The sequence below is a fragment of the Saccharicrinis sp. 156 genome (assembly GCF_050589685.1).
Lineage (GTDB): Bacteria > Bacteroidota > Bacteroidia > Bacteroidales > Marinilabiliaceae > Saccharicrinis.
This window is the reverse complement of record NZ_JBNGOS010000007.1, coordinates 115,344-173,014: the sequence shown is the minus strand read 5'-3', so window position 1 is coordinate 173,014 and position 57,671 is coordinate 115,344. Positions and strand designations below refer to the sequence as shown.

Annotated in this window: 49 protein-coding genes (1 of these 49 only partly in view); 28 read left to right on the top strand and 21 right to left on the bottom strand. The window is 39.8% G+C overall.

Going from position 1 to position 57,671, the window contains the following annotated elements; genetic code table 11:
• Positions 1-304: 304 nt before the first annotated feature.
• The 7 genes from ACRD64_RS06015 to ACRD64_RS05985 all read left to right on the top strand — a co-directional run bounded on the left by ACRD64_RS06015 (position 305) and on the right by ACRD64_RS05985 (position 8,208).
• Positions 305-2,530, top strand: a complete 2,226-nt coding sequence (locus tag ACRD64_RS06015; protein ID WP_430932329.1) for a heparinase II/III domain-containing protein — start codon at positions 305-307, stop codon at positions 2,528-2,530.
• 95 nt (positions 2,531-2,625) lie between these two features.
• Positions 2,626-2,997 carry a cupin domain-containing protein gene (locus ACRD64_RS06010; protein WP_430932328.1) on the top strand — a complete coding sequence of 124 codons (372 nt, stop codon included), beginning with the start codon at positions 2,626-2,628 and terminating at the stop codon, positions 2,995-2,997.
• 107 nt (positions 2,998-3,104) lie between these two features.
• Positions 3,105-4,400 (top strand): MFS transporter, encoded by a 1,296-nt coding sequence (locus tag ACRD64_RS06005; RefSeq protein ID WP_430932327.1) that lies wholly within the window; start codon positions 3,105-3,107, stop codon positions 4,398-4,400.
• Positions 4,401-4,583: 183 nt separating this feature from the next.
• Entirely contained in the window at positions 4,584-5,345 is a 762-nt protein-coding gene (locus ACRD64_RS06000; RefSeq protein WP_430932326.1) for an SDR family NAD(P)-dependent oxidoreductase, read from the top strand.
• 457 nt (positions 5,346-5,802) lie between these two features.
• Entirely contained in the window at positions 5,803-6,549 is a 747-nt protein-coding gene (locus ACRD64_RS05995) for a sulfite exporter TauE/SafE family protein (protein ID WP_430932325.1), read from the top strand.
• 239 nt (positions 6,550-6,788) lie between these two features.
• A complete protein-coding gene (locus tag ACRD64_RS05990) occupies positions 6,789-7,796 on the top strand; it encodes a PfkB family carbohydrate kinase (protein ID WP_430932324.1) in 1,008 nt (335 codons plus the stop codon).
• A 226-nt stretch (positions 7,797-8,022) separates the two neighbouring features.
• Positions 8,023-8,208, top strand: coding sequence for a hypothetical protein (locus ACRD64_RS05985; protein WP_430932323.1), 186 nt, complete (start codon positions 8,023-8,025; stop codon positions 8,206-8,208).
• Between the two features lie 45 nt (positions 8,209-8,253).
• Here the strand turns inward: ACRD64_RS05985 and ACRD64_RS05980 are convergent, their stop codons facing one another.
• The 16 genes from ACRD64_RS05980 to uxaC all read right to left on the bottom strand — a co-directional run bounded on the left by ACRD64_RS05980 (position 8,254) and on the right by uxaC (position 27,422).
• Positions 8,254-8,688: an RbsD/FucU domain-containing protein gene (locus tag ACRD64_RS05980; protein WP_430932322.1), complete on the bottom strand. Its 435-nt coding sequence runs from the start codon at positions 8,686-8,688 to the stop codon at positions 8,254-8,256.
• 123 nt (positions 8,689-8,811) lie between these two features.
• Positions 8,812-9,582 carry an SDR family NAD(P)-dependent oxidoreductase gene (locus ACRD64_RS05975; RefSeq protein ID WP_430932321.1) on the bottom strand — a complete coding sequence of 257 codons (771 nt, stop codon included), beginning with the start codon at positions 9,580-9,582 and terminating at the stop codon, positions 8,812-8,814.
• Positions 9,583-9,771: 189 nt separating this feature from the next.
• Positions 9,772-12,102: a polysaccharide lyase 6 family protein gene (locus tag ACRD64_RS05970; protein ID WP_430932319.1), complete on the bottom strand. Its 2,331-nt coding sequence runs from the start codon at positions 12,100-12,102 to the stop codon at positions 9,772-9,774.
• Positions 12,103-12,189: 87 nt separating this feature from the next.
• Complete coding sequence (locus ACRD64_RS05965) at positions 12,190-13,290, bottom strand: polysaccharide lyase family 7 protein (RefSeq protein ID WP_430932318.1); 1,101 nt, start codon at positions 13,288-13,290, stop codon at positions 12,190-12,192.
• Between the two features lie 32 nt (positions 13,291-13,322).
• Positions 13,323-14,369: a LacI family DNA-binding transcriptional regulator gene (locus ACRD64_RS05960; protein ID WP_430932317.1), complete on the bottom strand. Its 1,047-nt coding sequence runs from the start codon at positions 14,367-14,369 to the stop codon at positions 13,323-13,325.
• Between the two features lie 458 nt (positions 14,370-14,827).
• Positions 14,828-15,877 (bottom strand): LacI family DNA-binding transcriptional regulator, encoded by a 1,050-nt coding sequence (locus ACRD64_RS05955; protein ID WP_430932316.1) that lies wholly within the window; start codon positions 15,875-15,877, stop codon positions 14,828-14,830.
• Positions 15,878-16,055: 178 nt separating this feature from the next.
• Positions 16,056-17,516 (bottom strand): TRAP transporter large permease, encoded by a 1,461-nt coding sequence (locus ACRD64_RS05950; RefSeq protein WP_430932315.1) that lies wholly within the window; start codon positions 17,514-17,516, stop codon positions 16,056-16,058.
• A complete protein-coding gene (locus ACRD64_RS05945) occupies positions 17,516-17,989 on the bottom strand; it encodes a TRAP transporter small permease (RefSeq protein WP_430932314.1) in 474 nt (157 codons plus the stop codon). The genes ACRD64_RS05950 and ACRD64_RS05945 overlap by 1 nt, the downstream gene beginning before the upstream one ends.
• 28 nt (positions 17,990-18,017) lie before the next feature.
• Positions 18,018-19,001, bottom strand: coding sequence for a TRAP transporter substrate-binding protein (locus ACRD64_RS05940; protein ID WP_430932313.1), 984 nt, complete (start codon positions 18,999-19,001; stop codon positions 18,018-18,020).
• A 145-nt stretch (positions 19,002-19,146) separates the two neighbouring features.
• A complete protein-coding gene (locus ACRD64_RS05935; RefSeq protein WP_430932312.1) occupies positions 19,147-20,421 on the bottom strand; it encodes a lactate racemase domain-containing protein in 1,275 nt (424 codons plus the stop codon).
• 23 nt (positions 20,422-20,444) lie between these two features.
• Positions 20,445-21,524, bottom strand: a complete 1,080-nt coding sequence (locus ACRD64_RS05930; protein ID WP_430932310.1) for a sugar kinase — start codon at positions 21,522-21,524, stop codon at positions 20,445-20,447.
• A gap of 90 nt (positions 21,525-21,614) precedes the next feature.
• Entirely contained in the window at positions 21,615-22,835 is a 1,221-nt protein-coding gene (uxuA, locus tag ACRD64_RS05925) for a mannonate dehydratase (protein WP_430932309.1), read from the bottom strand.
• A 134-nt stretch (positions 22,836-22,969) separates the two neighbouring features.
• On the bottom strand, positions 22,970-23,815 hold the full coding sequence (locus ACRD64_RS05920) for an SDR family oxidoreductase (RefSeq protein ID WP_430932308.1): 846 nt from the start codon (positions 23,813-23,815) through the stop codon (positions 22,970-22,972).
• A gap of 114 nt (positions 23,816-23,929) precedes the next feature.
• On the bottom strand, positions 23,930-24,601 hold the full coding sequence (locus ACRD64_RS05915; protein WP_430932307.1) for a bifunctional 4-hydroxy-2-oxoglutarate aldolase/2-dehydro-3-deoxy-phosphogluconate aldolase: 672 nt from the start codon (positions 24,599-24,601) through the stop codon (positions 23,930-23,932).
• A gap of 365 nt (positions 24,602-24,966) precedes the next feature.
• Positions 24,967-26,004 carry a PfkB family carbohydrate kinase gene (locus tag ACRD64_RS05910; RefSeq protein ID WP_430932306.1) on the bottom strand — a complete coding sequence of 346 codons (1,038 nt, stop codon included), beginning with the start codon at positions 26,002-26,004 and terminating at the stop codon, positions 24,967-24,969.
• Between the two features lie 11 nt (positions 26,005-26,015).
• On the bottom strand, positions 26,016-27,422 hold the full coding sequence (gene uxaC / locus ACRD64_RS05905; RefSeq protein ID WP_430932305.1) for a glucuronate isomerase: 1,407 nt from the start codon (positions 27,420-27,422) through the stop codon (positions 26,016-26,018).
• 223 nt (positions 27,423-27,645) lie between these two features.
• On the opposite strand from uxaC, the gene ACRD64_RS05900 reads away from it, so the two are divergent.
• The 6 genes from ACRD64_RS05900 (at position 27,646) to ACRD64_RS05875 (ending at position 33,870) form a co-directional block, all read left to right on the top strand.
• Positions 27,646-28,707 carry a LacI family DNA-binding transcriptional regulator gene (locus ACRD64_RS05900; protein ID WP_430932304.1) on the top strand — a complete coding sequence of 354 codons (1,062 nt, stop codon included), beginning with the start codon at positions 27,646-27,648 and terminating at the stop codon, positions 28,705-28,707.
• Positions 28,708-28,870: 163 nt separating this feature from the next.
• Entirely contained in the window at positions 28,871-29,707 is an 837-nt protein-coding gene (kduI, locus tag ACRD64_RS05895) for a 5-dehydro-4-deoxy-D-glucuronate isomerase (protein ID WP_430932303.1), read from the top strand.
• 233 nt (positions 29,708-29,940) lie between these two features.
• Entirely contained in the window at positions 29,941-30,738 is a 798-nt protein-coding gene (locus ACRD64_RS05890) for a gluconate 5-dehydrogenase (protein ID WP_430932301.1), read from the top strand.
• Positions 30,739-30,746: 8 nt separating this feature from the next.
• Complete coding sequence (locus ACRD64_RS05885; protein WP_430932300.1) at positions 30,747-31,916, top strand: DUF4861 family protein; 1,170 nt, start codon at positions 30,747-30,749, stop codon at positions 31,914-31,916.
• 205 nt (positions 31,917-32,121) lie between these two features.
• Positions 32,122-32,433, top strand: coding sequence for a hypothetical protein (locus tag ACRD64_RS05880; protein WP_430932299.1), 312 nt, complete (start codon positions 32,122-32,124; stop codon positions 32,431-32,433).
• A 150-nt stretch (positions 32,434-32,583) separates the two neighbouring features.
• The gene (locus ACRD64_RS05875) at positions 32,584-33,870 is read left to right on the top strand and encodes a metallophosphoesterase (RefSeq protein WP_430932298.1); all 1,287 of its coding nucleotides are present in this window, start codon (positions 32,584-32,586) and stop codon (positions 33,868-33,870) included.
• A 76-nt stretch (positions 33,871-33,946) separates the two neighbouring features.
• On the opposite strand, the gene ACRD64_RS05870 is transcribed toward ACRD64_RS05875, so the two are convergent.
• Positions 33,947-34,270, bottom strand: a complete 324-nt coding sequence (locus ACRD64_RS05870) for a hypothetical protein (RefSeq protein ID WP_430932297.1) — start codon at positions 34,268-34,270, stop codon at positions 33,947-33,949.
• Between the two features lie 133 nt (positions 34,271-34,403).
• Positions 34,404-36,092, bottom strand: coding sequence for an alpha-amylase family protein (locus ACRD64_RS05865; RefSeq protein ID WP_430932296.1), 1,689 nt, complete (start codon positions 36,090-36,092; stop codon positions 34,404-34,406).
• Between the two features lie 263 nt (positions 36,093-36,355).
• Here ACRD64_RS05865 and ACRD64_RS05860 point away from each other — a divergent pair, with 263 nt between their 5' ends.
• The 8 genes from ACRD64_RS05860 (at position 36,356) to menB (ending at position 45,998) form a co-directional block, all read left to right on the top strand.
• Entirely contained in the window at positions 36,356-39,304 is a 2,949-nt protein-coding gene (locus ACRD64_RS05860) for a TolB family protein (RefSeq protein ID WP_430932295.1), read from the top strand.
• Positions 39,305-39,373: 69 nt separating this feature from the next.
• On the top strand, positions 39,374-39,835 hold the full coding sequence (locus ACRD64_RS05855) for a hypothetical protein (protein ID WP_430932294.1): 462 nt from the start codon (positions 39,374-39,376) through the stop codon (positions 39,833-39,835).
• 323 nt (positions 39,836-40,158) lie between these two features.
• Positions 40,159-40,608, top strand: a complete 450-nt coding sequence (locus ACRD64_RS05850; protein WP_430932293.1) for an SRPBCC domain-containing protein — start codon at positions 40,159-40,161, stop codon at positions 40,606-40,608.
• A 19-nt stretch (positions 40,609-40,627) separates the two neighbouring features.
• Positions 40,628-41,005, top strand: coding sequence for a DUF2200 domain-containing protein (locus ACRD64_RS05845; RefSeq protein ID WP_430932292.1), 378 nt, complete (start codon positions 40,628-40,630; stop codon positions 41,003-41,005).
• Positions 41,006-41,253: 248 nt separating this feature from the next.
• Positions 41,254-42,303, top strand: a complete 1,050-nt coding sequence (locus tag ACRD64_RS05840) for a nucleoid-associated protein (protein ID WP_430932291.1) — start codon at positions 41,254-41,256, stop codon at positions 42,301-42,303.
• 2 nt (positions 42,304-42,305) lie between these two features.
• The gene (locus tag ACRD64_RS05835; protein WP_430932290.1) at positions 42,306-43,433 is read left to right on the top strand and encodes a chorismate-binding protein; all 1,128 of its coding nucleotides are present in this window, start codon (positions 42,306-42,308) and stop codon (positions 43,431-43,433) included.
• Between the two features lie 15 nt (positions 43,434-43,448).
• Complete coding sequence (menD, locus tag ACRD64_RS05830; protein ID WP_430932289.1) at positions 43,449-45,146, top strand: 2-succinyl-5-enolpyruvyl-6-hydroxy-3-cyclohexene-1-carboxylic-acid synthase; 1,698 nt, start codon at positions 43,449-43,451, stop codon at positions 45,144-45,146.
• A 30-nt stretch (positions 45,147-45,176) separates the two neighbouring features.
• Positions 45,177-45,998, top strand: a complete 822-nt coding sequence (gene menB, locus ACRD64_RS05825) for a 1,4-dihydroxy-2-naphthoyl-CoA synthase (RefSeq protein ID WP_430932288.1) — start codon at positions 45,177-45,179, stop codon at positions 45,996-45,998.
• A 451-nt stretch (positions 45,999-46,449) separates the two neighbouring features.
• Here the strand turns inward: menB and ACRD64_RS05820 are convergent, their stop codons facing one another.
• The 3 genes from ACRD64_RS05820 to ACRD64_RS05810 all read right to left on the bottom strand — a co-directional run bounded on the left by ACRD64_RS05820 (position 46,450) and on the right by ACRD64_RS05810 (position 49,720).
• Complete coding sequence (locus tag ACRD64_RS05820) at positions 46,450-47,193, bottom strand: hypothetical protein (protein ID WP_430932287.1); 744 nt, start codon at positions 47,191-47,193, stop codon at positions 46,450-46,452.
• Between the two features lie 311 nt (positions 47,194-47,504).
• Positions 47,505-48,002, bottom strand: a complete 498-nt coding sequence (locus ACRD64_RS05815) for a hypothetical protein (RefSeq protein WP_430932286.1) — start codon at positions 48,000-48,002, stop codon at positions 47,505-47,507.
• 137 nt (positions 48,003-48,139) lie between these two features.
• Positions 48,140-49,720, bottom strand: coding sequence for an AAA-like domain-containing protein (locus ACRD64_RS05810; protein WP_430932285.1), 1,581 nt, complete (start codon positions 49,718-49,720; stop codon positions 48,140-48,142).
• 168 nt (positions 49,721-49,888) lie between these two features.
• Between ACRD64_RS05810 and ACRD64_RS05805 the strand changes: the two genes are divergently transcribed.
• From ACRD64_RS05805 to trkA, 7 genes are all read left to right on the top strand, one after another.
• Positions 49,889-50,791, top strand: coding sequence for a 1,4-dihydroxy-2-naphthoate polyprenyltransferase (locus ACRD64_RS05805; protein WP_430932284.1), 903 nt, complete (start codon positions 49,889-49,891; stop codon positions 50,789-50,791).
• 60 nt (positions 50,792-50,851) lie between these two features.
• Entirely contained in the window at positions 50,852-51,898 is a 1,047-nt protein-coding gene (locus ACRD64_RS05800; protein WP_430932283.1) for an o-succinylbenzoate synthase, read from the top strand.
• Positions 51,880-52,950 carry an AMP-binding protein gene (locus ACRD64_RS05795; protein ID WP_430932282.1) on the top strand — a complete coding sequence of 357 codons (1,071 nt, stop codon included), beginning with the start codon at positions 51,880-51,882 and terminating at the stop codon, positions 52,948-52,950. The genes ACRD64_RS05800 and ACRD64_RS05795 overlap by 19 nt, the downstream gene beginning before the upstream one ends.
• A gap of 291 nt (positions 52,951-53,241) precedes the next feature.
• Entirely contained in the window at positions 53,242-54,441 is a 1,200-nt protein-coding gene (locus ACRD64_RS05790; protein ID WP_430932281.1) for an aminopeptidase C, read from the top strand.
• 383 nt (positions 54,442-54,824) lie between these two features.
• A complete protein-coding gene (locus ACRD64_RS05785) occupies positions 54,825-55,214 on the top strand; it encodes an SRPBCC domain-containing protein (protein WP_430932280.1) in 390 nt (129 codons plus the stop codon).
• A 117-nt stretch (positions 55,215-55,331) separates the two neighbouring features.
• Entirely contained in the window at positions 55,332-57,362 is a 2,031-nt protein-coding gene (locus tag ACRD64_RS05780) for a ComEC/Rec2 family competence protein (protein ID WP_430932279.1), read from the top strand.
• A 173-nt stretch (positions 57,363-57,535) separates the two neighbouring features.
• Positions 57,536-57,671, top strand: the beginning of a protein-coding gene (gene trkA, locus ACRD64_RS05775; RefSeq protein ID WP_430932278.1) for a Trk system potassium transporter TrkA. 1,205 nt of this gene lie beyond the right edge of the window; 136 of the gene's 1,341 nt are visible here — the first part of the coding sequence; its start codon is at positions 57,536-57,538; its stop codon lies off the right edge, out of view.

Here is a 57,671-nt window from a genome sequence, read left to right as displayed (position 1 = left end):
TTGCTATGGAGATAGAAAATTTCACATTGCTGTATTATAAGTAATGTTTAGATTTTGATCATCGAATTGGCATTGAAATGAAGACTAATGACAAGTTTGGGATAATCGTTTTAACTCCCAAAGAGCCTTCCGCAATTTTGCGGAAAAGGTAGTTCCGAAATTACTTCGGTAGATACCAGACTAGCCTGGGGTAACCTCCGGGATTAAAAACAAATTCGTGTAATTCGCAAAAAAAATGCGGTTAAACTAAAATAGAATTGCAAGGCAATTTCTATTGATCATCCATATTAAAATTAGTTCTTTAATGAAACAGAAAAGATTTAATATCGCCGGAATCATCACCTTGGGTATAATATTAACACTATGCGTTCCGCACCAATCGGAAGAAAACAGCCCCAACGTAATTCTGACTAACCAAGGGGTAAACGATATCAGAAATGAATTAGGTAAACTTCCGTTATTGGATAAGTCCTTTGAGGCTTTGGTTGCCGAAACCGATGCGGATATGGCAAATGGGATTCATGTTCCGATACCCAAAGACCCGGCTGGAGGATACACCCACAACCGCCATAAACAAAATTATATCACCATGTACGGGGCAGGCATTATCTGGCAACTAACAGGAGAGGAGCGATATGCGGAGTTTACTAAAAACATGCTGTTGGAATATGCCGAGATGTATCCAACTTTGGGCGATCATCCCATTAAGAAGTCTTATGCGCCTGGGCGTATTTTTTGGCAGCAATTAAACGATGCGGTTTGGATGGTTTATACTTCGCAAGCCTTCGATTGTATTAAAAGTTATTTATCGGCGGAAGATAAAAAAAAGATAGAAGAGGACTTGTTGGTTCCTTATGCCAATTTCTTATCCGTAGAGTCCGCTTTTGTTTTTAACCGTATACATAATCATGCCGTTTGGGCTTGTGCTGCCGTTGGTATGGCAGGTTATGCCATGAACAACGATGAGTTTGTGAAAAGGGCTTTGTTTGGTGTTGATACAGAAGAGCATAAGGACAAGCCTAAAGGGTTTTATGCCCAGGTAGATCTGCTGTTTTCTCCAGATGGATATTACATGGAAGGTCCCTATTACCAGCGTTATGCACTGTTGCCTTATATGTTGTTCGCCCAGGCTATTGACAACAACAACCCGGATTATAAAATATTTGAATATCGAGAGCAGATTCTAAAAAAGGCTGTTTTGGCAACCCTTCAAATGACCAATACTGATGGGAAATTCTTTCCTTTTAATGATGCTCTAAAATACATGAATTATAAGGCACCGGAATTAATAAATGCGGTTGACATTGTTTATCAGGCTTTCCCCGAATCAAAAGAGCTGTTGAGTATTGCGCAAGAGCAAGGCAAAGTGGTCATAAGCCAGGCTGGTTTGCAGGTGGCCAGGGATATTGCCAAAGGCGAAGCCAAACCTTTTAAGTGGTTGTCGATGGAGCTGAGGGATGGAGCTGAAGGTAAACAGGGAGCTGTCGGGATTCTCAGGGGAAACCCCCATAAAGACGCTATTTGTGTTACCATGAAATATGCTTCGCAAGGGATGGGACACGGACACTTCGACCGTTTAGGCATGATGATGTACGAAAACGGAAACGAGATTCTCTCTGATTATGGTGCAGCCAGGTATGTAAATGTGGAATATAAAAACGGTGGACGATATCTACCTGAAAACACCACCTGGGCTAAACAAACGGTGGCACACAATACAGTGGTAATGGACAAAAAAACACAGTTCAATAACGAGATTAAGGAGGCAGAGAAAACATCGGCAGAAAGATGGTTTTTCAATGTTGAGAACAAAGAAATTGCCATTATGAGTGCCAAGGAAAACCACGCCTACGGAACAGCTAAAGCGCAAAGGACGATAGCTCTTATCAAGGATAGCGAAACCTTTACATCCCCTCTAATCGTTGATATATTCAGGATTGAGGATGATAAGAAACATACCTTTGACCTGCCCTTTTATTACAAAGGTCAGTTGCTATACACCAATACCGATTATGAGAGATTCACATCACAAATGGAAACGATGGGAAGCGACTTTGGTTACCAACACCTGTGGAAAGAAGCAAAAGGAAAACCATCAGCAGATATCAGCCAAACGGTTTGGATCCATGATGGCCGCTTTTATACTCTGACCAGCGAAGCTGCGCCAAACGATGAAATATTCTTTACGCGGATTGGAGCCAACGATCCGGATTTCTCGTTGCGTAACGAAGCAGGTTTTTTGTTCCGTCGTAACCATCAGGCTTCAACTTGTTTTGTAAACACCATTGAGGTACATGGCAATAAAAATTTCGAAACAGAACTGGTTGAAGACCATGTGGGAATGGTAAACGGTGTGAAGACTTTGATAAATAATAAAGATTACACAATTGTAGAGATAAAAACAGTTAAAACAAGTACCATAATATTGGCCATTGCCAATGCAAAAAGCGACCCTTCCGAGGAGCATTCAACTAATATTGCGGGCAAACAATATACCTGGAAGGGTCCTTTTCATCTGTTTAAAAATTAATGTAAATCTATTATAAACAAAAAATCAGGTAGAAGGCAAGATGACCTGTTGGTCTGATATCTTAACATTTTCTACTTGGTGCTAATTAGAATATTATGAAACGATCAAGCGAAAAATTTATTTCCACTGCCAATATGGAGTGGGAAGAACTTGGCGGAGGTGTAAGCCGCAAGTTTTTAGGATGGGACAATCAAATTATGATGGTTCAGGTAAAATTTGAAAAAGGTGCAGAAGGAACTCCGCATCAACATTTTCACACCCAAGCCACGTATTGTGCAAGTGGTAAGTTTGAGTTCAACATCGACGGGGAAAAAAAGATTGTAGAAGGTGGCGACGGAGTGTATATCGAGCCTAATTTAATTCACGGAGCTTTGTGCCTTGAACCGGGTATCCTGATCGACGTTTTTGCCCCTGTTCGCGAAGACTTCCTGGATGGTAGTGGGGTGTCGTACTTTGGAAAAAAATAAAATTAGTCATAAGTAAAAAGACAAAAGTATAAAGATCATTCATCTGAAATGTTTTCTCATGCTCAAGTCTTTATACTTTGTACTTTAATCTTAATACTGTAAAAAATATGAAAATTAAAGGTTTTCGATGGTGGATAATTGGCTTAATCTTTTTGGCCACCGTAATTAATTATATCGACAGAAGTGCCCTCTCAATTATGTGGGGGAATGAAAATGTGGATGGTTCTATTTCGCAGGCTTTAGGTTTAACCAAAGATGATTATGGAAATATCTTAAACATTTTCATGGTGTTTTATGCCCTTGGACAGTTATTTACCGGCAAAATATTTGACAAAGTAGGTACCCGAATTGGATATGTATTGTCCATAGGTGTCTGGGGTCTTTCTTCATTCTTGCATTCTACAGTTCGTGGTTTTTTATCTATTAGTATCTTCCGTAGTTTGCTTGGTTTTTCTGAAGCGGGTAACTGGCCGGGTGCGGTTAAGAGTAACGCAGAGTGGTTCCCGATTAAGGAACGTGCCATTGCGCAGGGATTGTTTAATGCAGGTGCCTCTATCGGGTCCGTTATTGCTCCGCCGTTTATTGCCATGTTATTCGTGGCGTTTGGATGGAGAACCACGTTTATGGTTGTGGGTACTTTTGGTATTCTATGGATTATTCCATGGTTAATAATCAATAAGGCCGGGCCTAAGAAACATCCCTGGATGACGGACGAGGAAAGAACTTATATTCTTGAAGGTCAAAGTGCAGCAGATCAAAAGGATACCGAAGGTATTAAAGGAAAAAGTTTAATGGAAATCCTGAGTTTCCGCGAGTCTTGGTCAATAGTTGTAGGACGATTCTTCCTGGAACCCATATGGTGGTTATTTGTTGGTTGGATGCCCATATATCTGTTTGATGTATACGGATTCGATGTGAAACAGGTAGGTATGTTTGCATGGGTTCCTTATGTTGGAGCAGCTTTAGGTAGTATTGCAGGAGGTTGGGTTTCCGGACAAATAATATCGAAAACAGGCAACATAAATAAAGGGCGTAAAACTACGATATTTATCGGAGGACTGATCATGTTCCTTGGACTGGTTGCAACGGTATTATTTGCTAAATCAGCTTTGGCTTTTGTACTGATTGTTTTCATGGTACTATTTGGGTTTCAGTTTGCCATCGGAAATGTACAGACTTTACCAAGCGATTTCTTTAGTGGAAAATCAGTGGGTTCTTTAGCTGGGTTAGGCGGAATGGTTGGCGTATTCTCGGTAATCGTGATGAACTTTCTGGTACCTATGATTGCAGAAATTTCTTATACACCAATATTTATTGGAATTGCGGCATTTGTGCCGCTGGGAATTGGAGCCATCTATTTCTTTGCCCGCAAAATTCAATCGGTAGAAAGTGTTGAGGAATAGCCGGATTGAGGGATTTTAAAATCTAAAGGTATGATAACCAATAATTAACAGCTGAAAATAAAAACGTTTGATGTGTTTCTCAACTACCTGCCGGTAAGTCATTATTGGTAGTAATTCTGCCGGCAGGTGTTGAGTTTATCATCAATTTGCATAATAACAATTACAAACTTAAAATTAAATAAAATGGAAAAAAAAGGTAAAGTAGCCGTAATAACAGGAGCAACCGGAGGTATCGGATTTGAAGTGTGCAAAAGATTAGGTAAAGACGGATATACCGTGGTTTTAAACGGTATTGAAGATGAACAAGGAGCTAAAAGGGTAGAAGAGCTTGCCGCTGAAGGAATTACGGCGGAGTACTATGGCTTCGACGTTACCAAAGAAGAAGAAGTGACTTCTAATATCAATGCAATCGGTAAAAAATATGGTAAAATTGATCTATTGGTAAACAATGCAGGTGGATTAGGAGGAAGATCCAGGTTTGAAGAAATGACCACCGAATTCTACAGGTTTGTAATGGCGTTGAACCTTGATTCAGTATTTTTTGCTTCAAGGGCGGCTATTCCTTTCCTTAAAAAAGGGGAAAATGCTTCAATCATCAATTATACCTCAAATGCCGGATGGAATGCGGGTGGCCCCGGAGCTGGTGTTTACGGAACATCAAAAGCCGGTGTTCATGCAATAACAAGAGCATTGGCAAAGGATTTAGCTGAATACGGAATCAGGGTAAACGCAGTATCTCCGGGTACTATTGATACGCCGTTCCATGCGCAAATAAAATCAACGAAGCCTGAAGTGTTTGCTTCGTGGAAAAATAATATTTTGTTAGGAAGAATAGGTAAACCGGAAGAAGTTGCTTCAGTTGTATCCTTCTTAGCAAGCGATGATGCTTCTTTCATTACGGCTGAAACTATTCAAATTGGTGGTGGACAAGCACTAGGCATATAATATTTTTAAACTACTCATTATGTTACACCTAACAGGTTTTTAAAACCTGTTAGGTGTTTTAGTGCGGCAAATATGTGATCTAGACTAGACAATAGTTTTGAATTTAAAAATTAGTGGGTTTACAAGGAAGGGTGGTCGTATCTAATGTGGAGCTGGGGATATTATACCTATTTGACTTTGGAAATTAGCAGCTGGTATAATAGCGATAGCCTTTCTCAATACTGCGGAACGACCTGTCCCGAAGTTGTTTTCGGGAATTAATGTTAGCTTTAATACAGCATGCACCCATTAGTTCTGGAGGTAGGGGTAGCGCTAATAAAATTAAAATAGCGGTATGAGTCGTCAGGTTTCTTTAAAATTAACTCGTTCTGATGCTAAATTAGCTATTAACGGCGGACTTACCTTTTCATAAACTAAAATAAAAGTTCTTTCAACTTTATAAACTTTTAACTATCGTATGACTATTCTTGATTATGTATTGCTTGTTTTAGCAGGTTTGGCCGCCGGATTTATCAATGTAATTGCCGGAGGAGGATCGTTAATAACCCTTCCCCTGATGATTTTTCTTGGTGTTCCATCTGTTGTGGCCAATGCTTCAAACCGGGTGGCATTGTTGGCACAAAATATTGTGTCCGTTTCCAATTTTAAAAAGAATAAAGTCATATCAGGCAGTTATCCTGTTTACCTTGGTGTGTCGGCTTTGTTGGGTGCTGTTATCGGAGCGTTTATAGCTGTTGATATCCCCGAAAAACTATTGAATAGAATACTATCGATTGTGATGGTCGTAGTGGCTGGGCTGATCCTTACAAGCCCCAAATTTAAGGTTGGTCAAGAGGAAAAGATGGGGTATAAGAATCGACTTATCGGAGTTATAACGTTTTTCTTTATTGGTATTTATGGAGGGTTCCTACATGCAGGTATCGGTTTTATCATGATCTTATCCTTGGTTAAAATTAATCGTTTCAGCCTTTTAAAGACCAATGCCATAAAGGTAACTGTGGCTTTAATATATACTGTGTCGGCTCTGGCTGTTTTTATATGGCAAGATGTTGTCGATTGGAAAGTTGGTTTAGTGGTGGCCATCGGAAGCTCAACCGGAGGTTGGTTGGGCAGTCATTTCTCTATCAAAAAAGGAGATGTCTGGATAAAAAGATTTCTTTTGGTAGCTATTGTGATAATGGCAGTTAAGCTTTGGCTGTTTTAAATGTTACTAAACAAGATGATAAGAATATATTTATTGGCTTTGTTCCAACTGAGCTGTTAAATGCATAAGGCAAACGCATTTCAAATTCAAGCACGCTTGTGGTTTAATTTAATTAGCCCCGAATTTGATTCAGGGTATTTCAGAGTAGGTATCCGTTTGAGATCCCGGAATGGGGCTCAAAATTTAAACGTATCATCGTGGATTAGTCAATAAATCCAGTCAAAATCAGATAAAGTATTATGGGAAAAGTTATAGTATTTGGAGAGGTAATGTTACGGTTATCTACTGAAGAACATCTAAGGTTTCATCAGGCGGATAAATTGCAAGTTACATACGGAGGTGGTGAGGCCAATGTAGCCATTTCTCTTTCGAACTTTAATGTGAACACGGGCATTGTAAGCAGATTTCCTGCCAATGATATAGGTAATGCTTGTATTAAATCGCTCAAAAAGTTTGGCGTAGATACCAGCCAGGTTTTGTCGGGAGGGAAACGATTAGGAATATATTTTCTGGAAACCGGAGCAGACCAGAGAGGGTCAAAAGTGGTCTATGATAGAGACAACTCATCGTTCGCAACATTGAAGCCCGGAATGATTGATTGGGATACAGTGTTAGAGGATGCAACGTGGTTTCATTGGTCGGGTTTAAGTGCTGCCATTGCGGAAGAACCCACAAAAGCCTTGGAAGAAGGTGTTAGAGCTGCCCATAAAAAGGGGATTACTATTTCCTGTGATATAAATTTAAGGTCGAACCTGTGGAATTATGGTAAAACGCCGAATCAGGTCATGCCTCCATTGGTGGCCATGTGCGATGTGATTTTCGGTAACGAGTATGATGCCGAGCAGGCCATGGGTATTGAGGTTGGAGAAAGTATCCGCGGAAAATTCACGAAAGAATCCTTTATTAGCTCCTCGAAAATGGTCATGGAAAAATATCCCAAAATTAAAAATATAGTTACCACAAGGAGGGGTAATGTCAGTGCCAGCCATAATAAGCTTCAGGGTTTAATGTTTAACGGAAAGGAACTCATTGAAACACCTATTTATGAAATTACCCACATTGTAGATAGAGTTGGGGGAGGGGACGCATTTACAGCTGGAGTGATATATGGAATGCTGAATTGGCTAACGGATCATCAACGAACCCTTAATTTTGCCTTGGCGGCATCAAGTCTGAAGCATACGATATTGGGAGATGCCAATTTGGTTACAGTAGATGAGGTTGAGCGGAATATGAAATCCCTATAGATGAATATTTGAAGTAAATATAGGTATGTTGTTGATATTGTGTTTACAGTAAAGCAAGGGATATAGAGTTTAATTTTCCTCCATATTTAAAATGATTAGCAGATAAACTACCTGAATGTTGGGCTACCTTAGCGGGTGAGATATTCAACGTAACTGGAGATAATAAGGATTTAGCTGCTGCTAAATTATTGGCTCTTAAAGTTATTGAGTGCTTCAAAGCGTTGGCATGTTTATTAAGTTATCAGACGTAAATATGCCTGAATACAGGTTTGAAATGATGGTTGATGTTGTAGTCCGTATGTTTGGGAATGTTGAAAAAGACAAAATTGACAGTATCATTTCCACTGGAAAACAGGATATTGTTAACGTATTATCCATCGGATTTCCTTCTGGCAAGCTTTTTTTTATCTAAAAATTGATCTACTACGCTCATCTTCAGTAAATGGATTTTAAGTTGTTAAAAGTTACTTTCTTCAGCCATTTTTACGACACCGACAGTTAGAATCAAATTAGCGAAGCGACGCTGTTCGCCCGTCTGAATAATCAAAGTGGTGGCAGGTTCCCTGATTTTGTCGTAGAAGGCCCAGCGTTCCATCTCGTCCCACGTTACGTCCCCCAGTAATTTTTTATAAGCATCATGTATTTCTGCGTTTGCCTCAGCAGGTTTTTCCATAACGATTGCACCTTGAATAGGGCATACTTCCAAAATGCCTTCAAGCACGGTGAGTGCATCTAATAACCCCGGGCGAAAGTTAAGGTGTACGGTGGTGGAATTAGGACCTGTCATGGCACCGACTGGTAAATTACCGTCTGCAACAACAACTTGTGCAAAATGGCCTGAACGCGCAAGCACTTCCATAATGGTTGGGTGTATTACCGGAGTTTTTAGCATATCGTTATTTTTTGAATTTGGTAAATATAAACACCAGGTGCTATTTAGCTTCTGGTGTTTATCTGTTTTGTTAAAAAAATAGCATATAGTTTAGGGTCAAATCACATATCATTCAACGATGAACTACATGTTATAAACACCACCATTGATATCGAGCGTAGCACCAGTAATAAAACCGTCGTATTCAGATGCCAGATATAAAACCGCACGCGCTACGTCATCTGCGTTACCTGCTCGTTGGATTGGAATACCAGCCGTTGTTTCGGCCGCTGATTCTTTTGTTGTATGCGTGTTGTGAAATGAAGTTCCAAGGATAAGACCAGGAGCAACGGCGTTAACCCTTATTCCTTGAGGCCCCAATTCAGACGAAAGTGCTCTTGTAAACGTTAGGATAGCTCCTTTGCTGGTAGAATAAACCAACGACCCTGGGTGACCCCCTTTACGCCCGGCGAGCGATGCCAAATTAACAATACTGCTGTTATCGTTTTCTGCCAGATAAGGAGCTGCAGCTCGCGTAACAAACATCATGGATGTGAGGTTGATGTCCATTACCTTGTGCCAGAACTCGGCCTCCATCTCACTAAGCATTTTGCGTGCAACAAGTGAACCTGCGTTATTGATTAGTATGTCCAATCCACCAAGCGCTTCTACTGTTTTTTCGACCAATGCATTCGCATCGGCTTCTTTTGTTAAGTCACCACTTATTGCAACCGCTTTTTGTCCTTTGCTAGTTGCGTATTCCGCCAATTGGTTCGCAGTATCTGCACTAGAAAAATAGTGGATGGCGACGTTGGCTCCGCTATCAATGAAGTGTCTGGTGATTGATTCGCCAATGCCTTGAGCACCAGCTGTTATAAGAATATTTTTTCCGGTTAACTTATTAGTTTCTTTCATGTTATTACTATATTAATAGAGTTAATAATGGTACTCATAAAGAGATGTTATTTTAAGACGTAATGAATGATTCAGGTGTGTAATCCTATCCAAACTTGATATTTGGCAAACTGCATGTCATTACTTATGTAAAATATGGTGCGTTCGTTTAATTATTCAGCTCAGTAGGACTTCTCTTTTTGTATCGTACTATTTTTTAGAAACAATTCCTAAATCTGAACCATCTAAGGCTTTCCCTTTTAAACCTGATTTATCTGACAATTGATAGGTGCCTTCTATAAAGTCTGGTTTTAATGTCCATAAATTTTTAACGTTATATTTTTGATCGCCAGTAACTTTAAGTTTGTCTGATCTGTAGAAATTATTGTTTAAAACATTTACGATAGGCTCACCAACTACCAAATGCATTTCCAGGGCTTTGGTATTATTAAAAATATTATTGTTGATATTATTTACCTGTACACCATATAAAGAAATAGCTGTTTTGTATTTATTTTTGTTACCATAACCCACATGGTCAAATACATTATGCTCAATTTCTAAAAACGGGCCAAAAGTACTCTCATCTTTTCCGCCCCGATATAAGCGCAATGCTGCACCTTGTACGTCGGTAATTGTATTGTTTTTCATGATCATATATTCCACATTATAAGCCCCTATGTCATCAGTTTCTTTATCCAATGCGGCAATGTGTCCTGTAATATTTTCGAATGTTGAGTTTTGAATACTAATGGTATCTGCGAAGGTTCCTTTAGAGACTCGTAGCACATCAAAAGAATGGTTTACGACAAAATTTGTAAATGTGCAATTATCTATGAATAATTTATAATTTTCAATCATTGACTTCTTGCTCGTACTTATGGCCGAATTACCTGCATAATCAGGAGATTTTGCGCCATCGAAAGTGATGTTTTCCAGAAATAAACTACCACCATTCTGAATTTCGAAAGCCATCATTCTTTCAAATAAAATGGTAGCCTTTTCTACTCCTGCAGTTTTAAAAGTCAATGGATGCTTGATTTGAACCGCTTTGGTTAACAGATATGTTCCGCCATTTTCCAGTTCTATAATATCTCCGGCCTCCGATTTTTTTACAACCTCGAATAAGGTATTAATACCTGCTGCTACTTTAATGGTTTTACCTGAATTTAGGGCTGTAGTATTGTCTGCTTTAGAATACCATGTAACCCCTGTGTTTTCTTTAGTTGCTATATTTGGACTGATCGTGACCTTGTTTTTGATTTTATCGGATTGCGGAATTAAGAATCCCTGTTCATTTTTTACCAGTTTGATAACCGCATTTTTAAATCCACCTTTAATACTGGTTTCTAGGTTTTCGCCCAGAATATTATCTTTAAAAGTCACTCCGCTGATATCATCGTAAATCGTAAAAAGGTTTTTCTTGCTTTCATGATAAAAAATATTTCCTGAAATCTCGGATGTTTTAGGTGCTTGACTTCTTTCAGCATCGCTTCCTGCACATAATTGAATATGATCACAATTGATAAACGTATTGTTTTTTACTTTAGAATCGATAACCGGAACATAACGGTTTGGTGGCGAATTTGGCACTCCGTTCATCATTACAAATGCGCCTCTAAAACGATAACCGGTTAAACCAATATGGTAATTGTTTATAACGGTTTGCGTTTCATTAATTACACGTACTCCACCGGTGCTTGGTTTACCGTTTCCAATAAACACATTACCATCAACCATGGTTTCGTTTCCATGACGCATGGTTAAAGTACCTGTACATTCAAAAAAGGTGTTGTATTTAAAGGTATTTTGACACGCTTTATTTGATATAATCTCATGCTCTCCATTACATCTGTCAAAATAATTAGACTCTACTAAGGTATTAGAATTTTCTAAGGCATGATGACTTGTACCTATCCTTAATGTCTCGCCTCCATTATTTCCATATGTAGGTCTTGGTCCAAAATAATTATGATCTATACTGTGATTGTTTGCTCTGCTATCTTGCGTATCTAAACCAACAATCATGGTAACTCCCAAATTCTTTTTACCTACAATATGATTATGGTCTATACGATTATTTTTCCCATAAATAGTAATCCAATAATCTTGTACTTGACGCTCTGGGTTGTTGTAGTTGTCAATAACACACTCTGTTAGACGACAATTACTTGCCATTTCTTTTCTGTTTTTACGAAAAGATATTACGGCATTAGTAGGTGTGTAGCCGTTTTTAAAAACCAATCCTTCTACGTGTAAAAACTCACCAGCAATTTGAAGATTTGATGCTCCTTCTAAAGTTACTTTTCCTTTTTCTTCTACAGTAAGTATAATGGGCTTCTCTTCTGTGCCTTTTCCTTCAAAAACCAATTCAGCATCCTTCCAAACCCCATTTGCTAATGTAATTATTGAGCCTGGTACAGCATTTTCGACTGCTTCATTAAATTCATTAATATCAGTTACAAGGTTTTTTTTGTTTTCATCTGTACAAGACAGGGTTATGATACAAATGCTTGCAAATAATAGATATATATTTTTCATGTCGATAAAAGTTTTAATGGGTGTCCCTAGTGATAAAAAAAGAACAAGGCTTGGGGTGATAGATTATCCTTGATTAGACATTTGTATTTATTTCTTGTACAAGTAATCATTTTTAGTGAAATAGCCTTCGTTAGACACAGCATCATCGCTCACATATAAACTTGCTGTTTTAAACCAAACTTCAGCATAGTTTCCATCTGCATATTGTTTTTGAATATTACCGCCATGTGTTTCAGCACCGGAACACCAGTTTTTATTTATTTCGGGAGATTTCCCATTCGTTTGATTGTACGTCCCTAGCTTAAAAAAAAGACCTTCATCGGCATAGGCATTTTCTCGCTCTACGCCGTCTTGACCGATTGGCACAAATAGATCCTGTGTTTGTTTAGGAATATCGGCAGATGTTGTGTACTCTGATTTGATTAAGTTTTTTGTAAATGTTTTGGTGTCATGACCTTCACTTGTGAATGTTAGGTACATTAACCCATTTTTCACTTCGATTTCGTAACTAAATTCTTCACCTAATTCGATTCCTTCCTTAGGTTCTTCCGGATAGGCGTTTTCTTCGCTACCAACCACAGAAAAGTCATATCCCCAAACAGCTGTTGAATAATCCCATCTTACAGAATTGTCATCACCTGCTGTATTAATTTCATAATGCCAAAAAACGGAACCTTTGCTGTGTCCAGGGAATTTCTTATAAAATATTTTAAGCGGTTCGTTTTCATGTCCATCCGCGCTATGAATCTGGCCAATGACTACAGCATACGAAGCTGCCACCCGAGCATCACCTGTAGATGATACATTCATAACTTTAAGTGTAGCTGACAATTTAGCATCAGTTTTAGGTGTCCATTTTTTTACTTGAGCCAATTCTGTTCTTGTATTGTTTGATGTTCCATGGGTATTTCCCGCATTGGGAGCTTTATAAACTACCCAATTGTTTTTACCATCATATGCAGTATAGAAGAAATCTTTATGCTCAAAATTGTTTGCATGACCAACATTTGAACCATCACCTAAAATCAATTTCCAATCATTGAAAAATGGAGTAATGTCACTTGCGTAAACTGTTTTTTGCGTTTCTTTGTTATTCGTTTCTTTAGCAGTAATGGAACAGCTATGTAGTATTAATATAATACCAAGGATTAAGAACGTTGATAATGAGGTGACAATGTTTTTTTTCATTTTTTTATCGTTTAGTTTCAAAATTCATATTATTAATCATGATAGTATTTAACATTATCTTTAATTATTATATTGATAGGGCTGTAGTTTTTCTTAACAACCTCCTTTTTTAGAATTAAATGGTTAAATAAAGCCATGATTGCATTAAAGACCTGCTCTTCAGGTTTTTGTCCTAGCAAAAAAGTAATAATACCTTTTTCAAGATACCTTACATTATTTGAAAATACATCGTTGCCTATCACCACCATGTCCTTAACATGATTTTGTTCGATAAATTCAGCAACTTTAAACGCTCTTGAATTAGGCACAAAAACACCCTGATATTTTTCCGCATTCATTAAATGTTGCTGCAAGGTTAAGTTGGGTTCGTTTTCCTTAACTATATCAATTTCAAGGGTGGTTGTTGTTATTCCCGTAACACTCAACGCAGACTTAAACCCTTTTATACGATCCCTAATGTGTGCCGAAAAATCTTTGTGAGGTGCTATTTTAATGATCAGCACATTGGAGTTGGCAGTTAAACAGGTTTTCATTAAGCTGCCAGCCACTCTTCCACATAACATAGCCTCCTGTCCAAAATAAGCCAAATTACCTGCGCCAGGCATATCAATATCCATAAAAACAAAGGGTATTTGTTTTTCTTTTAGCTTGCTTACTTTTAGCTTTGCAATTTTATTGAATAATGGGCTAAAAATTATTCCGTCTGGTTCCTCGTCAATGGCCCGATCCAGTGTTTCGCTATATAGGTCCTGAGAAGAGGCATCGAATGTGTAATACTGAATCAAGAAGTTATAATCAGCCAATTCTTTCTTGGCTTTTTCAATGCCCTCAATCGGCTTTTCCCAATATGGATTATTTATGTGCGCGGCAGGAAGACAGATTACAATTTTGTTTAGTCTTTTTGATGAGAGCGACTTGGCAAACATATTGGGCTTATACCCTAACTGATTCGCAATCTGTAATACTTTTTTCCGGGTTTCTTCACTTACTCTTCCGTGCTTATTCAACACGCGATCTACAGTACCTGTTGAAACCCCCGCTTCTTGAGCAATATCCTTAACTCTTACTTTTCTATTCATTTAACAATTTGCGTAAACGATTACGCAAGCAAATGTAAGGATTATTTTTTTAACTGCGTAATCGTTTACGCATTTTTTATTAAGCCAAACTAAATAAACTGAGATCTGTCATTAAGAATTCTTCAAATTTCTTAATTTCAGAAGACAAAAGCCTATTGAGAGAATCCCGATATATAAAATCTTACATGCTTTTATGGAGCAAATTTTAGATAATTATGATCGAATGGGCATTCGGGTGTAATCTAATGAGAGTTTTGGAAAAAAATTAAAGCCGGTTCCTTATTTATAGAGATCGACTTTTTTATTTAGTCAAACTGTAGGGTTCAATATTCTGTAACGGTTCTTTAGGACAAGTCAAGTAGATATTTTAAGGAGTATATATGATGCCGATAGATACTATATGTAGAGTTTACGGCTTATGAGAAGATAACCTTAGATGCAGTTATTTATTTTTCCTTTTACTGTAGCCCTAAATTCTCTGCATTGATAATATCAATCGGTTGATAGTCTTTTTTGTCGGGCACGGCATTGTGTGCCATAAAATCGAAAAGCTTTTTAAATGTCTTTTCGGCTTGTTCTATAGGACGCTGACCTATCAAAAAGTTGATAACCCTTTGTTGAAGGAAATCGCTGTTTTTGCCGAACAGCTCGTACCCAACCAAGAATAAGTTTTGTTTGTTGTATTTTTGTAAATACTCTGCTACCACGTAAGTGCGGGAACTGGAAACGAATACGCCTCCAATGTTGGGGTTGTTCTCAAAAACTTTATCAAGTATTGCTTTTACTTCCTTAGGTTCAGTGTTAGGTACTTCAACGCTTATTTTAAGGCCATTGTTATTTCCGGCATCCATAAAATAACTTAAAAAGCCTTGGTTACGGTGCTTTAGATGCTGAATGTTTTCCAGGTCTTTGGCAATATTGACGATAAGAATATCCTTGGTAGGAGAAATGCCTGTGTCAATTAAGCTGGCCGCGACACGACCGGCCTGGTACGCATCTTCACCTACAAAGGTCAGACTATTGGTATTTTCAATATTGGTATCAATAAAGACGTAGGGTACCTGCATGTCATCTAGTTTATGGCAAAGTTCCTCCGACTCGTTCTTGAGGATGGGAGCCATAATAACCCCATCGGGTTGCCATTCCACAAGCGCAGATGCCTGTTTCATAAAATCGTTGGGGTTATGCATCTCGTAATAAAAGAATTCAAGTTTCGCACGGAAAGGATAGATAGCTTCTTTTCCGTTCTCTATCCCAAGGGGATGCATCTTCCAGAATTGGTTGTCGCCTTGGCAAATAGGAATCAATACGGCAATCTTATAGGTGGTCGGCGACTTTAAGGCACGTGCAGCAACATTGGGTTTGTAGTTAAGCTTTTCCGCTATAGCCAATACTTTTTCCTTTGTGGCAGCCTTCACCTCACCACGGTTATGCAGTACACGGTCTACCGTTCCGATTGAAACACCCGCCTTTTCGGCTATATCTTTTATTCTAATTGTTTTGCTCATTAAAACTAAAACCTCGAATTATTTAAAACAAGTACCAATTTGAATTGCTTTGCAAATATTTTTGTTTGTCCACGAATTTCACGACTTAAACTTATTCTTGTTTTTCCGTGTGATTCGTGGACAAAAAGATGGAAACTGCGCAGCAGTGAACATCAAAATTCCTTTTTTAATTGTGGATTTAGAATCCAAATATCCGTGGCAACCACAAACTAATTTGCGGAATATAGGTCACCATCATCAACACTGCTACCATGGCCAAAAACATAGGGAGCAAAGGTTTTATTACCTTATCGATTTTAATGTTGGCCACACTGCATCCAATAAATAATACCGAACCTACAGGTGGTGTGCACAATCCAACACTCAGGTTCAATACCATAATAATACCAAAGTGTGTTGGGTCAACACCCATATTGGTAACTATCGGTAAAAAAATGGGCGTAAAGATAAGCACTGCCGGAGTCATATCCATAAATACACCAACAATCAACAAAATGAGGTTGATAATCAATAGGATAACGATTGGGTTGTCGCTAATGCCTAATAAACCAGCACTAACATTCTGTGGAATATTCTCATAAGCCATAATCCAGGAAAGACCAATGCAAGTAGCTACTAAAAGGAGCACGATAGCAGTTGTTTTAACCGACCTTAAAATGATATCTGGAATGTCAGAAATCTTAATTTCATTATAAATTAAAGAAAGAACCAGCGCATAAAGCACGGCAACAGCAGACGCTTCTGTAGCGGTAAATAACCCACCTACAATACCCCCGATAACTACAATTAGCAGGAACAAACTTGGAACGGCATCCCACAATACTTTTAAACCACGTTTTACAGAAGCAGGACGTTTAACCGAAAATCTTACAATTAAGAATAATAGAAAAGCACCAATCCCAGCCCAAACCAGGTTGTAGGTTAACACAGATTGCCCTTTGATGGCTATCATTCCTGCAATTAAACCAAATGTTGCAGCGGCACCGACCAGTACCTTTAATGTGGCCAACATGGAGGCTTTGATTCCGCTTTTATAACTGATAACTAATGCCATAGACGTGAGCATGATGGCAAGTCCGGTTAAAATACCGGGTAAATACCCTGCCAGGAAAAGTGCTGTAATAGACACGCCGCCACTGGCCAAAGAATATACAATCAGGATATTGCTCGGAGGAATTGAAAGGCCGGTTGTGGCCGAGGAAATATTAACGGCCGCACTAAAATTCTCGTTGTAACCATCTTTTTTCATCTCCGGCCCCATGATAGAACCAATAGCCGAAGCAGAGGCAGCGGCAGAGCCTGATATGGCACCGAAAAGCATATTGGCAAATACGTTAACGTAGGCCAATCCTGCCGGCCATTTGCCCACCAATATCTTCGCCAGATTGATGAGTCGTATGGCTATTCCGCCACTATTCATGATGTTTCCGGCCAGTATAAAAAATGGAATAGCCAACAAGGCAAAACTGTCCAAACCGGTAGCCATTCTCTGTGCATAGGTAGTAAATGCAGGTAAGGAATCGATACTAACCAACATGGTCAATATTCCGGATATACCAATACTAAAAGCAATGGGTACACCGGATACCAATAAAAATATAAAGGAAAATATAAGAACGAATATACCTAAGTAGTCCATTATGCAAGATTTTCGTTAGGGTGAATAATAAAGTAAATTGAATAGTATAGGATAAGCAACCCGCTTAATGGCATTACCAGGTAAACATAGCCCAAAGGGATTCTTAAGGCCGCAGATGTTACTTCGAATTGGAATCTGGTGATGGACAACCATGCTCCACCAATAACCATAACGGTTATTGCAAACAAAGCTATACAGACATTAATAAAAAGATAAAGTTTGGTTTTATTCGCTTCGGAAGATTTTTGCACCAATAAATCAATGGCCAGGTGTTGTCTTTGTCCTGCTACGTACGCAGCCCCTAATATACCTACCCATATTAATAGGAAGCCGGCCAACTCATCGGTGAATGAACTTGGCGATGAAAGAATATATCGGCTTAACACCTGCCATAATACATCTAATACCAGGATGCTCATGATAAATATGAGCGTTTTCTCCAGGAATTTATCTAGTTTTTGTTTTATTTCCATGTTGTTCAGTTTGCTCCGGTCACACCGGTTAGTTTACGTTTCTGATACGTTGAATTAAGCTGTAAATCTCGGGTTGAGATTTGTACCCATCAAAAATACTTTCAACAGTTTTCATAAATGGAGCTTTATCGGGACGGATAATTTCGACACCCGCCTTTTGTACTTCGTCCAAAGCTTCTTGTTCGGCCTCAGCCCAAAGTCTGCGCTCTTCAGGAACAGAAGCGTCAGCGGCAGCTTGTAACCATTTTTTTTCTTGCTCTGTCAGCTTGTTCCAGACTACGGTACTTATAATTAACACGTCAGGCACGGCGGTGTGTTCGTTGAGGGTATATTTTTTACAAACCTCGTAATGACGCGATGTGTACAAACTGGGAGGGTTGTTTTCGGCTCCGTCAACCACCCCGCTTTGAAGTGCCGTGTATAACTCTCCCCACGAGATTGGTGTTGGAGAACCTCCCATCGCTTTTACCATGTTCATGGCCGTCTGGCTTTTCATCACCCTTATTTTCATGCCATTCAAATCCTCGGGAGAATTAATAGGTTTATCAATGGTATAGTAACTGCGGAAACCCGCATCGTAAAAGCAAAGCCCCTTCAAATTATATTTTTCCGTGGAATTCAGGAATTCTTTTCCGATCGCACCATCCAATACCGTAAAGGAATGTTCCCTGGACTTGAAAATATATGGAAGTCCAAGTACCTGATAATTGGGCGTAAAGCTTTCCATTACGGCAGCGGAAACTTTTGTAATGGCCAGGCTTCCAATTTGTAATAGCTCTACACATTGCTGTTCGCCGCCAAGTTGCCCGCTGGGATATATTTCCATTTTCATTTTGCCCTCCGATTCTTCTTCAAGTTTATCGGCCATAAAAACCATAGCTTTATGCACGGGGTGGGTTGGATCGAGCCCATGGGCCAGCTTAAGGGTGGTGGTCTTGTTGGCAGTTTTACATCCTGCCAGAAATAAAAGAAGGCCAACAAATAATACTGATGCTGCTAATTTAAATCGCATAGATAGTTTTTTTCTAATTTAAAATGGTAGAAATGCTTTAGGCAAGATAATGGCTACCTGTCACAATTTCTATGATTCGATTTTTCCGTTTGTTTTGTGCAAACGTTTGTATTGCTACACAAATATAGTATTTTGATGTTTATTTTTATATAAATCTTTCTTTATATGCCCAAAGTCCAACTGCAGGATTTGAGATAAAATAGATTTCTTCCCCATCGGGCATGGTATTATAACCTTCGGTTAATTTTTCAGGATTATATTTTTCAATCATCCCATTCAAGTCGGCATATTTAAAGTTGACCGATTCTATTTCTTCTTTGGTCAGGTGACCGGGACAGTAGGTAATGTTAAACCGTCCTTCGGAACTTCCATGTATTAGGTGAGCAGCCGCCCCAAGGTTCTCTTCTAATTCCTTGTTTTCCTTCAGCATTTTCATGGTATGAGGAGTTCCCCGATAACCATATTTCCTAATCAAACGGTCAATCTCCTTGTCCTCACCAAATTCTTTTAATCCAGGCGCCAACACGATTAATTCACCATCATCGGCCATAGCCATACGGGTACGATAAATACTTTTGTTGCCCAGCCATGTGCTCTTAAACTCGGACGGGTCAAGATAAACCACGGCCTTTTTGAAAGGTTTATCCAACATGGTAAAGTTCGCTTCCAAAGATAATGCGGCAGCTTTGGTAAACACGGAATAATCATCGCCAATAAATAGTCCTCGCGTAACCAATTGGCCGGATTCTGGATCTCTTCCTATTACAGTGTGCACATACATTATTGGCAGATGGTTGATGAAATTCTCCGAAGCATAATTTAGGATTTCCCGAACAGGATTGTCGGCTCTACCCATCACGTTTTCCATGCCATGTACAGCACCCACAAAATGACTTTTGTTGATGCCTTCTGAACCTCCCGTGCCCACTAGAATATTTTTATTATAGTTGGCCATTCCTATCACTTCGTGAGGCACTACCTGCCCAATTGATAAGATAAGGTCGTGTTTGCCTTCCCAAAGTAGCTTGTTGACTTGCGCAGGCCAATCATAACTTAATGCACCATGGGTTATCTCGGCTACTTTTTTGCCGGGAATGGTCCCGACGGTAACCACATCGTTTCGCCAGTTATGAACCCTGAAAAGACGATGAGGAATACCGGGAAACATGGTGTTTATTTCCTGGTCGGTCATGGCAACATGCGTTCCTAAAGCCGGTAAGATATCGTGCACATGTTCACCGTAGTATTTGAATGCGTATGTGGTTAACTCACCGGCTTTGGAATGAAAACGGGTAAAATCAGGCGGGATAACCAGCACCTTTTTGCGGTGCCCAAGTTGTTCCAGCGCCATTTCCAATCCTTTTTGGAGATCTTCGTTGCTTAATATTTCATCAGCTGCTCCTTGTTCATAATATATCATAACGTTTGCGTTAGTGATGAAAACTATCTCTTCACCCTGGCATTACCATCCCAAATACTCCACACCATTTCTTCGTCGGCAGGTTGAGCATAATCAGTTAAAAATGTGGTAGCCATAGCGCCTGTGGCCCAGCCAAACTGTGGCCATTTTTCGCTTTCCCACCCTTTGAGTATGGCATATAACAATCCGCCCACAAAACCATCGCCACCTCCTATACGGTCAAGCACATGGATAGGGCGAGGTTTGATGACCTGCCAATCGTTGCCTGCCAGTGCGATGGCACCCCATAAATGTTCGTTAACACTAACAACTTCACGCAGCGTTGTTGCGAATACGGAAGCATTGGGGAAAGTTTTTTTCACCCGCTCAATCATTCCCTTGAAACCGTCTATTTTTTCTTCAATGCCTTTTCCTCCGGCTTCAGGGCCTTTGATGCCCAAACAAAGCTGGAAATCTTCCTCGTTACCAATAAGGATATCCGAAACAGAAGCAATCTCGGTAAATATTTCACGTAGCTCTTCTTCGCGATTCACCCAAAAAGAAGCCCGATAATTCAAGTCGAACGATATTCTGGTTCCATGTTTTTTTGCCGCACGGGCTATTTCCAAACAAAACTTACTCGAATCAGGGGATAGTGCTGCAACAAGTCCGGATAGATGAACAATCGCAACGCCTTCTTCTCCAAAAATCCGTTCTAAATCAAAATCTTTTACATTCAAAGTACGTCCTACTTCGCCTGCCCTGTCGTTCCATACACGAGGGCCCCGCGAGCCGAAGCCGCTATCCGCAATATTGATTTGATGGCGGTATCCCCACGGATCACCTTGCTCAACCTCGGGACCTTCGTAATCCATATGGCGCGCTTTCAGGTTGCTTTTAATAAATTGGGCTATGGGGCTACCTTTAACAAAGGAGGTTAATACCTTAACAGGCAGGCCCAGATAAGATGAGATACTGGCAACATTTGTCTCAGCACTGGTAGCCTGCATTTTAAAAGTGTCACTGGCATGAACCGGTTGCCCGTTCTCAGGTGTGATGCGGATTCCCATACTTGTTGGTACAAGTAAAGCGTATTTGCAATATTGCTTAAGTTGGATAGACATATGTAGATTTTTAAGATTTTAATAGCTAAAAAAAATGATTGCCTGATATATGAATAAAAAGAGGCATCAATCTCAGGTGTTACACAATGATTATTTATAAACTACACCACTTTTCTCGATCCCCATCTCCAAACCACGTAATTCCGCTTGTCCACGAAGAAGGCCAAGCGCAGAATAACCTGGGTTGGTTTTCTTTCTCAGATCGTCCAAAATGGTATGTCCGTGATCTGCACGCATAGGAATCTGATCGTCGCGACGATTGGCTGCCGTACGTTTCTTTTGTTCTTTCAGCACAGCCACAATAACGTTGTACATATCCACATTTCCTTGCAGATGGCTTGCCTCGTGGAAACTTCCGTCTGCATCGCGTTGGGTGCTTCTTAAATGTAAAAAGTTGATTTTGTCCCCTAAACGGGTAATGATGCCAGGAAGGTCATTGTCCGGGCGAACTCCCAGAGAACCTGTGCAAACACATAAACCGTTATAAATACTGTCTACAATATTTACGATAAATTGTAAATCGCTTTCGGTACTAACCACGCGGGGTAATCCGAAAAGAGAAACCGGGGGATCATCGGGATGGATGGCCAAACGAACACCGGATTCAATGGCGACAGGAACGATCTGTTCCAGAAAATATTTCAGGTTCGCACGGTATTGGTCAGAATTAATCCCGTCATATTCAGCCAGGCGTCCTCTAAATTCTTCGATGGAGTAGCCTTCCTGACCACCAGGTAATCCTGCAATAATATTCTTTTCCAGGATGTATCTCTTTTCTGCATCCATGGACTCAAATTTCCTTTTTGCAGCTTCAATTTGTTCGGGGGTATATTCTTTTTCAGCACCTTCTCGCTGCAGCATATAAAGGTCGAAAGCAATGTATTCGTGAATGTCGAATTGTAATGCTCTGGCACCATCGTCCAGTTCCATCTCCAGATTGGTACGTGTCCAGTCAACAACAGGCATCCAGTTATAGGTCAAAACAGGAATGCCAACTTTGCCCACATTGCGAATACTTTCTTTATATTTCTCAATCCACATATCACGGTCTGGCTTGCCTTGTTTAATGGCCTCGTGAACAGGAATGCTTTCAATAACACTCCAATTTAAACCTCTGGGTACTGGCGGGGTTACTGAGTCGTCAATTTCAATATGTCTTTTTCTTTTGGCAATTGCTTCCTCGGTCCACACTTCGCCAATTGGTACTTCGTGTAAAGCGGTTACAATTCCTGTTGCACCGGCTTGGCGAATATCCGCCAAAGTTACCGGGTCTGTTGGGCCATACCAGCGCCAAGTTTGTTCCATAGCCATAATTATCCAGCTTTTATCTTAATTAATATTTTACAGTTTTGGGGGCGTTGTGAGATTTTCCGCCTATCTAAATATCCGGGTAACGGAAAAATGACAGTGTGAGAAATCTAAAAATCTCTTATCTAAGTTTAAGCTTACACTCCTGAGTAGGCACTAAAACCTCCATCAACGGGCACTACAACCCCTGTAATAAAGTTGGACCAGTCGGAAAGTAGATAAAGCATAGTTCCCGCTAACTCTTCAGGTTCACCGTAGCGCTCCATTGGCGTGTTTCTGATAATTTTTTCGCCACGCGGGGTTGCTTTGCCAGTTTTTTCGTCAATCAACAGAAAGCGGTTCTGGTTGGTCAATAAAAACCCGGGCGCGATAGCGTTAACTCTAATCCCTGTTTTGGCGAAGTGAACGGCCAACCACTGAGTAAAGTTGTTGATTGCCGCCTTGGCGGCAGAGTAGGCAGGAATCTTGGTCAGAGGAGTGTAAGAATTCATCGACGAGATGTTGATGATCGAACCTTCCTTTTTATCCAGCATGTCCTTGGCGAAAACCATCGATGGAAGTAAGGTTCCTTGAAAGTTTAAGGCAAATACCTTATCGAAACCTTCCATCTCTAATCCAAAGAAAGTGTCTTCAAGATTATTCAACAGGTCATCGGTAAGGAATTCTGCTTTGGTTGTAGCAGAGGCGGCATTACCACCGGCACCGTTAACCAGGTAATCTACCGTGCCTAATTTTTCGTTGATCACAGCCTTTGCCGCCTCCAACGATTTTTTGTCCAGAACACTGGCTGAAATGCCCAGTGAGGTTGTTCCGTATTGTTCTGTAATTTCCGCGGCTACTTTTTCGGCAGCTTCCAGGTTAAGATCAAGAATAGCTGTTTTTACACCGTGCGAAGCTAGTGCTTTAGCCATAGTGGAGCATAACACGCCGCCGCCACCGGTAACAACCGCTACTTTATCTTTTAAATTTAAGGGCACCATCATTTTCGTTTTATAGTATCAAGTATGAGGTATCAAGTATCAAGATTTTTTTAGAAGTATAGAACTAGTGAGGGCACACACGTCTTGATACTTTCGGTCTTGCTACGTGATATTTTATTATTTTCTTACTGCTTTAATATCGGCCATGAGCTGTTTTACCATATTGGTAAGTGCTTTCCAGTCTTTGCTGGCCATAATATCTTTTGGGAAGAGGGCCGATCCCATGCCGACACAAGTTACACCTGCGGCAAACCATTTTTCCAGGTTGTCTTTGGCAAGATTAACCCCTCCTGTAGGCATAATGTCAGTCCAGGGCATTGGCGCCTTAACCGCTTTTACAAAAGAAGGCCCGCCAACTTCCGAAGCTGGGAAACACTTCACCAAATCAGAACCAAGCTCCTGCGCTTTGTTGATTTCTGAGATTGTTCCACATCCGGGTGACCACATCACTTTTCTGCGGTTACAGATTTTAGCCATGTTCTCGTTTAATAGGGGGGAAACGATAAAGTTTGCACCTAATTGTATATACAGCGCAGTTGTTGCTTCTTCAACGATAGAACCAGCACCGAGAATCATTCCTGGTAGATTTTCTGCGGCGTACTTGTTTAGCTCACCAAAAACTTCATGCGCAAAATCACCACGGTTAACAAACTCGAAAACACGAATCCCGCCATCGTAACATGATTTTACCACGTTTTTACAAACCTCAATATCTGAGTGGAAAAATACAGGGACTACGCCTGTTTCTTTCATCGCTTGAAAAACCTCTAATTTTGAATATTTAGCCATTATATTTATATTTTTTATTGACCATGATTAAAAAATGATGATAGATTGCTTCGAACTATTTTACCCCTTAAGGTGTTGATGAAAAAATCTTTTTTGCCCGAAAGACTTTGTTGTTTTCAATTCTAACAATCTATCATCGTAATAAAGTTGTAATTGTAAAAGCCGCTTCTCAAAACCTTATGCAACCTATCTTTGATAAGATTTTGATTTAATACGGATGAAGTATGTAAATCTGTTATTGTGGATTTTAATCTGGTTCGTTAACCTAGCAAAATCCGATCTCTAAATTTCCTTCAAAAACTATATTCTTGACCATCAATTTGATTAAGAATGAAATACAACACATCCGCTTTAACGCAAACTTTTTATCTTGATACACGACCTGATGCGTCACCACCCATCAACTTCTCTACTTCTTCAACAGTTGCCAGGTTGTAGTCGCCGTGAATAGTGTGTTTTAAGCATGATGCTGCTGTAGCAAAATTTAATGCTTTTTGGTCGTCGCCATCGTAGGTCAATAAACCGTATATAAGGCCACCCATAAATGAATCACCACCGCCAACACGGTCTACAATATGTGTGATTTGGTATGTAGGAGCTTGGAACAAAGTTTTGCCGTCGTATAGTACGCCCGACCAGGAGTTATGGTTGGCGTTAATCGAACCCCTTAAAGTAGTAATTACCTTTTTAACACGGGGGTACTTGGCCATAATTTGTTGAGAAACACTTCTGTATGCTTCGGCTTCAACGTGACCGCCGGTTACGTCTACGCCTTCCGGATGGATATCCAACATCATAGCTGCGTCCTCTTCGTTACCTAAAACTATATCGCATCCAGCTACTAATTCAGGCATTACTTCACCACCTGTTTTACCATATTTCCAAAGATTTTTGCGGTAGTTAAGGTCTGTCGAAACGGTTACGCCCATTCTGTTGGCTACTTTAATGGCCTCTAAACAGGCGTCGGCAGCACCTTGAGAAACAGCCGGGGTAATCCCAGTCCAATGGAAGAAATCCGCATCTTTGAATACTTCTTCCCAGTTCACCATTCCAGGTTTAATTTCAGAAAATGCAGAGTAAGCTCTATCGTATACTACCTTACTAGCACGGGCTACAGCACCTGTCTCTAAATAATACGTTCCTAATCTGTCGCCTCCGTATACAATGTATTCTGTGTTAACAGAGTGCTTTTTAAGTTCCATCTCGCATGCTTTTGCAATGTCGTTTTTTGGTAAACGAGTTATAAATGAAACATCAATGCCATAGTTTGCCAACGAAACTGCCACGTTAGCTTCGCCGCCGCCGTATGAAGCATTAAATGAAGTTGCCTGCGAAAAGCGCTGGTATTGAGGAGTTACAAAACGGAGCATTATTTCTCCAAAGGTTACTACTTTCTTTGCCATGGTATTTATTATTAAAAGTTAAAGTATGATTTTGCATTATTGTAAGAAATTCCTTCGATCACGTTCTCTAGAATTTCTTCGTCATCGGGGATCAAGCCCCGTTCAACCTCTTTACCCACATAGTTACACACAATCCTGCGGAAATATTCGTGACGGGGGTAGGATAGAAAACTTCTTGAATCTGTTACCATTCCCACAAACCTGCTCAATAAACTAAGTGCCGATAAGTCTTCAAGGTGTCGTTCCATTCCAGTTTTTTGGTCCAGGAACCACCAGGCCGCACCATAAGTCACTTTCGAAACGCTTGAACCATCTGCGAAGTTACCGCACATGGTCAATAACATCTGGTTGTCCGCCGGATTTAAATTGTACAATATTGTTTGTGCCAATTGGTCGGTGCTATCCAAGTAGTTTAAGAATTGCGACATCTTTACACTTGGCTGTGAATCATGGATGGAATCAAAACCAGTGTCAGCGCCTAAAATATTGAACATGCGGGTATTGTTGTTTCGCAATGCACCCACGTGAAATTGCTGTGTCCAGCATCGTTTGTGGTTCATTTTGGCCAATTCGGCCATAACAGCGGTATTGTATTTTTCTTTTTCTTTCGGGGAAATTGCTTTGCCATCCATTAATTTAACAAAGATGGCCGAAACTTCCTCCTGTGTATAAGGTGCAAAGTAAAAGCGGTCAGGACCACTGTCTGAAATCCGGGCTCCCATAGTATGGAAAAACTCGTGTCTGCGATCCAAAGCCTCAATTAATTCGGTAAAAGTAGAAATGGAAACATCGGCAGCCTGGCCTAATTTCTCAACGTAAGTAATAAAGAAAGTTGAATTGTCTGTTTTTAGCACATTGTCTGCTCTAAACGAAGGTAATACTTTTACCTCAAATCCATCGTCGATTAATTGCTGATGATATTCTAATGAATCGGCCGGGTCGTCCGTAGTCCCAATCATTTCAACATTCATTCGTTGGATGAAGTTTTTTGTACTAAACTCAGGAGCCTTTAACATCTCAGCTGTCTCGTTGTATATTTTCTCCGCCGTTTTAGGGGATAACAAGTCGTTAATGCCAAAACAACGGGCCAATTCTAAATGGGTCCAGTGGTAAAGGGGATTAGAAACTGTGTACGGAACAGTTTCTGCCCACTTCATAAATTTCTCTTTATCGGTAGCATCACCGGTAATAAACTTTTCGTTGATACCATTAATGCGCATCGCTCTCCATTTGTAATGATCGCCGCCTAACCACATATCACCCAAATTGTCATATTTGTAATCCTGGGCTATTGCTTTGGGGTCTAAATGGCAATGGAAATCGATAATTGGTTTGTTTGCAGAATGATTATGGTATAATTGATGAGCAGTGTCGTTTTCCAGGACAAAGTCATCGTGTATAAAAGTTTTATTGATCATGATGTGTTTTTTCAATTTGCCGTATAATGCCGTTAACGAACACGAAAGTACGAACAATTTTAATATAACCAAAAATTTTAACATTTAATTTGGGATACTTGTAGGTAGAAGGACTGCTTAAATAGCTTATAAATAGAGGTTGATAAGGGGATTGGGATTGTTGCGGATTAAAATGTTAATTTTTTATGTGGGAATATTTTGGCAGCGAAAAAATAAATTTGTCATGATTTTGTTGGAAATTGTGCAAACGTTTGTATTTTTGTGGTGGAATAATTTATTGATGAAAAGAATAACCATAAGTGATATTGCCAAAGAGTTGAATGTCACGCCATCAACTGTGTCGAGAGCGTTGGCCGGAAATGCCCGTGTGAGTTTGAAAACGAGGGAGCTGGTGACGAAGAAGGCGAAAGAGATGGGGTATCAACAGAATGTGATTGCTGCTTCATTGCGAAAGGGTAGGAGCGATACTATCGGAATGATAGTGCCCAGGATCAATCGCCATTTCTTCAGTAACGTAATCAGTGGAGTTGAAGAAATATTGAATCCAGCTGGTTATACCTTATTAATAGTGCAGAGTGGCGAAAATTTCATAAAGGAGCAAAAGGCTATTAATATGTTACTGGCTAACCATGTGGGGGGTATCATCATGTCGCTCTCGGTGCAGACTCAGACTTACGAACATATCGAAGCGGTTATCATGCGTGGTATTCCAGTAGTACAGTTCGACCGTGTAAATCCTTCACTAAAAAGCTCAAAAATATTGAACGATAATTTTACGGGAGCGTATCTGGCCACCAAACATCTGATTAAAAGTGGTTATCAAAGAATAGGCCATTTGGCGGGAACCAGAACCTTAAAAGCCTATGAAGAAAGGTACAGGGGTTATGTGAAAGCGATTGAGGAAGCAGGGCGAATCGTGGATGTCTCCTTGGTGTATGAGGATACAATAACCCGTGAGGCGGGATATAATGCTATTAAAAAGGCTTTCGGCAAGGATAAACCGGACGCTGTTTTTTGCGCCGGGGATTTTGCAGCATTAGGGGTTTTGGATGGGCTAAAAGAAATGAAGATCAATGTACCTGATGAATTTGGAGTGGTTGGATTTGCCAACGAGCCTTTTTCGGAACTTATTCATCCAACATTATCCACAGTGGAACAAAACGCGTTTGAAATGGGAACGCGCGTGGCAACAGCAATGATAAAAAACCTGGAAGGCAAACATTGGGAAGAGGAAGAGATAATTCCAACGCGATTGATCGTCAGGGATTCTTCGTGGCGACAATAACTCGAGTATAGATGACAGAAGATTTGCAGTTTTAAAGTGGGACCGAATATAGGGTTTGTCATCTAAGGCTACATTTTAAGGTAGTGACAGGAAATATAAAACGAATCGGCTTTAGCGATAAATGATTAAATATATAGAATATTAACAATTTAAAAAAAGAACTATGAATTTTGAAATAAGGTATGCAGTTCATCCTGAGGATATGAAAAGCTATGATACGAATCGTATCCGCAAAGAATTTTTGATTGACAAGGTGATGATTCCTGGAGAAGTGAGTATGGTATATTCGTTTTATGACAGGTATATAATTGGAGGTATTGTTCCAACGGATGCTCCGATTAAACTAGAAGCGCATGACGAATTAAAGGCTGAGTATTTCCTGGAGCGTCGCGAAATGGGAATTGTAAACGTAGGTGGTGATGCAAAAGTATTGGCCGACGGAACCGAGTATATTTTAAAATACAAGGAAGCTTTGTATTTGGGTAGAGGTGTTAAAGATGTTGTTTTTGAATCGATAGATGCCAGCAAGCCGGCTCACCTTTATATGAACTCGGCCCCAGCACACAAGGAATTACCTTCTCGTCATGTTACCCTGTCCGATGCTAACGTATTGCAATTGGGAAGTCTGGAGACTTCAAATGAACGTCAGATTAATCAGTTGTTGGTGAAAGAGGTGATAGAGACTTGTCAGCTGCAAATGGGAATGACAGAGTTAAAGCCGGGAAGTGTGTGGAACACGATGCCATCGCATACGCACAACCGTAGAATGGAAGCTTATTTCTATTTTGAGGTACCGGAGCGTCAGGCAGTTTGCCATTTTATGGGCGATCCTGATGAAACCCGTCATATCTGGATGAAAAACGAAGAAGCGGTTGTCTCTCCTTCATGGAGTATTCACAGTGCTGCAGGTACTTCTAACTACATCTTTATTTGGGGTATGGCTGGAGAGAACCTGGATTATACTGATATGGACATGCGTCAGGCTGACGAATTAAGATAGAGTTTTTTAACCTCGAATTATACGAGTTGAGTGAATTGATTCTATTAATAGATAACCAAACAGCAACGCTGTTTTGAATTCGTGTAATTCGTTAAATTCGAGGTTGGTAAAAAAGGAAATAGCAAAGCTATTGACTGGATTTCGGAAACAAGAAATTATAAAATATAACGTTACGATTTTTTTATACAAAAGTGCAAACGATTGCATAAAAACATTGTTATAAATTTAAAAATATGATTAACGAATTATTTGACTTAAACGGAAAAATTGCATTAGTAACAGGTGGAACTCATGGTATTGGAATGGCCTGTGGTAAAGCTTTGGCCAAAGCAGGTGCTAAGCTTTGTGTAAACGATATTGACGATGAGAAACTTGAGGAATGTAAAGCTGAGTACGCTAAAGATGGTATTGATGTTTACACGGTTAATTTCAATGTAACCAGCGAAGAAGATGTTGATAAAGGAGTTAGCCAAATTGAAAAAGAGGTTGGCCCTATCGATATATTGGTAAACAATGCAGGTATCATCAAGCGTGTGCCAATTTTGGATATGCCTATCAAGGATTTTGAACAAGTGATCGATGTTGATTTGGTAGCTCCGTTGATTGTGGCCAAACGTATCGCTCCGGGAATGATAGAGCGTCGTCAGGGAAAAATCGTCAACATGTGTTCGATGATGAGCGTTTACGGCCGACAGAATGTTTCGGCTTATGCGGCGGCCAAAGGTGGATTGAAACTGTTAACAGAAAACATGACATGTGAGTGGGCCAAATATAACCTGCAAATCAATGGTATCGGACCGGGATATATTGCTACTTCGCAAACGGCTCCTATCCGTGTGGGCGGTCACCCATTCAACGATTTGGTGATGACACGAACTCCTGCAGGACGTTGGGGAGAGCCTGAGGATGTTGGTAACGCTTGTTTGTTCCTTTCTTCCCCTGCAGCAAATTTCGTTAACGGTCACATTTTATATGTCGACGGAGGTATTTTGGCTAACTTTGGCTACGTGAAAGGTGAAAACGAAATTTAAACTGTCGTATGATGAATATGATGCTTAGACTTATTTCTTTTATGTCGCTACTGCTCTTATTGGGCAGTTGCGATTGTAGTCAAAATCAAATAGAGGTTTCAGTCACTAATCCACTAAACATGGATAGAGGTATTGAAACGGTTGAGCTTGCCCTGGCAGAACTGAAGGTTGACCACGGGATAATAGTGTTGGATGAAAAAAGCGGAATGGAGATACGAAGTCAATTACTGGATAAAAACCAGGATGGGGTATCTGAAACTGTTATTTTTCAAACAGCACTGAAAGCTTCCGAAACTAAAAATTTTGTAATTAAGGAAGGTAAAACAGAGCTTGAGCCGACAGAAGTAAAAACATTTGCCCGTTTTGTACCTGAACGTACCGACGATTTTACCTGGGAAAATGATAAAGTCGCCTTTCGTGTATATGGACCTGAAGCGCAGCGAATGGTAGAAGCCGGCGAAAAAGGAGGAACACTTTCTGGTGGGGTGGATTGTTGGTTGAAGAAGGTAGATTACTCCATTATAGATAAATGGTACAAAGGCAATACCGAAAAAATTGGTTATTACCATAACGACCATGGCGAAGGCCTGGATAACTACCATGTAGGTCCAAGTTGCGGGTGTGGAGGAACAGGTGTAATGGTTGACGGAGAATTGTTTCCACACCTGAACTATACAGGATACAAGGTATTAACAAACGGACCAATCCGAACCGAGTTTGATTTGGATTACGCTCCTTATCTGGCCGGGGAAAGTACCATTAAGGAAAGGAAAAAAGTATCTATCGATTTGGGAAGTAACCTAACGAAGTTTGTTATTGAGGTTGAAGGAACGGATACCTTAACGGCAGGAATTACTTTGCATGATAAGTTAGGTGAGATCTCGGTAGATGAAGAATCCGGATGGGCCAGTTATTGGTCGCCTCATTTTGGCGAGGAGTTGGGAAATGCGATTGTAGCAGACGCCAAATATTTTGCGGGAACATCCAAAATAGTGTCTGACGTAAAAGATAAAAGTCACTTGTTGCTGCACTTAAAGGTGATTGATGGAAAAGTGGAGTATTATACTGGTTTTGCCTGGAGTGGAAGCAAGCAATTTAAGAACAAACAAGCCTGGGAAGAATATTTGACAAATTTTAGGAAAACTATAAATAAACCTTTTGTGACTAAAGTTAAGTAATATTATGATTTTCTGAATAAAACAGGACAACTCCGGAGGTAAATCTTCGGAGTTTTTTTTTGCATCTATCCAAAAAATAACTTTTAATTAATGCACGCAATAAACGCTTTGTGAGAAACGTTATGTAATTGATGATTAAAGCAATATATTTTTAGACTAATTGACTTGGATGGTAAAGTTATTCATTCTAAATTAGCCAAGGTTAATGCGTAAAGCGTTATTGGCAGAATTCTTTGGGCTTGGCATAAACTGGATATTGGAAATGAGTAGTATAAATGACGAAATAATGGATTATACAGGGTTGTTGTTCGATTGTCCGTTAAAAGAACAGGCATGTAACTGTGGTTTTGGTGAGGTACGCCAGCTTGACCTGAAGGAAAGGTTTGAGTTTTGGAAAAGATTATCGGAGAACGATCGAAACAATTTAGTTAGTCGTCATCATATTTGTATTTACGAAAGGGAACAAACGGGGTTTAAAACTGAAAAATTCTCTCCCATCGAAAAAGGACTTAATTAGCCTTTTAATTATTCGAATGATTCCGATGAAAATTAATTTATTACACTTTAACTTTTATTAATACAACATTAAGTGATTATTCCGTAATATTGCCTGGATTTGGAGAACTGGGTATTTTAGCAATGATGTGGGGTAATTTTTAATGTTGAGATGAAGATAACAATATCAGGTTTTTTAATTATTGCGGTTTTTATTGCCATTGTTGATTTATTGGGGCTTTGGGTTTGGAAGAGAGAGCGGGAGGATGTTGATAACAAGCACTACAAGTGGATCGGCATAGTACTTTTAGGTGTGTTTCCAGCTCTGGAAATTCTTTCATACTTATTTTTTGCGCTTCAGATTCGTTCAGCTGCATCATTCGAGTTTTACCTCTGGTTTATGATTGCAAATATCATATTTGCTTTAATATACCTGCCCAAGATATTCTTTTTGTTTTACTATTTTGTGATATTACTATTCTCAAGGGTTATTGAAACCGTCAAAAACAAAAGATACTCCAAAGAGCAAACTACTATTAGATATCCCAAAATCAGCAGGAAGAAATTTTTAAGTCAGGTAGGAATAATTTTTGCCACTGCGCCATTTGTCTCCTTACTGTTTGGAATGCACAAGGGGCGTTTTAACTTTTTTACTCGCCATCAACGGTTAAATTTTCCTAATCTTCCAACTGCTTTCGACGGTTTCAAAATTGTCCATATATCCGATGTACACTTGGGTTCCTTCGCCAGTAACTATTATAAACTGGAAGGGATTGTAGATATTATTAATAATGAGCAAGCCGACGCCATTTTCTTTACTGGTGATTTGGTGAATAACTTTTACGAGGAAACACTGGGTTGGGAAAAGGTATTTAGTCGACTGAAGGCTAAGTATGGTAAATTTTCCATATTAGGTAACCACGACTATGGAGATTATACCGACTGGGCCGATGCCAAAGAAAAGGAAAAGAATTTTAAAGGAATTGTCGATGCACACAGGAAATTCGGATTCAGGTTGCTAAGGGATCAATCGGTTGCGTTGGATATTGATGGAGAGGAGATTGCTGTTACAGGTGTGGAGAATTGGGGGAATGATCCATTTCCAAGGTATGGCGATTTACAGAAAGCCATGAAAGGAACCGAAAACTACCCCTTTAAAGTATTGTTGTCGCACGATCCCGACCATTGGGATGCTGAGGTAACCGATAAAACCGATTATGATTTAACGTTGGCCGGCCATACCCATGGTATGCAGTTCGGCATTGACTGGAGAGGGTTTAGGTGGAGTCCGGCCAAATATAAATTTAAACGTTGGGATGGTCTTTATCAGCATAAAAACCAATATATGTACGTTAATCGCGGGCTGGGCTTTTTAGGAATGCCGGCACGTATTGGTATGCACCCGGAGATCACTGTACTTGAATTGGCCAAAGGTCCAATCGGTACGGAGCCGATGTAAAATGGTCAATAGTTATTGGTCAGAAGTATATGTATGGATTTAACCAATGACCAATGCCTAATGAACCAATGCGTATTTATGCGCAGCAATTTTGAACATACCACGAAACAGGATGTTCTTCACCTCGAATTAATTCTTCGATAATTTTATCGTCGTCCCATCGGTTGGAGTAACCGCAGGTTTGATCCAAAGCTTTGGATAAAATAAGCCAATCTTTAATGATTTTGTCGGTCAGTCTACCTTCAAATTTTTTGAGAATATGAAGACACTTTTCTTCAATAAAATGTATACTTTGCTCTTCGTTGTTAATACATTCCAAAGTGGTATAGATATGCTCTCCCACTTGAATAAACTGGGAGTCGTCTAATGAAATTTTTACGGATAAATCAACGTTTGCCATGAGTGGTCCTCCAATTACTGATTAAACAAATACCCGAATAATATACCATTTTAGATTCAGTTTTAAAAGCGGATAAATGTATTGGCATCCAATTTAAATCGCATATAAATAGAATATAGGTACGTTTGGGTATCTATTGCAGCTGGTACATTCTGCCCGAATAAGGTTCTATTTTAAAGCCGGCACCGTTGGCTATCGCCACTTCCTGCGGGAAACTAATTTTGTTTTTAGGGCTAAGGATGTCAAGCCCTCTAAAGAATTTTTGGCTTTCGGTGCCCATGGTGAAGAATGCATGAGCGGGTATTTTTATTCTACCCTGAAATTTCTCGCCGGAGAAATTAACGATGACCAGTAATATTTTCTTGTTATGATAGCGTAAGAAAGCAAATAATTTCGTACTATCAAAAGCGACATTGTCTTCATTCGACCACATTAGGTCGTAAAATTTGCCATGGTTAATGGCTTCGTTGTTTCTTATGACGTTTAAAAAGTTTTTATGCCACCTTCTTAATTCAGTTGCTTCCTCAGAAAGCTGTCCGCCATCGTAGTTGCCATCGTTCACCCAATCCTGAAATAATTGAACGCCCCAATAATCAAATATGGTTGTTCTTCCGTCTGCTCCGCTATACCCTTCGTTATCCATGCCTTCCTCGCCCAATTCCTGTCCGAAATAAAGCATCAATGGGTTAGAATAGATGGCCCCGGAAACAACCATGGCAGGGATTGCTTTATGTGCATTGCCTGCGAAAAAAGGGGAGGCGATCCGTTGTTCGTCATGGTTCTCCAAAAAGAAGAGCATATGCTGATGAATTCCGTTTAACACGTCCCACGCCTTGGTTATTGCCGAAGGTTTTTCGTGTCCTTGAATGATGTTTTTGAGTGTGTCGTACATACCCACCTTGTCGTAGAGGTAATCAAAACCACCATAAGTGATATACTGTCTGTACAAATCCGGATTGTATACTTCCGCGATAAAATCCACCTGTGGGTATTGTTCCTTTACTTTTGGGATAACCCAGTGCCAGAACTCCACAGGTACCATCTCAGCCATATCGCACCTAAAACCATCTATTTTTTTTGCCGACCAGTATAATAATATATCCAGCATCTTTTGCCAGGTATCCGGTATCGGGTCAAAGTGCTTCTCCCGGTTTTTGAATATATCAATTCCGTAATTCAGCTTAACTGTTTCGTACCAGTCGTTTATCCCCGGCTTGGCTGATAAGCAATCGTTACCTGTTACTTTAGCGGGATTCTCGATAAGATGTTCCGCTCCTCTGGCTGTAACGGGGCCGTCAAACTCTTCGCCGGGCAAATAGTAAAAGTTGTTATTGATGTCGAAATTAACATTTGTGTTATCGTCTTCTCCAAAATCTCTGACTCCATCAGGTTTAACATCGGAAACATAATTCCTGGCCAGGTGATTGGGCACAAAGTCAATAATTACCTTTAAATCTTCCTGGTGGCTTCTGTCAACAAGCTTCTCAAACTCCTTTATTCGGTTATCTACATCAACCGCCAGGTCCGGGTTAACATCATAGTAATCTTTTATGGCATAGGGCGAACCTGCTTTTCCTTTAATTACTTCAGGGTAATCTTTGGCTATATTGTATTGACTATAGTCAGTGACTATAGCATGTTCAATAATGCCCGTGTACCAAATATGAGTTGTTCCAAGTTCTTTAATTTCACGCAGCGCCTTTTGCGTAAAATCATTCATCTTACCACACCCATTTTCTTCGATATTACCATGTTTTTTGTTGGTACGTATTTTGTTTCCGAAAAGCCGTGTAAGTACTTGGTATATAATTATTTTGTTCATGTGGTTGATCAATTAATTCTGGTTATTGAATTTTGCAGGGATTAGCAATAAAGCGATAAAAATACATTTTTTAATGAATGGTTGTGCCTTATTTTTGATTGAACCCACGAAAAATAATTGTTGGTTTATTGAAATGTTTGTTAAACCAAAGGTATGAATGTGCGTCTTATGAGAAATAATGACTATCGAATCATTTTTTTTTGTTATTTGTGTACTTATTTGAATTAGTGTCAACGTAATTCGAGAAGCATAAAACTAACTAAATGCGCATTTATAAAAAGTTATTTATTCTTATAGCTATACTCCCAAAGGTTTTAATATCGCAATATTACACATCGGGGGCTGACCCGGCAAGTATTAAATGGAACAGGATTGAAACAAAAAACTTTAGGGTTGTTTTTCCCAGGGAGTTTACCGAAAAAGGACAGTATGTAGCCAAGATATTGGAGGAGGTGTATAAATATGGAGGTAACTCATTACAGCATAAGCCACGCAGGATAAATGTGTTGGTGCACAGCGAGACGGCTTATTCAAATGGATTTGTGTCGTGGGCGCCCAAACGAATAGAGCTGTACAACAACCCCAACCAGCATATGTACGCACAGGATTGGCTGCAGCAATTGGCCTTGCACGAGTTTAGGCACGTGGTACAATTGGACAAGCTGAATGATGGTTTTACAAAGATGCTATCCTATATTTTAGGTGAGCAGGCGGTGGGCGCTTCGTTGGGTTTGTTTGTTCCTATGTGGTTTTTGGAGGGTGATGCTGTGGTCGCGGAAACAGCATTGACCAAGTCAGGTCGTGGCCGTTCGCCCTGGTTTGAACAGGGCATAAGGGCGCAAATTATGGATAAACGACTCTATTCATACGAAAAAGCGATGTTTGGCTCTTACAGGGATTATGTGCCCAACCATTACGAAATGGGTTACCAGCTGGTAGCAGGAGCACGGGCAAGGTACGGAAGTGATGTGTGGGAAAAAGCGCTCTACCACACAGGTCGAAATCCCCTGGCCATCACTCCTTTTAATCAGGGGCAGAAAAAAGTTACAAGTTTAAACAAAGTAGATCTGTACCAAAGTACTTTTGGGGAATTAAAGCAACAATGGGAGAGGCAGGATAGTGTAACGCAAAAAAGTGGTTTTGAGGACATCACAAAATTATCCATGGATTATGTGAATTATCAGTATCCGGTTGCATTGGGCCAGGATAGCTATGCGGCAGAACTCTCCGGGCCGGGAGAAGTTAGCCGCTTTGTGAGCGTTGATAAGGGGGGTGAAGTGAGGGATTTGTTCGTTCCGGGAAGCAGAAACAACGAACCCTTTTCATATGCCAATCAAACATTGTGTTGGGCAGAACTGGAGCCGGATCCCAGATGGGAAAACAGGATGTTTTCAGTCATTAAATGTTATCATCTGCCGACCCAAAAAATTACCAAAATTACCCGCAAGTCCCGTTACCTTTCACCTGCTTTAAGTAGTGATGGTAGAAATATTGTTGCGGTACGTGTGGATAATAGAAACAATTATCGATTGGTTATTCTGGATAAAAAGACGGGAACTGTATTGCGAGAATTACAACATGGTAATAACAATTATTTGTTTACCCCATCGTGGAGTATGGATGGAACCAAGATTGTTTGCATCGCCTTATCATCGGAAGGAAAGGAAATAGCGATGCTCGATTTGGAAAATGAAGAATGGGAAAGAATTACAGAACCGTCATTTCAGGATATCTCGTTACCTAAATGGGGAATGGATAATGAAATATTATTTACTGCGGGCTATAGTGGAACCGAGGAAATTTATTCGGTTAAAAATGGGGAGATAAGCCAGGTTACTCAATCCAAATACGGATCAACAGGGGCTATTATGGATGGTAATGTCTTGGTGTATTGCAATTACACGGCCAATGGGTATCAATTGGTCATGGCTAAAAAGCAAGAAGTCCTGAATATTCCGTTGAACAATGTGAATGATTATTCTGTAAAACTGCACGAGGTATTATCTGCTCAGGAAATGCGTAAACCGGAATTTTCTTCGGTAGATACCGTTTCCGATTATGAAGTGAAGAAATATTCCAAATGGAACCTTTTAAACTTCCATAGTTGGGCACCAGGTTTTATAAACGTTAACGATGAGCAGGTTGGTGCTGGTGTTACGGCTTTATCACAGAATTTACTGGGCACGGCAAGTACTTCTTTGGGATTGAATGCCGATGCGCAGAAAAGTCTCGAAAAATATTATTTTAACTTTAAATACCAGGGATGGTATCCCGTAATTGATTTGGAAGTGAAACATGGTGATGACCGGATAAAATATACTGATAATGATGACACAATAGCTTATCGTATCAATCAAAAAAGAATACAGACAGAAGTAAAATTAGATATATCATTGCCGTTTAACCTTACCAGAGGAAAATATAGCACCTACCTGCAGCCCTCAATAGGATATGGCGTATTGAAACGTACGGGGTATGATATTGATGTTGTAAGGACGGCAGAGAATAGATTTGGCAGAGAGGTTACCGAGACGGACATTATTAATGTTCCTGACATAGCCTACCGTACCTTGGAATATTCACTGTATTTTCATCGTCTATTGCGTCGTTCGGAACGGGATGTGACAACCAGATGGGGGCAGATAGCGCAAGTCCTTTACCAAAGTACGCCCTGGGGCAATATGGATGCAGGTGGAATACTGGGATTATATTCAAGAGTTTACCTGCCAGGATTTATGAAGCATCATTCCATACGGGTTGATAATAGTTATCAGCATAAAACAATGGGGGATGAATATGAAGATGGTGGATTAGTGCTTCACCAAACTTTGGGTAATTATTTTTCTGCTCCAAGAGGATATAATTCTAAGCCAAACGACCGGATGTATTCGTTTAAGGGAGATTATATTTTTCCGGTTTGCAATCCCGATTTAAACCTGTCGGGCGTGATTTACCTGAAAAGGGTGACAGCCAATCTGTTTTACGACTATTCCAGAACATTCCGGGAAACTGAATTTACTTCGGGCGAGATCGTAGATGTAAATAAAAACTTCAGTTCCACCGGTTTCGAACTAAGGGGCGAAGTTCATGCATGTAGGTTTATGTTTCCGTTTACGGTAGGATATCGATATGCGAGACTTCTGGAAACGAATCAGAATAAGCATGAATTTTTATTGGGGATCAATATTTCGGGTTTTTCTATTGGCCACTAACCAGTAATGCTTTAGCAACAGTGTAGATATTAACCGACAGATATAATTTTAACATTACATAAAAAGATCATGACAAAGTTAAATGGCAAAGCAACGACAACCAAAAAGTTATTTAGCAGGGAAACCTTTGTAAGTATCGACATTCAAGCCGATCCTAAGACAATTTGGGGCTTGCTAACCCATGCAAAGGATTATCCTAATTGGAATTCAACTATTATTTCCATTGATGGAAAAATTGCACTTGGAGAAAAGATACAACTCAAATCGTATCTTGACCCAAAAAGAGTTTTCAAACTTTCCGTTAGCGTATTTGAACCAGAAAAACGATTGGTTTGGGGTGACGCTATGGGTAAACGAGAATACAAATTGACACCAAACTTAAACGGACAAACAAACTTTGTTATGTCAGAAAAAATTGGTGGACCATTATTTCCATTGTTTTCTAAAATGATACCTCCCTTTGATGAATCATTTGAAAAGTTTTCTAACGACTTAAAAAAAGAAGCTGAAAAAAAACAATCCAGTAAATAATAAAATATGTCGTACAAAACCGGGGCAAAGGAGAAACCGATGGTTTTAAGGACGCCACCATTGTCAAAGCCTCACGGGCCAGCGCTTAATCCCAGTCTTTAACAAAGAGCTTGCAAAGCCGACCTGTTTTGTCAACAGGGTATTAGGGTTTCCCCACGCAAAAGAAAACAAAACAAATTAGACATTTGTTGTTTTATCTATTTAAGGAATTTTGGGGGCTTATTTGTTATCTTTTAAATACAGCCCTATTCGCAGCGTTAACGTCAATTTGTAAGAGACCAATTAGCAATAAATCTTATCTATATAATTTAAAAAAAATCAAGATGAAACTTATGTCTCAAGCCACTTTACAAATTCAGAAACCGATAGAAGAAGTTTTTGAAGGGATTGTAGATCCCATGCTAATGACCCAATATTTTATTTCAGAAAGTAGCGGACGACTGGAATCAGGAAAAGAAGTGATTTGGAAATTTCCAGAATTTGCCGACAAGTATCCAGTGAAAGAAATTAAGATTGAAACCAATCGTTCAGTTTCATTTGTTTGGGATCCAGAAACCGTTGTAAACATGGTATTAGAATCTCTTCCTGACAAAAGTACTGTAGTAAAAGTTACCGAAAGCGGAAAGGAATTTAATGAACATAACCTGAAATGGGTTATTGGTAATACTGCGGGATGGGCAAATTTTCTTGCCTGCATGAAAGCCTATCTGGAATATGGAATACAACTTCGGAAGGGAGCATATGATTTTATGAGAAAAAATGAAAATGGCTGACAGTAAAAATTAATATATCATGAAAGTGACATCTGAACATAACCAGCGAATAGCAAAAATGACATTTGCTTCTGTTTATCCTCATTACTTGACAAAGGTCGAAAAGAAAGGAAGAACAAAAGAAGAACTGCATCAAGTGATTGAGTGGCTAACCGGTTTTGATGAATTCAAAGTACAAGAACTTATTGCTGAGAAAGCAACATTTGAAGCATTCTTTAATAACGCGGAACTGAACCCTAATGCCCATCTCATTAAGGGCGTAATATGTGGTTATCGAATTGAAGAAATAGATAATCCATTGACCCAACAAGTAAGATATTTAGACAAATTGGTAGATGAATTGGCAAAAGGACGAAAAATGGAGAAGATTTTACGTAATGATGAACCTGTCCCATGACTTCTAAAAAAGAAAACGGTTGCTAATGGTGAACGTAATGCGGGCAGAGTGCTAAATATGAACAAAATAATATGAAATAAACGATGTAACGACTTGATAAGTTTGTGCTTTGGATTTCGCACTATGTTACCAGTGGCTGTAACAAAAAAACTCATTGACTCTTTGTCGCTTCCGCTTTTTTTAGGGCGGAACAGGCTCTGTTCATCCTGAATTATTATATTTGTAGGCTGTTAAAAAAATGATAAGCAATGATTGATTTTTCGCAAGCTACTATTGATAAGATGGTAGTACACCAAGTGGGCTGCAGGGCCGAGGCCGAACCTATGCGCTTTTCAAAAGACATGATGCACCTGCAGGACGATGAAATTGTTTCGGATGTATTACTGAACTATTTTTTCAAGCCATTTAAGGATGATGCTTATTATAATTTCTTCCATCCCGAAGACATAAATAACAATCCGGTTTATTCCACAACGCAAATGTTGTTTGATGATGTTTCGAAATTTTACGATTCATCCATACAAATAGCCGAGTACTTGTATGAGAACTCCAATCATCCTAAAATAAGGGGTGGGGAGTTTTATATGGCCATGTTTAGCAATGTGGTGGTGGACGGAGAGTTGGTAAATGCCATTGGAATTTTTAAATCGGAAAATAAAGAAACGTTTCTGAAGGTTTACTTGAAGGATCAAAACTTTGAGCTGGGTACACAAGAGGGAATTAATATTAAAAAGCTAGATAAAGGCTGTTTGATTTTTAATACGGAACAAGATCAGGGCTATAAAATTTGCTCTATCGATAATATTAACAAAGGTAATGAGGCCCGTTTTTGGGTGGACGACTTTTTAGGCCTTCAACCGCGCGAGGATAATTATTACTTCACACGCAATTACATGGAGATGTGCCGTGGTTTTGTGGATAACGTGTACAACAAGGAGAACGAGGTGGCGCGTGCCGACCAGATTGATATGCTGAACAAATCCATGGATTTTTTTAACAGTAAGGATAACTTTAACGAGGCTAACTTTGAGCATGAAGTGATTGGGCAACCCGAGGTGATAGAGGCGTTTAAGGATTATAAAGAAAGTTATCAGCAAGAATCGAGCGTGCCCTTAAAGGAAGAGTTTGATATCTCCAAAAGTGCGGTAAAAGGTCAGAAAAGCACATTCAAATCTATTTTAAAGTTGGATAAAAACTTTCACGTGTATATTCATGGGCGTAGGGATTATGTAGAAAGAGGGTACGATCAACAAAAAGGATTGAATTATTACACGCTTTATTACGAAATAGAAAGCTAGGAGTGGAGAAAAACGATCAATCGGAGCTACTACAATATTGCATTGCGCATGATATACCTTTTGCAATGTATAATTTGCCTCATTCAGGTAAAGATATTTTGATTATATCCAAATCGGTTCTGGAAAGGGATGTTGAGGATATTTTTTCAATCGGAGATATTTTTACCATTGCCCCATTCTCTTTAGATCAATCTAAGGTCTTGTGTTTGGATGTTGATTATCAAATAGATTCCTCGGAAGTAAGTGAAAAGGTTTGGGCGGAAATAAAAAAGATAAGCGCCTTCCCGGAAGAAGATCATTCAGGATCATTTTACGCTGATTATTCGGATTATACAGATCAGTTCGCTCAATTATATGCCAATATCAAATCCGGTGTAGTTTCAAAAGCCATCTTATCCAGAATAAAACACCATGATGGACTGGAAAGAAATTTGGCCTCGGATTTTTATTTCACACTAAGTCAGGCTTATCCCGGGGCATATGCTTTTATGTTCTATACGCCGCAAACAGGTTTATGGACGGGAGCAAGCCCGGAGTTGCTTTTTAAAGCTGAGCAAGGACTGGGAACCACGGTTTCGCTGGCGGGAACCCTAAAGAATAATGGACAAGTTAAGGCTAACTGGGGCGAAAAAGAAATGGACGAACAACAGATAGTTACTGATTTTGTGACAGGTGTTTTGGCCAAATACGGAATTGAGGATGCCAAAGTGGATGGACCCGAAACCATTGTCGCGGGAAAAATGGCGCATTTAAAAACGCAATATAGTTTTAAGATAGATCATATTGCCACAAGGTTGGGGAGTTTTATTAACGATTTGCACCCAACTCCTGCCGTATGTGGTCTGCCAAAGTTGGCGTCCATGAAAGTGATTCATCAGGTTGAACGTCATGAACGTTCTGTTTATGCCGGCTTTTTGGGAAGAATTCAACCAAACGACATTAAACTGTTTGTGAATATCAGGAGTATGAAGTTTGTGAAAGGTGGTGTAGATTTATATTTGGGAGGCGGAATAACAGCGGGTTCGGAAGTAGAGAAAGAGTGGCAGGAAACGGAATTGAAGGCGGAAACGATGATGAGTGTGATGGATGATGTGATTGATGGAAAAAATCATTGTAGGGTTTTAAAATAAGGGTAAACAAAAGAAATGACAAAAACGATATCAGATAAACCAATAGTACAAATATTAGTGCAGCAGTGTGTAAAGCTCGGCTTGAAAGAAGTGGTGATTTCTCCGGGTTCGCGCAATGCCCCGCTGATTCTGTCTTTTAACTCCATTAAAGAGATAGAGTGTTACACCATTGTTGACGAACGAAGCGCCGGTTTTTTTGCATTGGGCATGGCGCAGCAGCTCAGACGTCCTGTGGCTGTTGTTTGTACCAGTGGTTCGGCTGTTTTAAATTATGCGCCGGCAGTGGCGGAGGCATTTTACCAGGAAATACCTTTGATGGTTTTAACCGCTGACAGACCACCTGAGTGGGTGGGCCAGGCCGACGGACAAACGATTAATCAATCTTCCGTTTTTTCAAATTACATTCGGTACGGAATAGATTTGCCGATAAAAGTTAATCATCCCGATGACCAATGGTATACCGAGCGCTGTATCACCGAAGCGTTTCACAAAACCATTCAACCGGTTATGGGGCCGGTTCATATCAATATCCCGTTAAGGGAGCCTTTGTACGGACGGACTTCTGCTATGAGTCTAAAGAAAGATCCTTATTTGAACCTGGTGCCGGATGCTGTGTTATCAGAAGTCCAGCTAAATGCGTTAGGGGAGAAGTGGAATAAAGCTGAATCCGTAATGATTTTAACGGGAGTTCTTGCTCCGGATGACGAACTAAACCATGTGATAAATACAGTTGCGGATAATGCAAATACGGTTGTGCTTACGGAAACCACTTCCAATTTAAAAGGTGAAAAGTTGGTGGAATGTATCGACCGCCAGGTGTTTAGTATTAACGGGTATGAAACGGCACTGTTCAAACCATCGATGCTCATTACCTTTGGAGGGCAGATTGTTAGCAAGCAAATTAAAAAAGTACTTAGGGAAAATCCTCCCAAAGCGCATTGGCATATTGCGTTAAACGATAATGTGATTGATACCTTTCAGCATCTAAGTCTTTCGGTTAAGATGAATCCGTTAGATTTTTTCAAGCAAATTGCGGGAAGGGTTGAAAATAAAAAAAGCCGCTATCAACATATGTGGCACCAGAGAAGGGAAAAGAACAGAAAGGCACACCTGGCTTATGTTGAAGAAGCTAAATGGAGTGACTTTAAAGCGCTGTCGTATATTTATAGTCATTTACCGCAGGATACAGCCTTACATTTGGCCAACAGTACTCCGGTCAGATACGCGCAATTGTTTCAGGATGAGATTAAGGTGAATACATATTCCAATAGAGGCACCAGTGGGATTGATGGCAGCGTAAGCACAGCTGTTGGAGCTGCCAACGTTCAGGATAAACCAACAATGTTGGTCACTGGTGACTTGTCATTCTTTTACGATTCCAACGGTTTGTGGAACAAATATCTAAAACCGAATTTTAAAATTGTGGTTATGAACAATGGGGGAGGTGGAATATTCAGGTTTATTCCCGGGCCAGCCGAGGCTGAGGAGCTGGAGGAATTTTTTGAGGCCAAACACCATCAATCTGCCGAGTATATTGCCAAAGCATTTGGTTTAAGATATCTTTCGTGTGCTAACCAGGAGGAATTACAATCTTCTTATCAGGAATTTGTGGAAAGCAATGAACAAGCTACTTTGTTGGAGGTTTTTACGCCAGGCGAATTAAATGGTAAAATTTTAAGAAAGTATTTTAAGAATCTACAGTCAAACACGTAGATTAGGGTATATATTTATTATCTAAAAAATATGAGCAAATATAACTGGGAAACCATCAAAGCGTATTCCGACATTAAATTCGAGTTTTTTGAAGGCATAGCCAAAGTAACCATCAATCGACCAGAGGTGTATAACGCTTTCCGTCCGGAAACAATTATGGATATGCTGGATGCGTTCGAGATCTGTCGTGAGCGTCAGGATATTAATGTGGTCGTTTTAACCGGAACGGGTGATAAAGCATTTTGTTCTGGTGGCGACCAAAAAGTAAAAGGTGTTGGCGGATATATCGATGAGGAAGGTGTGCCTCGCCTGAACGTGTTAGACCTGCACAAGAAAATCCGTTCTCTGCCCAAGCCTGTCATTGCCATGGTTAACGGTTACGCCATTGGGGGAGGTCACGTACTGCACGTGATTTGCGACCTGACCATAGCTTCGGACAATGCCCGCTTTGGACAAACAGGGCCTAAAGTGGGAAGCTTCGATGCCGGTTTTGGTTCTTCTTACCTGGCGCGTCACGTGGGCCAAAAGAAAGCCCGCGAAATCTGGTTCCTATGTGAGCAATACACAGCCTTAGAAGCGGAAAAAATGGGTATGGTCAACAAAGTGGTTCCTCTGGAGGAGTTGGAAGATACAACCGTTCAATGGTGCCGTACCATCATGAAGCGCAGTCCGCTGGCCTTAAGAATGATCAAACGGGGATTAAACGCCGAATTAGACGGTCAGCACGGTCTGATGGAAATGGCCGGTGATGCCACCTTAATGTATTACCTGATGGAAGAAGCGCAGGAAGGTAAAAATGCATTCCTGGAGAAAAGAGATCCGGATTTTAAGCAGTTTCCTAAGTTTCCGTGATTCAGTAGGCAGTCTTCAGTAGGCAGTAAAACAGTAATCGGTGTTCCGTTATCGGTATATGGTCAGTCGGTCCCGTAGAAATTAATTCTATAGGATACGGGATTTCACTTCGCTCAATAATCGGTGTTTGGTATAAGGTGCTAAATTATTGAAAATGTGCGTTCAGTGCGTGGTTGACCCTGTTCACCGCCCTGGTAGGTAGTTCAGCGGGTAGATTGAACACTTCAGCGCTTTATGCAGCCTGTTCAGCGGTGGGGTAAAACACTTCAGCGCCTCAGGAATGCTGTTCAGCGGTCATCTGGGGCAGTTCAGCGGGGAGGTGGAGCTGTTCATCGATATTATTCTGTAAAATATAAACTCCTTTGTACAGTTCTTCCCCTGGCTTAGTAGCCGGGGGAAGTACCGTATCAAAGATACGGGGATGGGGGTGTTTTGAAAAGGGATTTTTTATTTACTCCGTTATAGGATTTTCATCATTGGAACCATTGCCCCTGTGTTTTCTGTTATAGCGGCTACTGTATTTTTTTAGTTTTTCAGGGTTGTTCCAGAATACAAACTTGCCACATTCCCTAACTTCATCGTTTACTTCTTTTAACAGGGTGTACATTTGGTCGCGGATAATTTTGTTTTCGTTGCTTTCTTCTCTTTCGCCATTGGCTATATAACGTAAGGCAGCCAACTCGCCAGATAAGGTGCTGGACAATTCTATTTTTTCATTCGTGCAGCCAACTCCCAGTATGGGTTCCGGGTAGGTTCTGGCCAACACGGACAAATCGTTTAAATCCTGAATCATATCAGCGGTGTCTTCTCCTTCGGCAATAGCCGCTACTCTGCGTAAAATATCATTGTTATGCCTGTAGGCATATTTGCAGGCTCGCAACATTTCGTTGCGTAAATTAAAACCTTGTTCTGATTTTTCGGCCCATTCTTTGGCATTTTCCTTTTTTAGGTCTCTGTCCCGGTTCCAAATGCTTTGCGCTTCGCGTAAAGCATCAGTAAGGATTTCTAGATTAGAAATCATGGTTTCTTGTAAACCAGCCTTAAGTAAAGCTTGCTTGTCCTGGGTAGCGGTGTAAAAAAGTTCCTCGCACTCGTCGGTGTATTCGTCTACGGGAATGTAGGGGTAGCGTGTTTTTTCGGCCGGGATGGCCGTTGCCTCGGCAAATTTAGCCTCGTAAGCTTCTTTGTTTGTCATTTTTGTATAAATTTGACGGTTAGTACTTGCAGATGCCCTGGGCCGTACCTTTCGGTGTTGTCCGTCAAAACTCTGCCGGCGGGTTTCCGGTCTTAGGGGTCATCTGTTTGATATCTAATTTTCACTTGTGAATATAATGTTTTAAAAGTTTATAAATAATAAGTTACCAAAGTTAAATGGTAAAATGATTATCCTATTGGTTTATTAATAATATTCGCAAGTATTGTTTATTTATACCGCTTATTGAAGTCAAAGGTGCATATGAAGCCTGAGAATATTTAAAAGCGAATTAGTCCACACTTATTCTTGTTTTACATCACAGCTCCTCCTCCCATCTGCATTATTTCATTTTGGAAAAAAGAGAACCCTGCAATCATTACGATTATTCCAATAGCATATAATGCAAACATCACAATAATCAATATCCCAATAAATTTAAAGTAAGATTTTAGGTTTAACATGGCTATTTCCAGATTCTTGCTTGTAAGCGTTACCACTGCCTCATAAGCCTTTGAAGAAAACTTATACAAGTAAAATACCGGGAAAAAATAAATCAAAGCCAGTATTAAATACAAGAAACTAAATATGGCAGGAGGAAATGGCATGGGAACTGGAAACATGCCATCGCCAATAAAAGAGAATACAATTCCAAAAATGAGTCCTCCAAAGGCAATAAGCCCAACAAAAATGAAACCGATAATGGCTATGAATTTGGCCCAGCCGGCTCCTGTTTTTAAAAATTTAAGTGCATTTTCCGAAAATGCCAATGCAGGTACAACTTGTGTTTCTTGGTTAGTTTGATTGTCCATGGTAATGGTTTTAAGTTAGTTTGTTAGTGTTTGTATACAAACATAATGAAAATGTTTTGTAATACAAATGGATGGATTTTGGTTGTGGAATGGTTATAGCCAATTAGGCTATTATCTCCAATCTAACAATCTATTTATTACATTCCCCAAACATGGATGTCCTTCCCTTGGAAATGATGCAGATTATAAGTGATCTTTTCGTCCCAGCTTGTATCGGTATCTCTGTTAAAAATAACCAAATGTCCATCAGCGGTTCCACATTTATCAATGTATGCAGAAGTTTGTGTAAGTCCCTTCGCTAGTGTTTGTTCGTAACTGTCGTGAATAATCTTTAGCTCAATAACTTCTTCCTGCCATTGGTTATCGCCGTACGGGAATTGGACATGTAGGTCGGTACGCATCATACCTAACCCGTATTCTCTGTTGATAAAGCCTCCACCATTTACAATTCGTTGAAGATAGGCTTGCATCAATAATTGGGGGCCTGCTGCTTTGTAGTCAAAACGTTCTATCCAGCTTTCCGAGTTTTTCCTGAAGAAATTTTGAAATCCCTGCATCAGTTTTTCCATATTTAAACGGCCGTCAGGATTAAGATACCACAAACGATCTTCGGTAATTGAGCCTTGTGTCGACCATGTCAGCTCCCGTGGAATGACCTCTTTGTAGATGGCATTACTTATTCTGTAATTGCTACCAACTTCTTTGGTGATCAGACCAAGATCCATCACGTATTCTATGTCGTCATTGCTTCCTCCAACGGCTTGGTCAGAAGAGGCCAACAAATATGAAATTACATTGTGTACCCTCTCTTCCTTAAGTTTGTCACTCAGTTGGTCCAGATGGGTCTCCCTCCGCATAATCAGGTTTTCTTTGGCCGATTTTATCATTTGAGGTGTAATATGGACAGAACGGTCTCTGTTTTTTTTCATCTCAAAGGTTATCTCAAAGCCCAGTGCATTAACCAGCCAGGGTTGACCCTCGGTATATTCCCATACCAACGGGAAACAATCCTCTTCAAATATTTGTCCTGTTTCTTTTGTGTGTTCCAGGTAAAGGTTTTTAATATCTTCTATTGTGAAGTTACCTAACTTTAAAGATCTGGCTTTGATGTTGAATGCACTACCACCTGTAATAATATCTTGCCCGGAGGTGTGGATTCTGTAATCTTTCACATCGCGAACACCGCATAATATAATACTTTGGGGAAATGATTCGGGACGTGATGTATAACCTGCGCGTATCTGACGTAATACTGAAATAAGGGAATCACCTACAAGTGCATCTATTTCGTCGATCATGAGAACCAGGGGTTTACTTAGCATTCGGCACAAATTAGCTACAAAGTCCCTGACATAACTGAAACCATATAAACTTTCTGGTTCATATATGTCGTTGTTTTTAAGAGGAATATCTGATTGCTTTAATTGCTCTTCAATTTCTTTGATAATAACCCGTTGAACAGCATCAATGTTGTTGCGGTAGGCCTGTCCTGCTTCTACATTAATATAAAGTGCGAAATAATCGTCTTGCGAGTTTAAGTATTCACGCAATGCCAAAAGGCAACTGGTTTTACCGGTTTGGCGAGGAGCATGCATTATAAAATATTTCTTCTGAGCAATTAAGAATTCAATCTCTTCAAGATCGAACCTAGAAAGCGGATCAAGTTTATAGTGTTCATCCTGATTAACAGGTCCGGCTGTGTTAAAAAACTTTTGCATGACTCGTTTTACTTTTGGTTATAACAAATGTACGAAAAAAGGAGATGATTGGTATGGTGTGTTATGCTTATTGTTAACATATAGCACAAACTGTTCGGATCGTTGGTTGTGAACTTTCATCCAGTTTAATATCTTTAGGGCCTTAATAAAACCTTTGCGGTATTCTACATGTCAAAATTTAAATCTTATATCATAGCCTTTAGGTTGCGAACACTTCCCTTGGCTTTGTCTTCTATTTTAATGGGTAATTTTATTGCAGCCTATCATCAAGCATATAATTGGCAGGTTGGTATATTGGCCATTGTAACTACAATTTTGTTGCAGGTATTAAGCAATGTGGCCAATGACTATGGCGATGCTGTTTCAGGGGCTGACAATGAAGAGCGTGTTGGGCCGGAACGCATGGTGTCCACAGGCAAAATATCAACGTCTGAAATGAAAATCACCGTTATTCTGTTTTCCATACTGTCCTTAATTTCAGGATTGGTATTAATCAGCTATGGAAATTTTGAGGCGATGAGTATAAAGGCATGGGGTTTATTGGTGTTAGGGGTAGGAGCTATTGCTGCCGCTATTAAATATACGGTGGGTAAAAATCCGTATGGTTATAAAGGTATGGGCGATTTTTTTGTATTCTTATTTTTTGGCTTAGCAGGGGTGTTGGGAACTTACTTTTTACATACAGGAAGTTTTAACGTATGGCTGTTGTTGCCTGCCTCGGCCATTGGCTTCTTAAGTACCGGGGTTTTAAATCTGAACAATCTGCGCGATGTAGAGAATGATACTAAAACAGGGAAAAATACGCTGGTCGTGAAGAACGGAAGTAGTTGGGGTAAAAAATACCATGCCTTTCTTCTTATTGGCGCTATGGTTTTAATGGCTGTTTACGGGGTGTTTCAATTCAATAGTTCTTGGCAATGGTTGTTTGTTCCGGTTTTTGTTATTCTTATAAAAAACCTTGTTTTTGTGCGTAAAAACCAAGAACCAAAACTTCTTGACCCTCAACTTAAAAAATTGGCCATAGCCACATTTCTTTTGGTTTTGTTGTCGGGATTTGGATTGTTTTTTTAATATCTTGATACCCCGCTAGAAATGATCAGGCTTTGAGCCTTCTTACATGATACATTTTTTATGCTAACAGCTTCTTTTAAAAAACATACCTTAAAATTTGTCACACCCGGGGGTACCTCACGCGGGGTGTTAAAGACAAAGGATAGCTGGTATATCCGCGTTTATGAAACGGCCAGACCAGAGGTTGTAGGTCTTGGTGAATGTTCCATCTTGCCGAAGCTGAGCATGGACGACAGGCCTGACCTCGAAAAGAAACTAGCAGAAGTTTGCAGCAACATCAACTCCTACGTTATTAATTTTCACGAATATTTAAAAGAATGGCCCGCGATACGATTTGCCGTGGAAATGGCCTTGCTTGACTTAAGGAATGGAGGCGTCAGGAAAATATTTCACTCCGAATTTTCAATAGGAGAAAAGGCGATCCCCATTAATGGATTAATCTGGATGGGCGAGACGGGATATATGAAAGAACAGTTAGCGCAAAAACTTGAAGAAGGTTTTAATTGCATAAAGATAAAGGTCGGGGCGCTGGATTTTCGAAAGGAAATAGAATTGATTCAGGAAATTAGAAAAACATACGATGCCGCTCAAATAGAAATAAGGGTAGATGCCAATGGCGCTTTTGCAACTGATGAAGCCATGGGAAAGTTAACCGAGCTGAGTGAACTGGGTATCCATTCCATAGAGCAGCCCATAAAAGCAGGACAATGGCAAACGATGGCAGAGCTTTGCGCAGGAACACCCTTGCCGATTGCCTTGGATGAGGAATTGATTGGAATATATAACGTTCTGCAAAAAGAGGAAATGATTTCGGTTATTAAACCTCAATATATTATTTTAAAGCCCTCCTTATTAGGCGGGTTTAAGGCATCGGAAGAATGGGTTAGCTTAGCGGAAAAGTATCATGTTAATTGGTGGGCCACCTCGGCGCTGGAGGGGAATGTCGGACTAAATGCCATTGCCCAATGGACGGCTGTTCAGCATAATTCCATGCCGCAGGGGTTGGGCACGGGTCGGGTGTTTTCTAATAATATCAATTCTCCGTTACAGGTGAAAGCCGGTCATCTTAGCTATAATAGGAATGAGTCATGGGGAGATTTACCATAGAAAAATATAACAGCATAAAGTTAGATGGGATTTGCCGTGAAGGAGAAGAATTGAAGGGGTTTTGTGCCACTCAACTCGAACATAATCCCATGCCTGAATGGCAAACACATATCTATCAATTTATTCTTCAATGGTTATCGCCTGGCGATTATGTGGTTGCACATACTTCGGGTTCAACGGGAATACCGAAAGAAATCCGATTGCAGAAAAAGTATATGCTTGCTTCGGCAAAGAAAACGGTGGGATATTTTAATTTGACTCCGGAGAAAACAGCCCTGTTGTGTTTGTCAGCCAACTATATTGCAGGTAAGATGATGTTGGTTCGGGCATTTGTCGGTGGTTTTAATTTGGTTCTGGCAGAGCCCACAGGTACTCCACTTTTGGGTATCCCCGGATCAATTGATTTTGCGGCAATGGTTCCATTGCAGGTGTATCATTCAATTCCTGATTGTACTAAAAAAATAAAATCGGTAATTATAGGAGGCGGGGCGGTTTCATCCGGATTAAAGAAGCAGTTGATGGGTTTACCTACCCGGTTTTATGAAACCTATGGCATGACCGAGACAGTATCGCATGTGGCTATCCGGGAGATAAAAGCAGGGTGCGGTTTTTTTAAAGCCATGCCTAACGTGTTCTTTGAACAGGACGAAAGGGGTTGTTTAAAAATTATAGCACCTGATATCAGCGAAAAAAAAATAATTACCAACGATATTGTCAAACTGAAAAACAAGCATGAATTCCTGTTTTTGGGAAGATACGACAGTATCATTAACACGGGAGGCGTTAAAATAATTCCGGAGGAGGTGGAAATGAAATTGGCTTCCGTAATAAAGGTACCCTTTGTTATCTCATCTTTACCCGATGATAAACTGGGTGAGAGGGTGGTAATGGTTTTGGAAACAAGCCGTGGGCAAGTTCATCTCGCCGATTTTTCTTCCGTACTTTCCAAATATGAAATTCCCAAGGAGATTAAAATTATTCCAAATTTCCCTTTAACCGAAACGGGTAAAATTAAGCGGGGGGAAGTAAAGAGATTAATCAGTGGCATGTAATTTGAGTGGTACTTGTTCTGATGAATGTCATTTTACCATTTGCCATTCCAAAACGAGGCCTATGAATAATCGTGTTGAAACCGCATGATGTATTTTCTCATGCCTATTGTGCGTTGAATGGATTTGGGCGAATAATTATTTGGTGAAGAATTGTAGTCCGAATGAAAGAAGGTGACCCAAATACAAACATGCCGAAAATCATAGTAAAAAAAAATGGGTTTTGCTTTCTTTGGCGGATGGGTCAGAAACCGGCCTGATTTATGGATGTCACCTGCATGAAAAATTAATTATATGAAGAATTTAAAGTTGACAAGTGCTGTTTTGATTGCTTTTATGACGTTGAGCAACTTAAGTGCACAGGACAAAAAAGAAGAGGGATACAAATTTGAAACTATCTATGATTTAGAAGCAACATCGGTTAAAAATCAATATCGTTCAGGTACTTGCTGGAGTTTTTCGGGACTTTCGTTTTTGGAATCCGAGGCTATAAAAAACGGGAAGGGCTCTTTTGATTTATCCGAAATGTTCGTGGTAAGAAACTGTTATTCAGATAAGGCCGTAAAATACGTTCGTTTGCATGGATCATTAAACTTTGGGGCAGGTGGATCCTTCGAAGATGTGCTTTACACTTTGCGTAACTATGGTATTGTTCCCGAAGAAACATATGCAGGATTAAATTACGGTGAGCCTAAGCATGTGCATGGGGAGTTGGATAAACTGTTAAAAGTATATGTTGATGGTGTTATCGAAAACAAGAACAAAAAACTATCTCCGGTGTGGCACAAAGGATTTAACGGCATATTGGATGCATACATGGGGGAGTACCCTGAAACATTTACCTACAAGGAAAAGGAATACACCCCAAAAACATTTGCCAAAGAAGTTACAGGGTTAGATGCGGATGATTATATCATATTAACATCGTTTACCCACCACCCTTATTATTCGAAGTTTGTATTTGAAGTACCTGATAACTGGGTGTGGGGGGAAGTTTACAATGTTACCTTAGATGATTTAAAGGAGATTATGCATGCCACCCTGGAACAAGGGCATACCTTTGGGTGGGCATCCGATGTCAGCGAAAAAGGGTTTTCTTTCAGAAATGGGGTAGCTGTGGTTCCTGAAAGCGACATTGAAGAAATGGATGGATCGGAACGTTCAAAGTGGGAAGCCATGAGCAATGCAGAGCGGGAGAAAATGATGTACAGTTTTGACGGCCCTGTAAAGGAAAAAGTGATTACACCAGAAATGCGCCAGGAACAATTCGATAATTATTTAAGTACCGATGATCATGGAATGCATATCACAGGAATGGTGAAGGATCAGAAAGGATCCATTTATTATAAGGTGAAAAATTCGTGGGATACCAATAACAAGTACGATGGTTATTTTTATGCTTCGGAACCTTTTGTGCTGTTAAAAACCATGAATATCATGATCAATAAAAACACTTTGCCTAAAACGCTTAAAAAGAAATTGGGCATCAGATAGTTCAACAGTGCCAATTGACAATAGTTAAGATATACGTTATCATCACCAGCGATTTACCCAATCAACCATAAATGGTAACGTCAAAAGCCACTTTCGTTTATCGGAGGTGGCTTTTATTTTTAAATGCCTGATGTTTCCTCCCGGATGATTTTATCCGAGATCGGTTCTTAGAAAATAAAAATAATTTCTAACGGCAGCAGGCTTTTTGCGTATCCGGGAAGTCCCGACTAAGAAATTCTTATAATTCAGTTTTGCAGAAATATTCAGATTTTATTAGTCGAATTACTTATCAGGTATTTTCTAATGACAATTTTGGGATTATATTTGTCCATATTGTATGAGAATAGCGCCACTTATCAGTTATATATCTAATTATCTACATCATGAACTACAAAGACTATAAAACCCGAATGAAAATCAGGGCGGAAGCCGGGGATATTTATGCAGCCTTAACCAATCCGTTTACCATTGAATTATGGTCGGGCTATAAGGCCGAGATGTCCACCGAGCCAAATTCCGAATTTTCACTTTGGGAAGGCGATATATCGGGTAAGAACCTGGAATTCGAAACCAATAAAAAGGTAGTTCAGGAGTGGTATTTCGGAGAGCAGCCCGAACCTTCCATCGTAACCATAAAAATATTTGAGCAGAAAAACCTGTGCCAGGTAGAATTAGTACATACCAATATCCCCGAAGAGGATTTTGAAGATATATGTGAAGGCTGGAACGAATATTACCTGGGAGCTATCAAAGAATTTTTTGAACAGGATTAACCCTGAATAATTTACCTTTTCCAAAATTTTTGACTTTGGAAAAGTTTGGTAAACGGTACTTGACATTAAAAATCGATTTTGTTAACTTTAGTTAGATATCAAACCTAACTGGAGCGTATGAATTCCATTAACTACAGTGCTGTCCCTTTTGTGCGTTTGCTGCTACCGCTACTTGTAGGCCGGGTTCTTTCATTATTTGTTCCAACGCCGTTAATATCTTATCTATTGATATTTGCGCTGAGCCTGTTGGTAATCACTTTTTTATTTCGTTCTTCTGGAATACGCTATTCCAAACGTTGGATTGTTGGTGTGATTATTCCTATGGCGTTATTGTCTTTCGGAATTATTAATAAACCTAACTATTCTTTTGATGCATCTTTATTGGCGCAACAGCGTGTTTACAGAGCCATCGTAAAACAAGTGATTAAAGATGCGGATGACAAGCAAAGCCTCATTCTCTCATGTGTTAATATTGATTCTACTTCTCAATATTATTTTAATGCTTTAATGTATGTTCGCAACGATAGCATAGATAAATTACTGCCCGGGGATAAAATAGCTTATGAAGCCACCCTTTCCGAAATAAAGCTTACCGGAAACCCTTTTGCCTTTGAATATGCCAACTACATGAAAAACAAGGGTGTGGAAGGCCAGTTTTTTACAGAGCGTCAAAATGTTCAAAGATTGGGACGTTCCTTCTCGGTAAATCGTTTCTTTTATCAAGCCCGTCAGAAAGCAGAAGGTAAATTACGGCTTCTTCCATTAAACGAGGAAGAATTTGCCATAGTTTCTGCCTTGGTACTCGGGAATAAATCCATGTTAAACTACCAAACCAAGGCAAACTTCTCCAGTGCAGGTGCCATTCATGTGTTATCTATTTCAGGGCTTCATGTCGGAATTATCTATCTCATGCTCATGTCGCTTTTGGGTAGGATAGGAAAAGGGGCTATAGCATTAGTTAAAGTTCTGATTGTGATTTTTGCCTTATGGTTTTATGCGGCCATTAGCGGAATGTCGCCTTCTGTTTCCAGGGCTACGCTAATGTTTAGCATTTTTGTTATCGCCAAGTGGAAGAGCCACCGATACAATATTTACCACTCCATGGCTATCGCCGCATTTATAATTTTAATCATAAAACCAGATTCAGCTATTCATGCAGGATTTTGGTTGAGCTTTTTAGCAGTGGCGTCCATCGTGTACTTTTATCCCCTCATTAACGGGGTGTGGTATTTTTCTTCCCCATGGGGCAAATATACCTGGGCTTTGGTTTCCGTTTCGCTGGCTGCGCAAATCGGAACGCTTCCCTTAAGTCTTTTTCTTTTTGGTTTTTTTCCTACCTGGTTTATTCTTTCCAATATATTGATAATCCCTGTTTTACCCATTATGTTGGTTGGTGCTATAATGGTAATCGTTCTGCCCGGAGATTCAATTGTTATGCTTTTAGTGGCCGATGCTATTTCAGCCATGTTCGGGTATTTGAACGAGATAACAGCTTGGACAGGTTGTTTGCCATTTGCACGATATACAAGAATACAGCTGCAATTTTACCAGGTATTTGTGTTTTATGTATCGCTGATTTCGTTTGTGATGTGGCGACATTTAAAACGGGGTAAATATTTAGTTTATGGAATGACGTTTTTATGGATTGGAATAACAGGAATATCGGTAGCAACTTATAATAAATACCACCAGCAAGTATTTTCGGTTCATCAGGTAAAGGATAAAACGGCAATAACAGTAACATCAATCCATCAATGCGAATGTTGGCTAAATGAATCACTGGATACTAAAGAAATAGATTACGCTGTGCTGCCTCTCGTTCTGCATCAACAAGCGCAGAACCTATACCCTCATAAAATGGATTCAATTGTTGTATGTCCTATTCCCTTTAAAGGCAAAAACATACTTGTTTTAAATGGTGAGGTTGATATCAAAAAACTTGGCCGCAATACAGATATCATTGTGTTCACCGCAAAACTTAAGTCATTTCAAATAAAAAAGATGTTGGATACATTGAACGGTCAAACTCTAATATTTGATTCCTCGTTTTCTAATTCGCAAAGCAGATATCTGCAAAAAGAACTAATAAATCGTAAGTTAAATGCCCATTTTGTAATGTTGGATGGTGCATATTCGATGACTATCTAGTCTATACAAATCAAAATTCATCCCGTATCAAGTGTTAATGTTTTGCTGCGCAAATAAATAGGGTGTTACAATAAATATTGTTAATGGTGGACAATTTTAATTTTTATCTTATAAATTTGCATCGGTTTTCTAAATACGGTTTTTCGTATTTGTGTTTTAAGAAAAAGTAATCGATGAGAATTATTATTGCAGGTGCAGGGGAGGTAGGTACACATGTTGCAAAAATGATGTGCCATGCCAATCATGATGTTATTTTGATTGATGATAGCGAAGAACGTCTTCAACAGATTGACGCTCATTTTGACTTGA

Bases quoted from the DNA above. Each gene is read 5' to 3' on its own strand.
- ACRD64_RS06015 (WP_430932329.1), top strand. From the start codon at position 305: ATGAAACAGAAAAGATTTAATATCGCCGGAATCATCACCTTGGGTATA.
- ACRD64_RS06010 (WP_430932328.1), top strand. From the start codon at position 2,626: ATGAAACGATCAAGCGAAAAATTTATTTCCACTGCCAATATGGAGTGG.
- ACRD64_RS06005 (WP_430932327.1), top strand. From the start codon at position 3,105: ATGAAAATTAAAGGTTTTCGATGGTGGATAATTGGCTTAATCTTTTTG.
- ACRD64_RS06000 (WP_430932326.1), top strand. From the start codon at position 4,584: ATGGAAAAAAAAGGTAAAGTAGCCGTAATAACAGGAGCAACCGGAGGT.
- ACRD64_RS05995 (WP_430932325.1), top strand. From the start codon at position 5,803: ATGACTATTCTTGATTATGTATTGCTTGTTTTAGCAGGTTTGGCCGCC.
- ACRD64_RS05990 (WP_430932324.1), top strand. From the start codon at position 6,789: ATGGGAAAAGTTATAGTATTTGGAGAGGTAATGTTACGGTTATCTACT.
- ACRD64_RS05985 (WP_430932323.1), top strand. From the start codon at position 8,023: ATGTTTATTAAGTTATCAGACGTAAATATGCCTGAATACAGGTTTGAA.
- ACRD64_RS05980 (WP_430932322.1), bottom strand. From the start codon at position 8,688: ATGCTAAAAACTCCGGTAATACACCCAACCATTATGGAAGTGCTTGCG.
- ACRD64_RS05975 (WP_430932321.1), bottom strand. From the start codon at position 9,582: ATGAAAGAAACTAATAAGTTAACCGGAAAAAATATTCTTATAACAGCT.
- ACRD64_RS05970 (WP_430932319.1), bottom strand. From the start codon at position 12,102: ATGAAAAATATATATCTATTATTTGCAAGCATTTGTATCATAACCCTG.
- ACRD64_RS05965 (WP_430932318.1), bottom strand. From the start codon at position 13,290: ATGAAAAAAAACATTGTCACCTCATTATCAACGTTCTTAATCCTTGGT.
- ACRD64_RS05960 (WP_430932317.1), bottom strand. From the start codon at position 14,369: ATGAATAGAAAAGTAAGAGTTAAGGATATTGCTCAAGAAGCGGGGGTT.
- ACRD64_RS05955 (WP_430932316.1), bottom strand. From the start codon at position 15,877: ATGAGCAAAACAATTAGAATAAAAGATATAGCCGAAAAGGCGGGTGTT.
- ACRD64_RS05950 (WP_430932315.1), bottom strand. From the start codon at position 17,516: ATGGACTACTTAGGTATATTCGTTCTTATATTTTCCTTTATATTTTTA.
- ACRD64_RS05945 (WP_430932314.1), bottom strand. From the start codon at position 17,989: ATGGAAATAAAACAAAAACTAGATAAATTCCTGGAGAAAACGCTCATA.
- ACRD64_RS05940 (WP_430932313.1), bottom strand. From the start codon at position 19,001: ATGCGATTTAAATTAGCAGCATCAGTATTATTTGTTGGCCTTCTTTTA.
- ACRD64_RS05935 (WP_430932312.1), bottom strand. From the start codon at position 20,421: ATGATATATTATGAACAAGGAGCAGCTGATGAAATATTAAGCAACGAA.
- ACRD64_RS05930 (WP_430932310.1), bottom strand. From the start codon at position 21,524: ATGTCTATCCAACTTAAGCAATATTGCAAATACGCTTTACTTGTACCA.
- uxuA (WP_430932309.1), bottom strand. From the start codon at position 22,835: ATGGCTATGGAACAAACTTGGCGCTGGTATGGCCCAACAGACCCGGTA.
- ACRD64_RS05920 (WP_430932308.1), bottom strand. From the start codon at position 23,815: ATGATGGTGCCCTTAAATTTAAAAGATAAAGTAGCGGTTGTTACCGGT.
- ACRD64_RS05915 (WP_430932307.1), bottom strand. From the start codon at position 24,601: ATGGCTAAATATTCAAAATTAGAGGTTTTTCAAGCGATGAAAGAAACA.
- ACRD64_RS05910 (WP_430932306.1), bottom strand. From the start codon at position 26,004: ATGGCAAAGAAAGTAGTAACCTTTGGAGAAATAATGCTCCGTTTTGTA.
- uxaC (WP_430932305.1), bottom strand. From the start codon at position 27,422: ATGATCAATAAAACTTTTATACACGATGACTTTGTCCTGGAAAACGAC.
- ACRD64_RS05900 (WP_430932304.1), top strand. From the start codon at position 27,646: ATGATTTTGTTGGAAATTGTGCAAACGTTTGTATTTTTGTGGTGGAAT.
- kduI (WP_430932303.1), top strand. From the start codon at position 28,871: ATGAATTTTGAAATAAGGTATGCAGTTCATCCTGAGGATATGAAAAGC.
- ACRD64_RS05890 (WP_430932301.1), top strand. From the start codon at position 29,941: ATGATTAACGAATTATTTGACTTAAACGGAAAAATTGCATTAGTAACA.
- ACRD64_RS05885 (WP_430932300.1), top strand. From the start codon at position 30,747: ATGATGAATATGATGCTTAGACTTATTTCTTTTATGTCGCTACTGCTC.
- ACRD64_RS05880 (WP_430932299.1), top strand. From the start codon at position 32,122: ATGCGTAAAGCGTTATTGGCAGAATTCTTTGGGCTTGGCATAAACTGG.
- ACRD64_RS05875 (WP_430932298.1), top strand. From the start codon at position 32,584: ATGAAGATAACAATATCAGGTTTTTTAATTATTGCGGTTTTTATTGCC.
- ACRD64_RS05870 (WP_430932297.1), bottom strand. From the start codon at position 34,270: ATGGCAAACGTTGATTTATCCGTAAAAATTTCATTAGACGACTCCCAG.
- ACRD64_RS05865 (WP_430932296.1), bottom strand. From the start codon at position 36,092: ATGAACAAAATAATTATATACCAAGTACTTACACGGCTTTTCGGAAAC.
- ACRD64_RS05860 (WP_430932295.1), top strand. From the start codon at position 36,356: ATGCGCATTTATAAAAAGTTATTTATTCTTATAGCTATACTCCCAAAG.
- ACRD64_RS05855 (WP_430932294.1), top strand. From the start codon at position 39,374: ATGACAAAGTTAAATGGCAAAGCAACGACAACCAAAAAGTTATTTAGC.
- ACRD64_RS05850 (WP_430932293.1), top strand. From the start codon at position 40,159: ATGAAACTTATGTCTCAAGCCACTTTACAAATTCAGAAACCGATAGAA.
- ACRD64_RS05845 (WP_430932292.1), top strand. From the start codon at position 40,628: ATGAAAGTGACATCTGAACATAACCAGCGAATAGCAAAAATGACATTT.
- ACRD64_RS05840 (WP_430932291.1), top strand. From the start codon at position 41,254: ATGATTGATTTTTCGCAAGCTACTATTGATAAGATGGTAGTACACCAA.
- menD (WP_430932289.1), top strand. From the start codon at position 43,449: ATGACAAAAACGATATCAGATAAACCAATAGTACAAATATTAGTGCAG.
- menB (WP_430932288.1), top strand. From the start codon at position 45,177: ATGAGCAAATATAACTGGGAAACCATCAAAGCGTATTCCGACATTAAA.
- ACRD64_RS05820 (WP_430932287.1), bottom strand. From the start codon at position 47,193: ATGACAAACAAAGAAGCTTACGAGGCTAAATTTGCCGAGGCAACGGCC.
- ACRD64_RS05815 (WP_430932286.1), bottom strand. From the start codon at position 48,002: ATGGACAATCAAACTAACCAAGAAACACAAGTTGTACCTGCATTGGCA.
- ACRD64_RS05810 (WP_430932285.1), bottom strand. From the start codon at position 49,720: ATGCAAAAGTTTTTTAACACAGCCGGACCTGTTAATCAGGATGAACAC.
- ACRD64_RS05805 (WP_430932284.1), top strand. From the start codon at position 49,889: ATGTCAAAATTTAAATCTTATATCATAGCCTTTAGGTTGCGAACACTT.
- ACRD64_RS05800 (WP_430932283.1), top strand. From the start codon at position 50,852: ATGCTAACAGCTTCTTTTAAAAAACATACCTTAAAATTTGTCACACCC.
- ACRD64_RS05795 (WP_430932282.1), top strand. From the start codon at position 51,880: ATGGGGAGATTTACCATAGAAAAATATAACAGCATAAAGTTAGATGGG.
- ACRD64_RS05790 (WP_430932281.1), top strand. From the start codon at position 53,242: ATGAAGAATTTAAAGTTGACAAGTGCTGTTTTGATTGCTTTTATGACG.
- ACRD64_RS05785 (WP_430932280.1), top strand. From the start codon at position 54,825: ATGAACTACAAAGACTATAAAACCCGAATGAAAATCAGGGCGGAAGCC.
- ACRD64_RS05780 (WP_430932279.1), top strand. From the start codon at position 55,332: ATGAATTCCATTAACTACAGTGCTGTCCCTTTTGTGCGTTTGCTGCTA.